The organism is Streptomyces sp. NPDC043738 (assembly GCF_056436545.1).
Map to the genome: position 1 here is coordinate 1 of NZ_JBWKCJ010000009.1, position 54,663 is coordinate 54,663.

Consider the following 54,663-nt stretch of genomic DNA (forward strand, 5'->3'; position numbering starts at 1 on the left):
GGGTGGGGTGGAAGGGGCGGGGCCGGAGAACCGGGAGTTGTTGGCTTTGCTCCGGGGGGGGGGTTTTTTTTTTTTTTGCGGGGGGGTGGTGGGGGTGTGGGGTGCGCGGGCAACGCCCCCCCGGCCCACCGTCCGGGCCGGATCCGGGTCAGGTCCGGATCCGGCCCGGGGTCAGGACTTGAGCGGCTTGATCGCGGTGGGCGCGTGACCCGGCTCGGTCGCGATCTCCTCCCACTCGTTGACGCTGGCGATGTCCGTGCCGCTCATCGAGATGTTGGTGATCCGCTCCAGGATTGCCTCGACGACGACCGGGACACGGTGCTCGGCGGCCAGCTTCTTGGCCTGCTCGAACGCGGCACCCAGCTCGTTGGGGTCGGTGACCCGGATGGCCTTGCAGCCCAGCCCCTCGGCGACCTTGACGTGGTCCACGCCGTAGACGCCCAGCTCCGGCGAGTTGATGTTCTCGAACTCCAGGTTGACCTGGAAGTTGATGTCGAGGTTGCGCTGCGCCTGGCGGATCAGGCCCAGGTAGGCGTTGTTCACCAGGACATGGACGTAGGGGATCTTGTGCTGGGCGCCGACGGCCAGCTCCTCGATCATGAACTGGAAGTCGTAGTCGCCGGAGAGCGCGACGACCGGCGTCTCCGGGTCGGCGGTGGCGACACCCAGCGCGGCCGGGATGGTCCAGCCCAGCGGGCCGGCCTGGCCGCAGTTGATCCAGTGGCGCGGCTTGTAGACGTGCAGCATCTGGGCGCCGGCGATCTGGGAGAGGCCGATGGTGGTGACGTAGCGGGTCTCCGGGCCGAAGGCCTTGTTCATCTCCTCGTAGACGCGCTGCGGCTTCATCGGGATGTTGTCGAAGTGCGTACGACGCTGCAGCTCGGCCTTGCGCTCCTGGGTGGAGGCGGCCCACTCGCCGCGGTCGGGCAGCTTGCCGGCGGCCTTGAGCTCCTTGGCCACCTCGACGAACAGCTCCAGCGCGGCCTTGGCGTCCGAGGCGATACCGAAGTCCGGGGCGAAGATCTTGCCGATCTGGGTCGGCTCGATGTCGACGTGGACGAACTTGCGGCCCTGGGTGTAGACGTCCAGCTTGCCGGTGTGGCGGTTGGCCCAGCGGTTACCGATGCCCAGGACGAAGTCGGACTCCAGGAAGTTCGCGTTGCCGTAGCGGTGCGAGGTCTGCAGGCCGACCATGCCGGCGTTCAGCTCGTGGTCGTCGGCGAGGATTCCCCAGCCCATCAGGGTGGGCACGACCGGGGTGCCGGTCAGCTCGGCGAACTCGACCAGCAGCTCGGAGGCGTCGGCGTTGATGATGCCGCCACCGGCGACGATCAGCGGACGCTCGGACTCGTTGAGCAGCGCGATCGCCTTCTCGATCTGCGCCCGGGTCGCGGCGGGCTTGAAGGCCGGCAGCGGCTCGTACGTCTCGGGGTCGAAGTCGATCTCGGTCAGCTGGACATCGATCGGCAGGTCGATCAGGACCGGGCCCGGACGTCCGGAGCGCATCAGGTGGAAGGCCTGCTGGAAGACACCGGGGACCTGCGCGGCCTCCATCACGGTGGTCGCGGCCTTGGTCACCGGCTTGGCGATCGAGGCGATGTCGACGGCCTGGAAGTCCTCCTTCTGGATCACCGCGGTCGGCGCCTGGCCGGTGATGCACAGGATCGGGATGGAGTCACCGATCGCGGAGTAGAGGCCGGTGATCATGTCCGTGCCGGCCGGGCCGGAGGTGCCGATGCAGACGCCGATGTTGCCCGGATGCGTGCGGGTGTAGCCCTCCGCCATGTGCGAAGCGCCCTCGACGTGGCGAGCCAGCGTGTGATCGATCCCGCCCGCACCCTTGAGCGCTGCGTAGAAGGGGTTGATCGCGGCACCGGGCACTCCGAAGGCGTTGGTCACGCCTTCGCGCTTGAGGATCTCCACCGCGGCACGGGCGGCTGTCATTCGAGGCATCGAGTACTCCTGCGTCGACCTGTCACGGGCACGCTCCGGCGAAGGACCGGAGTTCCTTAATTCCGCATCATGGAATTAATGTTTTGCTTTATGGAAGGAAGTTAGAGCGCGCCGCATCGCCCGTCAAGGGGAGGACGGGCGGCTGATGACCGAATGTCCGCGATCGCACGAGTTGGGCGGGCGACGCGAGGCACGGACACCCCGGACATCCGGCGGGCAGGCAGGCAAAAGGGGCCCCACCCCCTACGGGGTGGAGCCCCTGAGTCGCCGCGGAAGACCGCCGCCCGCCGCCCCTGGTGCTACGGCACCGTGGGCGAAGGGACCTGGTAGGAGCTGGTCCGGTAGCGGCTGCGGAACTCGGCCAGGAGCTCGTCGGTCGCCTCGGCTCCGGCGCTCACGGCGGCGTGGACGTCGCGGAAGTAGTTCTCGTAGCCGGCGGGCGTGTAGAGGCACAGGGCACGCACGGGGACCGTTCCCGCGTTGCGGAAGCCGTGCGGGGTGCCCCGGGTGGCGGCGAGCAGATGGCCGGGGCCGGCCGTCACCTCACCGTCGCCGGTGTGGAGCGTCAACTCCCCCTCGACGACGTAGAAGTACTCGTCGTGCCCGTCGTGCACATGCGGTCTGGCGCCTATGGTGCCGGGCGCGAGGCGGAACTCCTCGAAGGAGAAGCGCCCGCCGGTGTGCTCACCGGTGAGCTTGAAGAAGTGCTCGACGCCGGCGACGTCGAGGAGTTCACCGTCCTGAGGGCGGCGCAACAGCGGACGGGCGGGAGTCATGGCCTCATCAGTCATGGCGGCATTGTGGCCCAGTCGACCCGCGTTGCGGCCCGAACCGTCCTCAACGGGCGCACACCGGACGGGATCCGCTCACCACGGCACTGCGAGCAACCCCCTCACCGCACACGGATCAGCCGAGGCGGAGCCCACTGCGGAACTCACTTCAGGACCCATGTCAGTCGAGGCAGAACTCGTTGCCCTCGGGGTCGGCCATCACGATGTGCCCGGCGCCGAGCGGAGGAGCGGGCTCGAAGCGACGCAGCCGGGTGGCGCCGTGGGAGACGAGCCGCCCGGCCTCCTCTTCCAGGGCCGCCATCCGCGCGTCGCCCGCAAGCCCTGGGGCGGCCCGCACGTCGAGGTGCACACGGTTCTTGGCCTGCTTGCGCTCGGGCACCCGCTGGAAGAACAGCCGCGGCCCGGATCCCTCGGGGTCGACCACCGCCGAGGCGTCGTTACGTCTCTCGGGCGGCACCCCCATCGCCTCCAGGGCCTGGTCCCACGACTCGAAGCCCTCGGGCGGGTCCTGCAGCCGGTAGCCGAGGGCCTCGGCCCAGAACGCCGCCGTCCCGGCCGGGTCGGCGCAGTCGAAAGTGATCTGGATGTCGCGGGCCATCTCAGCTCGCCTCCCGGCGGGTGTGCAGGTGGAGGTCGCGGAGCAGGCACACCTCGGACAGATGGTGGATCAGCTCGCGGTTGATGTGCAGCACCAGCGCCGCCATAGGACGCTCGCCGTACGGCGCCTCCGCCTCCCCGCACGGGCGCGCGAGGCCGGCTTCACCGAGGGACTCGACCCCGGCCAGCCATGTGGCGTACTCCGCGTCGAGCTGAGCCAGCGCCTCGGCCGCGGTCTCGGCGTACGCGAACGACTGGTAGTCGGTGGCCGCGCGACCGAAGTGCGCGGCGTTGCGCATCGCGAGCACGCCGACGATCACATGCCCCAGTCGCCAGGCGATCGTCGTGAACGGTCGCGGATCGGGCTCCGGCATCGCGAAGTCGATGGTCATCGCGCCGGACCCGGCCCGCACCGGTGCGGTGCCGGTACCGCGCGGGCGCACGCTCCAGCAGCCGGGCGCCGGCTCCCAGAAGTACTCGTCGTCGGTGAGCCCTTCGAGGCGGTCGCGCAACTGGTTCGTCCAGTGCCAGGAGAGCTGGTCTCTGAGCAGGGGATTCCACGTCTGGTCGGTCATGGCTCCAGCCTTGCGCATATAGCGGACAGCTTCGTTCCGTGAAGCGTGAAACGATGCGCGCATGACCGTTGAGGCGACGACCGAACGGGTGCTGCGGCTGCTGGCGCTGCTGCAGCGCCGAGCGTCCTGGACCGCCGCCGAGCTCGCCGCCGAGCTGGGGGTCACCGACCGCTCGGTGCGCCGCGACGTGGAGCGGCTGCGCGCGGTCGGCTACCCCGTGCACGCGACGGCGGGGGTCGGCGGCGGCTACCAGCTCGGTGCGGGCACCCGGCTGCCGCCGCTGCTCCTCGACGACGAGGAGGCGATCGCGACGGCCGTGTCCCTGCGGCTGGCGTCGGGCGGCACGGTCGCCGGGGCGGGCGAGGCGGCGCTTCGGGCGCTCGCGAAGCTCGACCAGGTGATGCCGCCCCGGCTGCGCGCCGAGGTGCGGGCCGTCCACGGCGCCACCGAGACCCTCGTCGGCCCCGGGGTCGAGATCGACGCGGAGCTGCTGGTGACGCTCGCGCGGGCCTGTCGCGACGCCGTACGGGTGCGCTTCGGCTACGCCGGCCGCGACGGCGGGGAGCGCGAGCGCACGGTCGAGCCGGTGCGGATGGTCGCCACCAGCCGCCGCTGGTACCTGATGGCCTGGGACGTCGACCGCGACGACTGGCGCACGTTCCGGCTGGACCGGATGCGCGAGGTGGTGGCGACGACCTGGCGCTTCCGGACGAGGGAGCATCCGGACCCGGTCGCCCATGTGCAGCGGTCCGTGACCGAGGCGCCGTACCGGTACCTCGCCCGGGTGCGGGTGCACGCCCGGCCCGACCAGGTACGGGAGTTGGTGCCGCCCCAGGTGGGGCGGGTCGAGGAGGAGCGCGACGGCTGGTGCGTGCTCGTCGCCGGTGGGGACGACCTGGACTGGCTCGCCCTGCACGTGGCCCGGCTGGGGTTCGAGGCGGAGGTGCTTCAGCCGCCGGAGCTGCGGGAGGCCGCCGCCGTGCTCGCCCGCCGCCTCACGGCCATGGCCGGGACCGGCTGACCGTTTCAGGTCCCCCAAGCGGAACGCGCGACCGGCAACTGTCGGCCGAATTCCTTGCCACCGCGCCGCAACACCGAGCGGTCAATGTCGCGAAGAGGCACCCGGAGCCGGCGGAGTCGGGTACTACTTCAGCAAGGATTTCTCCGAACTCGACGATCTGGATGATCTGTCCGGGCTCGATGATCGATGGGATGACGGTGGCCGATCTCGCGGAGTCCGTCGAATCGGTGGAGCAACTCGCCGCGGTCTGGCGTGCCATGGTGCTCGACCGCGATGCGGGTGCTGATGTGCGCGACCTGCCGGGGCTCGCCGTCCGCTGGGCCGACTGCCGTTTCGCCTTCTGGAACTGCGTCGCCCTGACCGACGTGGGCGCGGACGCAGAGCTCCTGGGGCAACGTCTGGGCCGGGCGGCGGACATCATGCGCGCCAAGAAGCAACCGGGCTTCCTGTGGCTCTTCGAAGACCTTCTCGACGACTCGGCTCGCGCCGTGCTGGGGCCGGCGGCCGAGCGGGCGGGCCTGCGGCACGCCTTCCCCGGTACCGGCATGGCCGGCGACCTGCTCCCCCTCCCCGAGCCGGTCCACCCCGATCTGACGTTCGTGCGCGTGACGACCGACGAGCAGTTGTGCGCCTATGCGGACCTCAACTCGCGTGCGTACGGAATGTCCTTGGCGGACGGCCGCGACGGGCTCCTCGGATCCACGCGCTGGAAGAACGAGGTGTACGCCTACCTGGGCATGCGGGGCGACGTGCCGGTGGCGTGCGCCGGTGCCGTCGAAGCAGACGGGCGCCTCTTCGTCGTTCTCGTCGCCACGGCCCCGGAGTGGCAGCGCAGAGGCTACGGCGAGGCGGTCACACGCAAGGCGCTGTACGAGGGCGCCCGCGCCACCGGACTGACCCGTGCCACCTTGCACGCGACCGTCGCCGGCGCCCCCGTATACCCGCGTATCGGGTTCACACCGAACTCACCGATCCACTTCTACGGTCTGAAGGGTTGAACCGGCGGCGCCTTGCCCCGCCCCGCTAGCGGGACAGCCGCAACCCCGTGACCAGATCCGGGCGGATCCGCAGCGCGTGGGCCATCCGGTGGTCCGTCCAGGGGTGCAGCAACGCCTGGTAGTGCGCCAGGTCGTCGGGGTCGGTCACCAGGTGGCAGTAGCCGGTCACCACCACGCTCCAGCCGCAGTGGGTGGCCGGGTCGATGGCGTCGGCCTCGTAGGCGACGACCACCCCCTCGTCCTCCGCGTGCTCGGTGAGGCTGGTCAGGGCCGCGCCCTCGTGGGTGCGGATGATCACCTCGCCGTGGTGGAGGAGGTGGTTGACGGGGCGGATGGCCGGCAGCGCGTTCTGGGTGAAGACGATCCGGCCCAGCGACACGCTGCCCAACAGGCGGAGGGCCTCGGCACGGTCCAGTTCGGTGCTGCGGCGGGAGGCTTCGCGGTCGGCCCGGGCCACCGGCGCGGAGTCGATGGCGGTCCCGGTGGTGTGCCGGGCCGGGATGTCGTTCACTGCGTGCTCCCTGTCCTGGTGACACTGCTGATGCACTGAGCTGTCGGCCAGTAGACGCCACTCGGCGGCCACCCACCAGGGCCGTTCGGCCCGCCTCGGGCGGCGCGGCCGGAATGACCGTGCGACGTTCAGGGCCGGGTCGGCGTCACCGCGCCGCTCCGGCCACCGTGCCGTCCACCGTGTGCGCCGGGCGGCGGTCGGCCGGCGGGGTCAGTACGTCCGGGACCGGGTCGTGGCGGATCTGGTCGGCCGACATGCCGGCCGCGGTCAGCCGCGCGACCGTGGCACCGACCATGGCCGGCGGACCGCTGACGAAGGCGAGGTGCTGCGACCACCGCCGGTCGCGCGCCACCGCCTCGGCCAGGGGCCCGTATTCGGACAGCGGGTCGCTACTGCCCGGGGCGACGTCCTCGTCCAGCACCCGGACCACCCGCAGTCGGTCGTGACGCGTCGCCAACCGGGTCAGCGCCACGGCGTCGTACAGCTCGGCGCGGCTGCGGGCGCCGACGAAGAGGTGGACCCGTCCGGCCGGGCGCTGCGGAAGACCGGCGGTTCCTCGGCGGCGTCCCTCCCACTCCTCCAGGAGCGCCTTGATCGGAGCCCAGCCCGTGCCGCCCGCCACCATCAGCAGATCGCGGGAGCGGTCCTCGTCCCGGAGCGTCATCGTGCCGTGCGCCGGTCCCAGCCGCAGCGTGTCGCCGACCCGGGTGCCGCCGACCAGGGTCTCGCTGACCCCGCCGGGGCCGGTCCGCCGGACGTGGAGGGCCACCTCGCCGTCGGGCCCCGGCGCCGACGCGAGGGAGTAGTGCCGCCACGCCTGCGGCATCAGCGGCGAGGCGACCGCCGCGTACTGGCCGGCCCGGTAGGGATACGGCTCGTGCGGCCGCACCCGCAGCACCGCGAGGTCCGGGCGGCGCCGCTCGTGCACGGTCACCGTCCCCTGCCAACAGGGGGGTTCGGCGAGCGCGGCGTCGGCACCCTCGACCATCGACGCGACGGCGAACCGCAGCATCCGCACCCACGCCTGTTCCACCGCCTCGGCCCAGCGGGGCCCGGCGGTGCTCCGCAGCGCCGCGCACAGCGCCGTCTCGAACGCCTCGTAGTGCACCGGACGCACCCCGAGCTTGCGGTGGTCATGACCGAGCTGCCGGAAGTAGGCGGCCACCTCGCCGGGGCGGTGCAGATTCTCGATCAGGTACCAGAAGGCGCGGGCCAGATGGGCGCGCTGGAACTCCATGGACGCGGGGAACAGCGATCGCAGGTAGGGCCACCGGGCGAACATCTCGTCGTAGAGGCGGGCGATGAGGTCGCCGAACGGCGTGACCAGGTCGAGGTACTGGGTGATCAGGCGCTGGTCCGCCGCACCGTCGTAGGCGGCGGGCGTTAAGTCCGGCGCGGGTGACCGACCCTGGCCGAGGATGCGCTGCCGCAGCCGCATGGCGTCGTGGCGGGCGAGCAGGGCGTGGTACTCGCCGCCGACGGTGTCCGCGGCGGGGCATCCGGGCGGTAGGGCCGAAGCGGAACGCGGGGGCTGGTACGGCTGAGAGGGCTGGTGCACGGGATCGACCTCCTGACGGGGGGCGTCAGTATCGCAACGCGGTGCCGTGCCCTAAGGGCCCCGATCCCCCAGGGCCGTTCGGCCCTTGCGCCGGGCGCCAGGCGCGACGAACCTCGTGGTCGGGACCCTTGTGCCCCGCCGAACCGCGAGAACCACAGAGCGAGAGTGCATGAACCAGCAGCCCGTTCACCCTGCCCCCGCCGGTGCCCCCGATGCGCCGCTGCGCGTCTTCATCCTCGACGACCACGAGGTGGTCCGCCGCGGAGTACGGGATCTTCTGGAGGCGGAGGAGGACATAGAGGTCGTCGGGGAGGCGGGGGACGCCCGGCAGGCCCTCGCCCGGGTGCCGGCGATCCGGCCGCAGGTGGCCGTCCTCGACGTCCGGCTCGGCGGCACCGGCGGGCCCGAGAGCGACCACGAAGGGATCGAGGTCTGCCGGGAGTTGCGGGCCCGCATGCCGGAGCTGGCCTGTCTGATGCTGACGTCCTTCGACGACGACGAGGCGCTGTTCGACGCCATCATGGCCGGGGCGGCCGGCTACGTGCTCAAGCAGATCGACGGCAGTGCGCTGGTGCACGCGATCCGCACGGTCGCTGCGGGGCAGTCGATGCTGGATCCACGCACCGCGACGCGGGTGATGGAGCGGTTGCGCGACCCGGGCCGGGGCCGGCCGGCCGAGACGGAGACGTCCGAACTCGGCCGGCTCTCACCGCGCGAGCGGGAGGTACTGGACCTGATCGGCGAGGGTTTGACGAATCGTCAGATCGCGGACCGGCTGTTCCTCTCGGAGAAGACGGTCAAGAACCGGGTGTCCGCGATCCTGTCCAAACTGGGCGTGGGCCGCCGGGTCCAGGCGGCGATGGTCGTCGAACGGCTGAAGGGGCCACGGGCGTGACCGCGGCACCGGGAATCCCCAGGGCCTGAACCGCCGCTCCCCGGTGCCCCGTGCCGAGCGGTGCCCCGGCACGACCGCGTGCGGCACCGGAAGGGACCGGGTCAGTCGGGCAGCGGCGCCCGCCAGACGATGCGGGTGCCGCCGTCCTCCGGCCCCTCGACGGCCAGCCGGCCACCGCGCATGTCCGCTCGGGCCCGCATGTTGGCCAGGCCTCCGGTGTGCGGCGCGGCGCCGACCCCCACCCCGTCGTCCGTCACCGTCAGCGTCACCGCGTCCCCGGTCACCGACAGCGTCACGTCCAGTTGGCGGGCACGGGCATGGCGGGCGGCGTTGCTGAGGGCCTCCGCGGTCACCGCCAGGAGGTGCTGGGAGAGGTCGTCGGGGACCGCGGCGTCGACCGGGCCGTCGATCCGCAGTGCCGGGCTGAAGCCGAGGGGGCCGGCCGCCCGCTGCAGGGTCTCGGTCAGGTCGCGGCGCAGACCACGGCCGCCCTTGGCGTCCCCGGTGGTGCGCAGTCCGAAGATGGTGGAACGGATGATCTTGATGGTGGTGTCCAGGTCGTTGACCGCGCGGCCGACCCGCTCGACGGCCTCCGGACGGTCGATCAGCCGGGTCGCGCTCTGCAGGGTGATGCCGGTCGCGAACAGCCGCTGGATGGCCAGGTCGTGCAGGTCCCGGGCGATCCGGTCACGGTCGTGAAGGATCGTCAGCTCCTCCGACTCGGCCCGTCGGCGGGCGAGTTCCAGGGCGATCACGGCCTGGTCCGCGAAGCCCGATATCAGGGTGACCTCGGCGTCGTCGAACGCGGGCCGCCCCGCCAGACGGCTCAGCCGCAGTGCACCGCGGCCGGTGTCCACCTGGAGCGGGACGGCCACCGTCGGCCCGTACGTCTGCGCGGGCTCGCCGTTCGGCTCGGCGCCGTGCGGCCGGGCTCCCTCAGGCGGGTGCCCGATCTCGGTGCCGGGGGCGTCCGGGCCCAGCGGGTACGCCCGCGGGTCGGCCCGTAGATCGGCGCTGACCACCGGCCGGCCGCTGCGGACGGCCATCCCGGGCAGTGAACCGTCGGCCGGCACCCGCAGCCCCAGGATCCGGCTCGCGCCCGTACCGCACGCCACCGCCACCGTCAGCTGGTCCGCGGACGAGGGCGCCGGCAGCAGGACCGCCGCGCTGTCCGCGCCGGCGACCTCCTGCGCGTGCTCGGCGATCAGCCGCAGCACCTCGTCGGCGTCAGTACCGGACAGCAGGCTGCGGGTGATCTCGCCCAGTGCCTCCAGCCACCGTTCGCGCCGGCGGCTCTCGTGGTACATGCGGGCGTTGTCGATCGCCACTCCCGCCGCGATGGACAACGTGGTCAACACGGCCTCGTCGTCCGCGTCGAACGAGCCGCCGCCCCGCTTCTCGGTGAGGTAGAGGTTGCCGAACACCTCGTCGCGGACCCGGACCGGCACCCCCAGGAAGGTCCGCATCGGAGGGTGGTTGGCCGGAAAGCCATAGCTGTGCGGATGCCGGGTCAGGTCGGTGAGCCGCAGCGGCGACGGGTTGCGGATCAGCTCCCCGAGGATGCCGCGGCCGCACGGCGTCCGGCCGATCAGCCCGATGAGCTCGTCGGACATCCCGACGGGCAGGAACTGCGACAGCTGCCCGTCCCCGACCACGCCGAGCGCCCCGTACTCCGCGTCGGTGAGGGTGACCGCCGCCTCCACGATGCCCCTGAGCACCTGCGGGAGTTCGAGCCCCCGCCCCAGGCTCATCACGGCGTCGAGCAGGCTGCGCATCCGGTCCGGTGCATGGAGCCGCGGCCCGTGCGGACCGCTCACGACCGGTGCGTACTGCTGCGATTCGGACATGACCGTGCTGCTCCAAAGATCCCGTACGTCTGCTCGGAAGCGTACGTGATCAGCGCGGCGGCGCCGGCGGGCACCGGCGCCGACCGGCCATCCGGAGGCGTGTGCAACGGGGGCCGGCCGTCCCGCCGCCGAGGGGGCCGTTCGCCGTCCGCGGGAGGGCCGTTCGGCCCTGGGGACCGCGGAGGTGGCCGGCTGACGATGTGTCTGCCGGGAAGGGCCGGTCTCCCCCGTGCCAATGGCTCTTCCCGGCTCCGGCCGCTCCCGGCCCGGGTTCATCCACAACGTCTGGAGAGAGCATGCCGGGACCGCATTCGGCGCCGTCAGACGAGGCGGCGGGGTGACACCTCGCCGCCCCTCCCCCGCAGACCATGCATCAGGCCCGGGTCACCGGCGCCTGCAGTTCCGTCACCCAGTCGTCCCGGTTCTCGGGGCACTCCAGGGTGACCTCACGGGGGTACCCCGTCGTCTGGTAGCCGTTGGCGTCGATCCAGCGGGCCAGGGTCTGGGCGGTGGGAAGCACGGCATCCATCGAGCCGCGGTGCACGATCGTCGCCGCCTGGTCGAGGCACGGCAGGTCGAGGATCCGGAAGGCGTGGTCCTGGAGAGGGGCGGAGACCTGGACGGCGGCGTGGACGGTGATCCTGCCACCGCCCTCCGGGGCGTCCTCGTAGTAGGCGACTCCGGGGCCCGTGGGGGCGATGCCCGCCGAGCTCAGGAGCCGGAACAGTTCGTCGTAGAGCGGTCCGATGACCGGGCCGATGTCCTGGGGCTCGAAACTCGCGGCGGTGGCGGTCAGCTCCGCCACCCGGACGGTGGGGACACTCTTGAGGACAACGTCGTTCGTGGGCATGTGACCCTCGCTCTCGATCGCTCGGAGCCTCGCCTCGACCTGGACCAGCCGTGCCTCCGCGGCAGCCATGGCGGTCTCCAGTTCGGCCCGCCGCAGCCGCAGCATGCCGCGCAGTTCCTCGGCGCCGACCTTCTCGTCCACGATGGCGCGTACCTGCTGGAGGGTGAACCCCAGGTCCTTGAGCGCGATGATCCGGTTGAGGCGGGCGAGCTGAGCGGCGGTGTAGTGGCGATAGCCGCTGGCAGGATCGACGTGGGCCGGGTGCAACAGACCGGTCGCGTCGTAGTGACGCAGCATGCGGACCGAGACGCGGCCGTGCCGGGCGAAGTCTCCGATGGTGAACATGATGTCTCCGAGTCGACCGCCTGACACGGTGTGAGAGTCAAGAACCACGGCCGCGCTCAGGCCGTCTACGTACACTGACGGGCATGGCATGCCGCATCAGTGAACTGGTCATCGACTGCGCCGACCCCGACGGCCTGGCCGCATTCTGGAGCAAGGTCCTCGGCTACGTCGAACTCGACCGGGAGGACGACGGAACCATCGAGATCGGGCCTCCCGGCACCGGCTTCGGCGGCCTGCAGCCCACCCTCGTCCTCAGCCCCAGCAGCGCCCCGCGGAGCGGAAAGCTCCGACTGCACATCGACGTCAACGCCACCGACCGCGACCAGGACGCCGAGCTGGAGCGGCTGCTCGCTCTCGGCGCCAAGCCCGTCGACGTCGGCCAGACCGGCACCGAGAACTGGCATGTCCTGGCCGACCCGGAAGGCAACGAGTTCTGCCTCCTGCACGCCCGGCTGCAGCCCCGCTGACGGCTCCGGCCCCGCTGACCACGTGCGTCCTGGCGCCAAGCCTCTACCGTTCGGCGCTGAGGTTGCCTTCGAGGACGGTCTGGATGATCCGGGGCCGGTCCCAGAGGGCCAGGATTTCGTTGGCGATGGCCACGATGGGCAGCGGGTCCTGGTTGCCGTGCACCGTGATGGCGGCGGCCGACAGACCGCGTGGGACGGCTCCGGCGTCGAGGAGGACTCGCCATTCCTGCGGGCCGAGTTCCAGGAACTCCAGGCCGGTCAGTTCGGCGATCTGCAGAGGGTCGGCGAGCGTGCCGGGGTAGGCGGCAAGGGTGCGCAGGCGGGGCAGTTCGGTGACCGGGGCGAGGCTGAGCGGCGTACGGTCCCACACGCCGATGGACAGCACCTCCAAGCCGGGGTGGGCGGCGGCCTCGACGCTTGGCAGGCTTCGGATGTTGACATGGGCCACGGCAGGCGGCTGGTCCTGGCCCGAGCCGCCATCTCGCTTGCTGTGACGGTTCGTTATCAGGTCGGTGAGCGAGTCGGCGACCAGGGAGGCGCCAACGCTCTCCTCATGGCTGAGCATGATGATCTGCCCTGTATGCCCACGTGGGCCGGGGGTCAGATCGACCGCCAGCCGGTCGCCCCCGCCGTTGTCCCCGAAGGCGATCCAGCCGGGTGAGCCGACCAGGCCCTGCACCGCGGCGTCGGGCGGCGTGACGACGGCCTCCTTCGCCGCGAACTCCCAACGGCAGTGGCGGGACGACGCGTCGGCGATGTACAGGTCGTCCAAGGCGAAGAGCTCGCAGCCGACCGCGGTGGATTCGCGCTCCGCCGCCTCGTAGTCGTCACCCCAGTCCTCCCAGCGCGCCCGTGCCACCCGGTAGACCGCCTTGAGCTCGTCGGGCAGGGTGACGCCGAGGCGCGCTTCCGCAGCGGTGATCTCCGCCTCCGTCGCGCCGATGGCGTCGGGCAACCGCTCACGCAGCGTCCGTTCCAGCAGTTCCCGATCCGCCGTAGGAGCCGGCACCGCCCCGGGCACCGGATCGGGCAGACGGCGCCAGGGCTCGGGGACGGCGCCCTCGACCAGGATGAGCGCCCCTGGGTGCGGGGTTCCGATGCCGGGTTCCACGGCGGGGCTGGGCCCGAGCAGGCGGAGCGCGACGTTCCCGTTCGCCGAGATCTCGGCAGTGAACGAGACGTCGTCGACACCGGCGTCGGCGAGCGCGTGCTGCACCCGCTTCACGGCGTCCGACTCGTCCCGCATGTCCTCGATCTGGGCGGCGCGGCCGGGCGACGGCGGCCGTCGCCGCAGGGGCAGACTCCAGCCGTGCCGGCCGATGCATCCCGCCACGCGGACGGACCGGCCGGCCTGCCCTCCCGCGCCGCCGGCCCGCAGCAGCCGCAGCACCGGCTCCCAGGTCGCGAAGTCGTGTATCGAGCGCAAGGAGGGCTTCTGATCAACCATGCGCAGACCGTACGCGGAGCCACTGACATCCAAGGCCGCCGGGCGCTGCACCGCGCACACCAGCGTCCGTTCCGCACCCATCAGCTGGGGTACGGCCTCACCGCCTTCACCGGAGGCGCAGAACGCCGGGAACGCGATCGTCGAAGATTTCGGCCAGCCACTCGAAAGGCGTTCTGCCCTGGGGGAATCCGTGCGGGCGGACTGGAGATACCGCGAGCCGGGAAACCTTCCGGTCACAGCGCTGCTCACCGCACTGCTCACGGCACTGTTCGCGGCGCTATTCCTCCGAGCCGGTGGCCGACGGCGGCACCTCGACGACGAAGAACAGGAAGCAGGCCTTGGTCGAAAGGTCATGGAAGCCGTCGGGGAACAGCTCACGGGCGGCCGGGTCGGGCTGCGGCTCGCTGATGACGGAAATACGGAAGCCGGCGGCGGTGAAGGCATCGGTCATCGCGTGCAACGGCTTGCGCCAGAACCTCATCGGGACGGACCGCCCGTTGAACGTCCAGTCGAAGGAATAGCTGGTGGTCGCGAAATAGTCGGGCCGGGGGTCCTGGATCGTGTAGGCCACGAAAGGGTGGTCCACCGAAGCGATCAGCCGGCCGCCGGGCCTGAGCACTCGCCGCATCTCGGCCAGCGTCGGCCCCCAGTCCTCCAGGTAGTGCAGGACCAGCGACGCGACCACGTCGTCGAACGCGCCGTCGTCGAACGGCAGACGGTCGCTCAGGTCGGCCACGTGCAGGGCCACGTCGTCGCCCAGCCGCCGCCTGGCCAACGCCAGCATCTTGGCGCTGGCGTCGATTCCGGTGACGACGGCACCGCGGTCGCGCAGTGCCGCGGAAAGGGGGCCCGAGCCACAGCCGGCGTCCAGGATCCGGTGGCCGGCCACGTCTCCGGCGAGGGCTAACATCGCGGGCCGCGCGTAGTACGCGGTCACGAGGCTGTTCTCGTTCTCCGCCGAGTACGCCTCGGCGAAACCGTCGTAGTCGTTCACCCGGTCCCGATCTGCAGACTGGGCGGGACTCGCGGGCACATCGTTTGCGCGTTCCATCGTCGCAGCCTAGTAGTCGCATGACCCGCCGGGCAGAACCCAGAGGCCGCTTGGGACCGTCCCCCGCAGTCCGCCGTCGGTCCCCTCTCCCTCCCCGGGGGCCCGTGCCCACACGCGGGCCGAGGTCCGATGGCCCAGCAGTGTGCGCTCCTGGCAGTAGGGCTTGCGGAGGGCATGGTTCCGGTCTGTGGGCCGACGCGGGGCCTGCTCCCTTCTCCTAACGTCGTGCCCGGCACCGCACGAGGCGCAACCACTCCGGGAGCGCGCTGACCCCAGTCCGTGCGCGCTGCCTGCTGTGCACGATTTTCCCTGGTTGGAGTTCCCCGCGATGCCCGTGATGACAGCGGCCCTGGTGCTGCTCGCCTTTGTGACGCCCCTTGCCACGGATATGTATCTGCCCGCCTTTCCGCAATTGCCGGGGGACCTGGGCACCGATGCATCCGGTGTCCAGCTCACGCTCACCTCGTTCCTGATAGGCATGGGGCTGGGCCAGCTGATCCTCGGACCGGTTCGGGCGCCGTACGCCGATCCTGGTGGGCTCGGCGGTCTGCGTCGTCGCCACTGGTCTGTGCGCGCTCGCGCCCTCGCTCGGCTACCTGGTCGCCCTGCGCTTCCTCCAGGGCCTCAGCGGAGCTGCCGGCGTGGTCATCGGCCGCGCCGTCATCTCGGACGTCGCCACGGGCGCGAGAGCGGCGAAGCTGCTCGGCGTCCTGATGTCCCTGCTCGCCGTCGCCCCCGCCGTCGCGCCCGTGGCGGGCGGCATCGTGATCGAGGCCGCCGGCTGGCGCGCGGTGTTCTGGGTCCTGGCCGCGACCTCGCTCCTCGCCTTCGCGGGCGCGGTCTTCGCGATCCCCGAGAGCCTGCCGCGCGAGCGGCGCCGGACAGGAGGCGCTCGGGCGACCCTCCGGTCGGTGCGCGAGGTCCTCGCCAACCGCAGCTACCTGGGCTACACGCTCTGTTTCGGGATGGCTCTGGCCGTGCTCTTCTGCTACTTGGGCGGCGCTTCCTTCCTCTTCCAGAACCTGCTCGGCCTGAGCGTCGCCCAGACCGCCACCGCGTTCGCCTCCGTCGGCGCCGTGAGCGTCGTCTCCGGCCTCGTGATCACGCGGCTCGTCGGCCGCTTCTCCCCCACCTCTCTGCTGCACACCGGCCTTTGGACGATGCTCGTCCCCTCCGGCGCCCTGTGCGCATGCGCCATGGCCGACCGGCTGCGCCTTCCGCTCGTTCTGGCCCTGCTGTACCTGGCCTTCATCGGCATCAGCCTGGTCGCCATCAACGCGAGCGCACTCGCCCTGGAACTCGTCGCCCATGCCGCCGGAACCGGCTCCGCCCTGCTCGGCACCGCCCAGAGTGTCCTGAGTGCCGTCGCCGCCCCACTGGTCGGCCTCGGCGGTGAGCACACCGCACTGCCCATGTTCACGGGCATGACCGTCTCGGCCGTCCTCGCCTTCCTCGCGCTGCGCCTGACCAGGACCACCCACCGCGCAGCCTCGATCGGCAGCGACCATTGAGCGGTCCGGGCGGCTCGGCTACTCCCCTGCATGAAGCGCCGCGGGCCACGTGGCCCAACCCCACCGGCTCCGGGAAGTTTCGGCCCATGGCCGGTGTGGTGGTGGCGCCGCTTCAGGAGTCCGTCGGGGCAAGGGGAATGAGGCAGCGACGAGGGCAGCGACGGACGCCGCTACTGAGGTGCGATCGCCTTGACCCAGTCGTCGACGGTGACGACATCCGCCCACTGCGGGAACAGCCGCTCGATGAGGACCCGGTGCAGCTCCGGGTCGGTATCCAGACAGGCGTCGGACAGGACGGTGAGGCCGAAGTCCAGGTCGTTCGCCTGGCACAGGGTGGACAGCACCACAGCGCTGGTGGCGATGCCGGTGAGTACGAGGCTGTCGATACCGCGTGCCCTCAGCACCACGTCGAGATCGCTGCCCGAGAACGCACTCGCCCGCCTCTTGGTGACCACCACATCGCCCGGCCGGGGCGCGACCTCGGGGTGGATCTCGGTGCCTGGGGCGCCCTCGACGAAGAGGCCGGCCCGCGCGATGGCGGTGAGAGCCCGGTTGCGCGTGCCGACTTCTGGGAAGCCGGGACGCAGCGCGATGACCACGTAGATCACGGGGATGTTCGCCGCCCGGGCCTCGTCGATCGCCCTGCGCAGACGTGGCAGGTATCCGGAACCGTCGTCGGCGATGTCCACGATGGCCTGCTGGACGTCCATGACGAGAAGGGCGCTGCTCATGTCGCCTCCAGGAACGAAGTCAGTTCGGCGTTGATCGGGCCGGTTTCTCGCGTCGACCGGCCACGGAGTCACCGCGGCCGGTCATCGGCGGTCTTCGGGTGTCACTGACCCTGATGGGGCGGCTGATAGGGCGGCTGATACGGCGGTTGGGCGCCGTACGGTCCCGGGTTCTGCGGCGGCTGCCCCGGAGAGGCGACCGGCGGATACGCCTGCCCGCCCGGCTGCTGCGGCGGCCAGAACCCCTGCCCGGACTGCGGGGCGGGCGGATACGGCGCCTGGTGCGGCATACCCGGACCCGCACCCCACCCCCCAGGAGCGCCCTGCGGCTGCGCGCTCCTGCCGCGCGTGCTCAGCACCACGGCGACGACGACCACGATCGCGGCCAGCACGCCCAAGCCCACCAACAGCAACAAAACCGACGAGATCATCTGTGCCCCTCCCATGCTTCGGGCCCGTGCGGACACGCCACGACGTCGACCCACCACGACCCTACAAGGGAACGACAACGGCCTCGTGTTCACCACCCACAAGCCGGGGGGGCAGCACCACGCCCATGTCGTACTCGCCCGTCGTCGGAGAAGTGGTCGTCGCCCGGTGACGGAGACGCTCGTCGCGGCCCCAAGCCCGCGTAGATCCCGCATGGTTCCTGCGTGGAACCCGCGTGGAACCCGCTACTCCGATCGATGCCTCGCCTGTTCGCGGAGGGCCTCGATGAACGTCGTGACGTGGGGGCGGTCGTGACGGCGGCCGATCGTGGCGACGCCGATGTGCCGGGTCGGAGTCGGCGGTTCGATCGGGACGGCGCGCAGACCCGGCACCGTCGGGACGAGCGCGATGGAGGGGATCAGGGAGATTCCCATTCCCGCGGCGACGAGTGAGCGGGCGAAGAAGTAGTCGGTGGTGGTGCCGCGCACTTCCGGTTCGAAGCCTGCGCGCTCGGCGTAACGGCGCAGATATGCCTCGGTCTTGAGGCAGCCGAGCACCCAGGGCTCGGCTGCCAGCTCGGCGATGTCGAGTGACTCGCGGTCGGCGAGTCGGTGCTCGTGGGGCATGACGACGTGCAGGGGGTCTTCCAGGAGTGCGGTCCACTGCAGGCTGGAGCCCGAGCCCGGCCCGACAGGCAGCGGGCCGTCGAAGTGGTAGGCGATTGCGAGGTCGACGGCGCCTTGGCGGACAAGGGGCAGGGTGTCCTCGGGCTCGCCCTCCCTGACATGGAGCAGGGTGCGGGGGTGGGTCGCCATGAGCCGTGGGAGAGCGTCGGGCAGGAGGTGCCTGCCGCCGCTGGTGAAGGTGGCGACGGTGAGCTGTACGCGGCCCGTGCTGAGCCGCTCGACTTGCTGCTTTGCCTGTGCGAGCTCGGCTGCGACGGACTCGGCGGCCCCGACCATGATCTGGCCGGCCTGGGTGAGGGTGACCCCGCGCGTGCTGCGTGCCACGACCTGGGCACCGAGGCTGCGTTCCAGCACCGCTACGTGCTGGGAGACGGCGGAGGGGGTGAGGTGGAGGGCCGCGGCCGCCTTGCTGAAGCTGCCGTGGTCCGCCACCGCCCGCAGGACGCGGAGCCGCTGCACATCGATCAACAGTATTCCTTAACACGCTTCCAGCAAGCCGTCACTTCTGCTGCTGACGGTAGGCGTCCAGGGTGGGGGTATGCAAAGAATCTGCGTCATCGGCGGAAGCCGCTACTTCGGAAGGCTCCTGGTCGAGCGTCTGCAGGCGGCCGGCCATCAGGTCACTGTGCTCAACCGCGGCTCCGCTCGACCGCCCACCGGTGTCGAGCAGCTCGTTGTCGACCGCGACGACGAGGCCGCTCTCGTCGCCGCGCTCGGCTCGCGCACCTTCGACACGGTCGTCGATCAGGTCTGCTACACCCCCGTGCAGGCCGCGATCGCCGCCCGTGCCTTCGCCGGCCGCACCCGGCGCTACGTCATGACGTCCACGATCGAGGTCTACGACCCGGCGACCGCCGCGCTGCCGGCTGTGCCGGCGGGCATCGGGGTGCCGGAGGAGAACGTGGACCCGCGCGCCTGGCAGGTGGCCGTCGATCTCCCCTGGCACGACGAGGCATACCTGGAAGCGCACTACGCCGAGGGCAAGCGCCAGGCGGAGGCCGTCCTCACCCGGGACGGCGGCTTCGCGTTCGCCTCGGTGCGCAGCGCGCATGTGCTCGGCGGCGGCAGAAGGGAATTCACCGGCCGACTCGCGCACTACACCGAACGCATCGCCCAGGGCGACGAGATCGTTGTGCACGCCGAGGCGCTGCCGACGGTGTTCATCCACCACGAGGAGCTGGCGGACCTGCTGCGGTGGGCGGCCACCTCCACCGACTTCACCGGTCCGGTCAACGCCTGCTCCGACGGCCTGCTCGATGTGCGCGACCTGGCCGCGATCGTCGCCGCGCAGACCGGCCGCGAGCCCGCCTTCCGGACCGTCGCCGCGGGCGGGACCGCCTCACCGTTCTCCTTCGACCGCCACTACGCCATGAGCAACACCCGGGCGAAACAGCTGGGCTTCGCCTTCTCCCGTACCACCGACTGGCTGCCCGGCGCCGTCGCCGAAACGCTCGCCGCATCCGCCGCCCCCACCGTCTGAGGAACACGAACCGCCATGCAGTACCGCACCATCGCCGACATCACCGTCAGCGCCATCGGCCTGGGCGCCATGCCGCTGTCCATCGAGGACCGCCCGGACGAGAAGCGGGCCATCGCCACCGTCCACGCCGCCCTCGACGCCGGCGTCACGCTCATCGACACCGCCGACAGCTACCACTGGCACGCCGGCGAGGCGGGCCACAACGAACTCCTGATCGCCCGCGCTCTGGCCCGCTACGGCGGCGACACCTCCGGCGTCCTGATCGCGACCAAGGGCGGCCGCGGCCGTCCCGGAGACGGCAGTTGGACCGTCACCGCCACCCCGGAACATCTCAGGCGCGCCGCCGAGGCCTCCGCCAGGCGACTGGGGGGCGAGGCCATCGGCCTGTACCAGCTGCACAAGCCGGACCCGGCCGTGCCCTGGGCGGAGTCCGTCGGTGCTCTGCGCGACCTGCTCGACGCCGGCACGATCCGCGCCGCCGGCATCTCGAACGTGACCACCGGCCAGATCCGCCAGGCGCATCAGATCCTCGGCGACCAACTCGTCTCGGTGCAGAACCAGTACTCGCCCGCCATCCGGGACAGCGAGCCCGAGCTGCAACTGAGCGCACAGCTGGGCCTGGCGTTCCTGCCCTGGAGCCCCCTCGGTGGCATCTCCCGCAGTTCCCTCGACGGCCCCTCCGGCCCGACCTCCACCGGCACCGCCTTCCACCGCATCGCGGCCGAGCACGGCGTCAGCCCGCAGCAGATCGCCCTGGCCTGGCTGCTGCACCGCTCCCCCGCGGTGATCCCGGTGCCGGGAGCCAGTCGCCCGACCTCCATCACCGACTCGGCTCGGGCCACGGAACTCGAACTGAGCCCTGAGGAGCTGACACAGCTTGAGGACGCGCTGCCGGGCTGAAGCAGCTCCGGGCGTCGACGCCGAATCGACGGCTACCAGGCCACCGGCAGCCGCTCGGGTACCCGCTTCATGAACCGGGTACGCCAGACCAGTTGGTCGATCGGTACCGCCAGTTGCAGACCGGGCATCTTCTCCAGTAGCACCCGCAGGGCGATCTCGGTGTGCTTCCTGCCCAGGCCGGTGGCCGGGCAGTAGTGCCCACCGCCGCCGAACGAGAGGTGCTCGGCCGCGTTGGGCCGGTCGATGTCCACGGTGTGCGGACGGGGGAAGACGTCCGGGTCGGTGTTGGCGGCCTCGACCAGGACGAGGAGCAGTTCGCCCTTCCTCACCTGGACCTCGCCCAGGCGGACGTCCTCGGTGGCGATGCGGGGCAGCCCGTCGCCGATGGAGAGGTTGACGCGCAGCAGCTCGTCGACCGCGGCCTGGATCTTGTCGGGCTCGGCGCGCAACTGGCGCCACACATGCGGGTTTTGAAGCAGGGAGACGATCGCCATCGTCAGGAAGCCCATCGTGCTGATGACCCCGGCGCCGAACATCGTCACCCCGACGGTGGCCAGCATCTCGTCGGTCAGATGCGCATACTCCTGCTTCGTGCGCAGCGCGGCGAGCTCGCTCATCAGGCCCGTGGTGAGCGGGTCGTCCAGGCGCTCCACCATGTAGGCGATATCCCGGTCCCAGTTGAGCTTGGCTCCGGTGATCGGGGACGCCGAGTTCATGAACGCGATGTCGAGACTGGCGGCCAGGCGGGGCGCGTCCGCCTGGGGGATGCCCAGGATGCGGCAGTGCAGATGCTCGGCGTACGGGCTGACGAACCGGCCGCGCAGGTCGACCGGCGGGCCGTACGCCAGCAGGCCGTCGATCATTTCAGCGGCGTGGGTGTGCATCCAGTCCTCGAGGCCGGGCGACTTGGGATTGATGGCCTTCAGCACCGCCTTGCGCAGTCCGGCCCCGGTGATGTTGCCCATGTTGTTGACCACTTCCGGCGGGATGGTCAATGCGTATTGCCTCGGCACCCCGGGGGCGGAGGTGTCCTTGAGGCTGAAGCGCGGATCCTCCAGCACCTGCCTGCACAGACGGTACGACGACACCAGCCATGCCGGATCCCCGGCAATCGTCCGCACGCGTTTGACCGGCTCGGCCCGCAGCTGGGCGATCTCGGGCGGGAGACGGTCGCCACGCGGGGAGAACGGGAAGTCGAGCAGCGCGTCAGTGTCCATCATGGTCTCCTTCGACGGGGGTGATGACGGCGTGGCCCTGGTTGCGGGAGGCACGCAGGCCGGCGCCTCGCGCGTACAACAGCTCGGCCATCGGCAGCAGCTGGTGGTAGCAGTTCAGCGATGACGGGACACCGAGGATCGCGGGGGTGTCGAGGAACAGCGGGGCTTCGGCGCACACGTACTTGAGGCATACCTCGCGCTGCCGGTGGGTGGCCGCCTGGCCGTGCAGCAACTTGGCCGACAAGAACGCGCCGACCAGCGAGTCGCAGGCGGCACGGAACTCCGGGTCGACTTCGAGGAGGTTGACCAGATTGCCGTGAATCGCCTGATAGGCCGGGATGGTCGTGAGCGCCGACAGCGCGCGGGCCCGTACCCGGCTGCCGGTCGGATCGACATCCCGAGCCGCTGCGGTCACCTTGGCCCGCACTCCGCGCAGGTTCTTCACAGCCTTGCGACGGGCATCGTCCGGAGGATAGCCGAGCGCTTCGAACATCTCGCCCACGAACAGGTCGGTGTAGATCAGATCGACCTGGGCGAAGTGGGCCGCACCCCACCGGGCAAGATCCTTGATGCGCTGCGCGGAGAAGTAGCTGTTGCCCGACGAGACGCCGATCACGGCGTGCGCGCCTTCCTTCGCCATCACTTCGCACTGCTGCGTGTAGGGCTGGGTTCGGAAGAGTTCAGGCGCCGCTTTCAACCCGCTCGTGCCTTTCGTCCTCGCTCTTGGCCGCCTTGCCGCCCACGATCGCGCGTGAGGCGGACGGGGCCGGCAGGCTCAACCCGAGAAGAGCGGCCGTCGGCGGGGCGCCTGCCAGAGGCTTCTTGATCACTGCCCCTCACTGTGATCGGTTGGTCAAGTCGCCCAGAACAACTCCGCGTCGACGAAATAGTTGCGGCAGCCCGAACCGCACGGTCCCTCCTGCAGAACCGAACCTCGGAGCGATCCCGCGCTCATGCCTTCGGGCGGCGGAGTCACGGGCCTTGGAACCGGTTCGGCGGCCCGCGACAGCCGGGCAGGTCGGGCGGCCCCGCGTTGCTCCGAGCGGACAGATAGCCTGGGCCCGTCAGCGAAGATCACAGAAGGGCGGAGCACATGGCAGACATCGTGGAGACGGCGGCGCGGAAGGTCTTCGAGCGCTACGACGTCGACGGGGACGGCCAGGTCACCGCGGACGAATACCGCAAGGTCGTGGCGGAGTTGGAGGGCTCGGAGATCACCGAGGCGCAGGCCCAGGAGCTGATCGACTCGCTCGACACCAACGGCGACCGCCAGATGTCCTTCGAGGAGTTCTGGGCGGCCATGAATGGCTGACACCACCGGGTCCGGCACATGAACCTGCCGGACCCGGTTCGTCATCCCGCCGGCTCCCGTGTGCGGTCGTCGCCGCACACCGCATCCGCCGGATCGCCGAGTCCCCCCAGGTAGCACCCATGGTGTGCTGCGAGGTCATTGCCCATCCGGCTCACGCATCGAAATCGTGATCCCCGTACTCGACGTATCCCCGGTCGATCAGCTCGTCCTCCAACTCGTCCCCGTCGAGGCCATCAAGCTCCTCAAGGTCTTCGAGCGGAACGTCGCCGAGCATGACGTAGTCGCCGTCCTGCGCTGTCTCACCCACGAGCGGCGGGACGAGCATGCCGTCCCAGTCCACGGTGACCTCGATCCTGTCGTCGAGGTCGCCGAAGAACATCCCGTCGGCAAGCGCCGTCCTCACCTTCTCCGGATCATCCGCGCCAACGTCGTAGCCAGTGGGCTGCCCCGAGCCACGGAAGGTGATGTCCGGGTAACCGTCGACTCGGATCGTGACGAATGGGTGGAGATCGATCGAACGCGTTCGTTCGCCCCGCTGATACACGTCCAGATACAGATCAGCACCGTGGCTGTAGTTGAACAGCAGCCACACATTGATGGACTCCGCGAGTTCGGAGTCCAGAGCGGCCATGGCTTCGTCGAGGCTGCCGCAGATGTGGTGAGCGTCCTTCCTGGCCGCGCCAGGAGATACGCCAAACCTCACGTCGTAGAAGCTCTTGGGCACCATGTTCGAAAGCCTACGCAAGGGGACTGACAACCGGCTTCCCCCATCGGGCAGATCACGGCGGCGCCGCCCCGGCCACCGCCCGGCTGGAACGGGATGCGGGGGTTGTGGGGGATGTGGGGGATGCGAGGGCCGCCGCGCCCGGGGCATCCGTCCGCTCGTCGGCCCGCGTCACCTCCCGCGCGATCCGCGCGAAGGCCCGCACCATGCCGGGGCTGTCGCCGGCGCGCCAGACCAGCCCGTAGCCGACCGGGGCGGCGTCGTCGAAGGGGAGGTAGCAGACGCCGGGACGGGCGTAGTAGGTGGCGGTGTGGGCGGCGGTGAGGAAGGCGCCCTTTCCGGCGGCGACGAGCATCAGCGCCTCCTGCATGTTGGTGACGCCCGGGCCGTGCGCGATGGGGCGGCCGCCCGGGGTGTGCGCGGGGACGTGGTGCTCCAGCCGGTATTCGGGGAGTTCACCGGCTATCGTCAGCAGCACCACCTCGGCCAGGTCCTCGAGCGAGACCCGTTGGCGGGCGGCGAGCGGATGCTCGGAGGCGATGGCCAGCACCCGCTCCTCCGAGAGCAGGGCGGGGCCCTCGCCCAGGTCCTCCTCGCGCACCGGAAGCTCGGTGAGCTGGACGTCGAACTCGCCCTTGCGCAGCGGTCCGTACGGATCGGACAGCGGCACCTCGCAGATCTCCACGTCGAGCTCCGGGTGGCTCGCGCGCAGCACCTCCGCCGCCCGCAGCACGATCTCCCCGGCCGGCGGGCCGGAGAAGCCGATGTGCAGCACCCCGCTGACACCGCGCGCGGCAGCGGCGGCCCTGGCGAGGGCCGCGTCGATCGCGCGGTGGTGGGGTTCGAGGTCCTCGTGGAGTTGCCGGCCGAGGGCGGTGAGGGCGACCCGGCGGCTCGTACGGACGAACAGCGGCGCGCCGACGCGGCGTTCGAGCCGCTGCACGAGCTGACTCACCCGGGCCCGGGACAGCCGCATGCGCTCGGCCGTACGGCCGAAGTGCAACTCCTCGGCGAGGATGAGGAAGCACTCCAGTTCGTCGCGCTCCATGGACAACCTCCGCTCCCCGGCAGCCCCCGGATCGGTAAGCCTGCCTGAACGAACATTGCGATCTTCGCTGTTGTTCCCCCTCCCCGGCCGACCGAGGGTGGTGGAGCGGGAGACGACCCCGTCCCCGCCCCCATCCACCCACGTCACCGAGGAACCGAGGGATCGAGAGATGCAGATGAGCGCGAGAGACTGGGGCGTGTTGTTCGTCCTGTGCGGGGCGATCTTCCTGGAGGGCATCGACGTGGCCATGCTCAACGTGGCCCTGCCGTCCATCCGCGCGGACCTCGGCATGTCCACCGGCGAGCTGCAGTGGGTCATGAGCGCTTACGTCCTGGGCTACGGCGGCTTCATGCTGCTGGGCGGCCGCGCGGCCGACCTCTTCGGGCGCCGCCGGATGTTCGTCTTCTGGCTGTCCGTCTTCGTGGTCTTCTCCGGCCTGGGCGGCTTCGCCACCGAAGGCTGGATGCTGATCGCCGCGCGGTTCGTCACCGGCGTCGCGGCCGCCTTCATGACCCCGGCCGGCCTGTCCGTCATCACCACGAGCTTCGCGGAGGGGCCGCAGCGCGACCGGGCCCTGCTCATCTACTCCGGCACCGCGGCCGGCGGCTTCTCCATCGGCCTGGTCGTCGGTGGGCTGCTCACCGCGGCCGACTGGCGCTGGGTGTTCTTCGCACCGGTCGCGCTGTCCGCCGTCCTCCTGGTCGCCGCGCTCGCCCTCGTGCCGAAGTCGCCGCGGGAGGACCGGGCCGGACAGGGAGTCGACCTGGCGGGCGCGATCACCGTCACCGCCGCCATCGTGCTGCTCGTCCTGGGAGTCGAACGCGCCTCGCACGCGGGCCTCGGCCAGACCGCCGGCACGCTGGCCGCCGGCCTCGCCCTGCTCGCCGTCTTCGCTGCCGTCGAGCGCCGCGCCGCCACCCCGCTCGTCCGCCTCGGCATCCTCCGCCGCGGTTCGCTGGTCCGCGCCAACCTCGTCGGGCTCCTCTTCGCAGCCGGCTTCTTCGGCTTCCAGTTCCTGGTGGTGCTCTACCTTCAGGAACTGCGCGGCTGGTCCACGCTCCAGACGAGCTTCGCGATGATCGTCATCGGCATCGACGCGATCCTGTCGCCCACGCTCACCCCCAAGCTCGTGGACCGGTTCGGCAACGCCCGGGTGATCTTCGGCGGGCTGCTGCTGGCGGCGCTCTCGTACGGCCTGTTCCTGCCGGTCGGCGCCGACTGGGCGTACCCGATGATGCTGCCGAGCCTGATCCTCCTGGGCCTCGGCTTCTCGTTGGCGTACGGACCGCTCACCATCGTCGCCACGGAGGGCGTAGCGGAATCCGAGCAGGGCCTGGCGGGCGGCCTGCTCTACACCTCCTTCCAGTTCGGCGCCGCGCTCGGCCTCTCCGCCGCCACCGCCGTCAACGTCGCGGCCACGGATTCGGGCAGCCCGGCCGCCCTCCTCGACGGCCACCACGCCGCCCTCGTCGTCCCGCTCGCCACCGCCCTGCTCGCCGTCGCCATCGGCGCGTTCGGGCTGCGGGGCCGGGGCCTGGGCCGCGTGGGCACGATCCCGGGCACCGTGAGCACAGACCGTACGGACGGCGCGGACCGTACGGACAGCAGGGACCGTACGGCGGACCATGCGGACCGCGCGGACCGTACGGCGGCCCGCACCGCGAACTGAGGCGCTGTGCCGGCGGACGGATCCCCCGCACTCGGCCTGCTCGTACCCAGCTCCGAGTCCCCGACCGCACTGGGCTGACCGTAGAGCGGCCCACACCCCCGCGGCACCTGGGCGAACACCGCAGCCGGCGGCCGGAGGCACAGGCCGTGCGCGGCGTGTGCCCCGCGGTCTGGAAGGTTTCCCTGCCGTTCATTTAGTGGCATGAGTGATCGTTTCTGCGCAAAACCTACTCACCGGTCGGCCGGGAAGAGTTCGCCTGCGGGCCCCTGATCGGTCCGGCGCGGCGGCCCTAAGTTCTCCTCGGTGACCAGTCGGCAACGCGCTCAACTCCTCATTTTTCGCAGTCCCTTGACGAAGGAGTAGAAGTGGAACGTCGTACCTTCCTGCGCGGAGCCGTCATCGGCACCTCGGCCGCCGCCTTCGGCGGCACCCTCCTGCACGGCGCCGCCTACGCGGCCCCGGCCCAGAACGGCCCCGGCCCCTACGGCGCACTGGGCGGCGCCGACGCCAACGGCATCCAGCTGCCCAGCGGCTTCACCAGCCGGGTCATCGCCCGCTCCAGCCAGGCCGTCTCCGGCACCTCGTACACCTGGCACAACGCCCCCGACGGCGGCGCCTGCTTCGCCGACGGCTCCGGCTGGATCTACGTATCCAACTCGGAGATCAACCCCAGCGGCGGTGCGAGCGCCGTCAAGTTCAACTCCTCGGGCACCGTCACCGGTGCCTACCGCATCCTTTCCAACACCCGGCAGAACTGCGCCGGCGGCGCCACCCCGTGGAACACCTGGCTCTCCTGCGAAGAGGTCTCCCTCGGCTCCGTCTACGAGACCGACCCGTGGGGGGTGAACGCCGCCACCCGGCGCGACGCCATGGGCAAGTTCAAGCACGAGGCGGCCGCCGCCGACCCGGGGCGCCAGGTCATCTACCTGACCGAGGACGAAACCGACGGCTGCTTCTACCGGTTCACCCCGACCACCTGGGGCAACCTGGCCTCCGGAACCCTCCAGGTCCTCAAGGCCGGGACCGGCACCTCGGGCTCGTTCACGTGGGGCACCGTGCCGGACCCCGACGGCTCCCCCACCGCGACCCGCAACCAGGTCTCCGGCGCCAAGCGGTTCAACGGCGGTGAGGGCTGCCACTACGCCAGCGACACCGTCTGGTTCACCACCAAGGGCGACAACCGCGTCTGGCAGCTCGACCTGACGAACAGCACCTACGAGCTGGCGTACGACGACAACCTGGTCAACCCCGGTCCCGCCCCGCTGACCGGCGTCGACAACGTCACCGGCTCCTCCTCCGGCGACCTGTTCGTCGCCGAGGACGGCGGCAACATGGAGATCTGCATCATCACCCCGGACGACATCGTCGCCCCGTTCCTGCGGATCACCGGCCAGTCCGGCTCGGAGATCACCGGACCGGCCTTCTCCCCCAACGGCACACGGCTGTACTTCTCCAGCCAGCGCGGCACGAGCGGCAGCTCCTCGGGCGGCATCACCTACGAGGTCACCGGCCCCTTTCGCACCTGACCGACCCGATAGCAGTCCTAGTCGCTTCTGGTGGCCCCGGCCCATGCGCCGGGGCCACCGAACGAGTTCCCCGCACGAGTTCCCCGCACGAGTTCCCATCCGCCCCTCAAGGAGCATCCGTGTCCCTCGCCCTTTCCCGACGCCACTGGTTCGGCCTGACCGGCGCGACACTGGCCGCTGTCGCGCTGTCGACGATGACGCTGACGACCCCGGCCCAGGCCACCCCGCCCAACATCCCCAGCAAGTCCACCGCCCAGTCCGAGCTCAATGCGCTGACCGTGGCCGCCGAAGGCAGCATGACCGGCTACTCACGCGACCTGTTCCCGCACTGGATCACCATCTCGGGCACCTGCAACACACGGGAAGAGGTGCTCAAGCGCGACGGCTCGAACGTCGTGGTCGGCAGCGACTGCTACCCGGACTCCGGCAGCTGGTACAGCCCCTACGACGGCATCACCGAGCACGCGGCATCCGACATCGACATCGACCACGTCGTCCCCCTGGCCGAAGCCTGGCGCTCCGGTGCCAGTTCGTGGACGACCAGCAAGCGCGAGGACTTCGCCAACGACCTCGCATACCCCCAGCTGATCGCGGTGACCGACAACGTCAACCAGTCCAAGGGCGACAAGGACCCGGTTGCCTGGACTCCGCCCCTGTCCTCTTACCACTGCACCTACTCCAAGATGTGGATACGGTCCAAGTACCACTGGAGCCTGACCCTCCAGTCCAGTGAGAAGACGGCGCTGCAGAGCATGCTCAACACCTGCTCCTCATGACCGGACGCCCGTTCGCCTGAGACGCATCAGCGGGGCCGCACACCCTTCATCAGTGGCATACCGGCCCCGCTCACTCACCCGCTCACCCGCCACCCTCCACGCGCAGGGCCGGCCCACAGCAGCGATGGTGGACGAGGGGCTGCGCGCGCGACATCGATATCGATATCGACACCGACACCGACACCGTCCGCGTCTCCGAACGCGCCTCCTCGCCCGTTACCTGCCCCATCGGGCCGTGCCCGACGTCGATCTGCCGGGGCGTACCGGGTCGGAACTAGTCCGGGAACGGGCCGCGCACTGTAACGCCTCCATCGACGACGAGACTTTGGCCCGTCACATAGGACGAGAGCGGCGAGGCCAGGTAGACGGCCGCAGCAGCTGCGTCGCCGGGGGCGCCGAACCGGCCCATCGGAATCTCAGCGGCTCCCTCGGCGTCCCGCGTGCCCGCCACCGGGGTCGCGATCGCTCCGCACGCCACGACGTTCATGCGAATGCCATCGCCGGCATACTCCGCGGCGACGGTCTTTGCGAGGCTCGCGAGTCCGGCTTTGGCAGCCCCGTAACCTGCCTGCATGGGCGCGGCCATCGCTCCGGTGACCGAGCCGACGCTGACGATGGATCCACCGCTACCTTGGGCCAGAAACGTACGGATGGCAGCACGGGCCGCACGCGCCACATACCGAAGGTTCATCTCGTAGACCAGGTCCCAGTCGTCGTCACTCATCTCGTGCAGCCGCACGGCGGGCACGAACGCAACCTGCCCTCCGACGACGGTCACGAGGGTGTCGAGCCTGCCGAACTCGGCCGCCGCGTGAGCGACGAACCCATCGACATCATCCCGGGAACGGACATCACCGACCAGCGGAATGGCGCGTGCACCGGCACTTGTCAGCTCATGAACCGCATCACGCGCTCGCTCCGGATCGATGTCCGCGACGGCTACCGCCGCACCAGCCTCAGCGAATGCACGCGAGATCGCGTGCCCGATACCTTGACCTCCTCCCCCGATCACCAAGGTGTTCATGCCGTCGAGTGGTTCAGCAAAGTCATCCACTAGCGGATCATCACACATCCCCCTCTCCGCCCGTCAATCGTGGTTGACAACGACTTCCGCGTCAACGTAAGTTGACAGGTATGACCGAGGCAACCGATCTCGCCGAGCGAGCAGGTGACCGTGACCCGCGAGTCGGGCTGCGAGCCGTGGCCGCGCTGCGGCGACTGCTGGAGCAGCTTGAGTCCGTACAAGTCACAAGCGCCCGCAACCAAGGCTGGTCGTGGCAGGAGATCGCCAAGGAACTGGGCGTCAGCAGGCAGGCTGTACACAAGAAGTACGGGAGGCATTGACGTGTTCGAGAAGTTCACCAGGAGCGCCCGTGACGTGGTCAAAGGCGCGATCGGCCACTCCGGGCGGGCCGGGGCCGGCGCAGTCACCGAGGAGCATCTGCTGCTGTCCCTGCTTGACGCAGAGGGCACCACAGCCTCCTCCGCCTTGGCCGCACTCGGCGTGGATCGGCGTCGCGGGGCCCTGGAGGGGGCACTGCGGGAGGCCCGGCAGCGTGGCGGGATCTCTCGGGCGGACGCCGAAGCGCTGGCCGGCTTCGGTATCGACGTGGACGAGGTCGTCGCCCGTGTCGAGGCCACCCACGGACGCGGCGCCCTGGCCGCCGTCCGCACAACCAAGCGCTGGCGGCCCGCAGGGCATCGCCCCTTCACCCCTGAGGCGAAAGCCGTGCTGGAGCGCTCCCTGAGGGCCGCACTGGCTCGCGGCGACCGGCACATCGGCGACGAGCACATCCTGTTGGCGCTTGCCGCCCACCCTGGCGTGGTGGCGGACGTGCTCGCCGAGTACGGAGCCGACCAGGCCGGGATCGAGCGCGCGCTCAGGGATAGCGGGCCGGGGCGGGCCAAGGCGAGCTAGCGCATCTGACGGTGGCGCTCGATGCAGGCGGTGATGGCGGGAATCACCGCTGTCATCTCCGGGCGCCAGCCTGGGACCGCGTTGACCTCGCAGATGGTGTGGGCACCGGTCGCGGTGAAGAGGAGATCAACGCCTGCGATGGTCAGGCCCAGAGTCCGTGCGGCCAGGACCGCGAGGGTCTCGGCCTCTGGATAGCGGCCTCGGCAGAGGCTGGCGGCGCCGCCTCGGGCGAGGTTCGAGGCAAGGGCGTCGTCGCGCGCGGTGCGTACCGCGGCGGCGACGGGTTCGCCCTCCACGATGACGACGCGCAGGTCCCGTCCGTGCGAGGGGGCCACGTACTCCTGGAAGAGGAGGGGCATGTCGTGGGCAGCGCCGTCGGCCGCCTGACGCAACGCGGGGAGGTCGGGGACAAGGGACACCTGGCTGCCCTGGTAGCCGTTGACGGGCTTGACCACGCAGGGCACGTCAAAGCCCGGGGTGCGGACGACGCCGTTCAGCGGTGCCGTGGCGTAGGAGAGCGAGGCGGGCACCGGAAGGCCGGCCGCGGCCAGTTCTTGCAGCTGCCAGAACTTGTTCCGGCAGGTGATCTGCGATTCGAGTGAGTTGAGGAGCGTGCTCCCCATGCGCTCCAGGTGCCGCAGGAGCGTCACTTCACGGTCGTGGTGCATCGAGCCGGGTACCTGTCGTACGCATACGACCTTCGGGGCGGGCATCTCCTCTCCGACCAGCGTGCGCAGGCTCAACCGCCCGTCGCGGACACCGAGGAGGAGCTCGTCCGTGTGCCAGACGGCGAAGCGCGAGCCGTACGCCGCGGTCAGCGCATCGGCCAGAGCACGTGTCGCCCCCACCGGCTCAGCCGGATGGGCACGCACCAGCAGCCAGATATCGGGAAACGACCGCTTTAACGACAACGACTCCGCCATGTGTCCGCTCATCCCCATGAGACAACCAGTAACAGCAGGAGATTCTCGTCGAGGCGGCACCAGGTCGTGTTGACTCGCCGGACGCGCCCCTCGGCCGAAGCCGAACCTCCGGTCCGCCGCAGTGCCGTTCGATCGACGTCTCGACATCGGCTGGGAGCGTCGCGTTGGCCTGTTGCGATGTTGGTTGCCCCCGGCGCTGGAGCAGGCCCGCCTCCTGCGAGCATGTGGCCCTTGCGGGCGGATCACAGGAGAGGTGGAGGGCAGTGGAGACGTTGGTGGCCGAGGCCGTCACGGAGGTACTGCGCGGCGGGGACGGAGCGATGGTCCGTCTGTACGTAGCCGCCTGCGCCGAACGCATGGCGCCGCTGTTTGTGGGACTGCGGGCCGGCGCGGCGGGCCGGGCGACCGACGTGGATTTCTACGCGGAGTCCGTACGCGACCTTTGGTCTGCCGACCGCCCGCTCTCCGACGCCGCGGAGCGCGTACGTGCGCTGGAGCGGTTCCCCGAACTGCAGCCGCGCGACGAGGAGGTCACCGACGTCGCCGGTACCTACGCCTTCTTCGCCGCCCTTGTCCTGCGTCACGCCCTGCTGACCAACGGCTCCGGGAGCCCGACTGACGCGGTGTCCTGCGGCCACGCGGCGCTCACCGCGATGGGGATGCTGGACCAGAACGTGGTCGGCGCCGGCTTCCGTGCGCAGGAGCATGAACTCCAGGCCCGCTCGGTGTCCGGTGACGCCGCGGGGCTGTGGGAAGCGAGTGTCGAGGCGGGGCGCGAACGGTTCCGCACCGTGCTCGGCCGTACCGCCGGCAGCTCGGGCTGAAGCCACACGACCCCGAATCCGAGCCCCGACCGCTCTCTCCAGCAGCACATGAGGGGAGCGCCGCACCACTCGGCCAAGCGTGCCAGGTGTGGCGCTGAGTCTCCACGGCGACGGCGCCGGTCGTGGGCCGCACGGAACCGTACGGATGGCTGCGGCGCGAGAACGGCGGGTCGAGGGTCTCTGCGGGCACCGGCTGGAGCAGTACGCCGACGGAGGGTTCCTGGTGATGGCCGTCCGTCCATCCCCGACTCCCCGATGGCCGAAGCGGACCCGCATGCACGAGGTCGTCAGGACCCGTCTCTCTGGTCAGGGTCAGGGTCAGGGCCGGGCCCAGGAGAGGGTCGCGGCGCGCCCCGACCCGCCTTCCGCGGCGTCAGTTCCGGCAGTTCGGACAGTGTCTGCAGCGCCTTCAGGAAGCCGGCGCGGTCGGCGGCCGGCAGCTGGGTGAGCAGTCGCTCCTCGCCTTGCTGGATCGCGGCCTGTACCGCATCCCGCAGCCGCCTGCCCGCAGCGGTGAGCGACAGCAGACGAACCCGCCGGTCCTTGGGATCTGGCTGACGGTGAATCAGCTCCCGGGCCTCCAGGTCGTCGAGGACGGGGATGATCCGGGTCTTGTCCGCCCTGATGGCCTCGGCCAGCGCCGCTTGCGTACGGATCGGTGACTCGTCGAGGTGCAGCAGTACCGAGTAGGCCCACATCGTCAGACCGTGCGCGTCGAGGATCGGCTGCTCCGCCGCCATGAGCGCACGGCCCAGGGGCACGATCATCGCCGCCAGATCGGGACGGGCCGGCCGCCCCTTGGAAGTGGTGCCGCTGTCGGCTGCGCTCTCGGCCATGGTCAAGAAAATACCCGTTGACAATTCATGCGCTCACGCAGATCGTAAGCACATGCATATGAATAACGACGGCAGCTCCACACCGCACGCGGACTTCGCGCGCCTGAGGCGTCTCCATGCCCAGGCGGTACAGGACAGCGTGGACCTGGTACGCCGGACGACCCCCGGCGATCTCCGCAAGCCAACGCCCTGCTCGGCGTGGACACTGTCGGATCTGCTCGCCCACATGACGGCCCAGCACCACGGGTTCGCGGCGGCGGCGCTCGGGCACGGGCAGGACCTGTCGCACTGGTCGGTCCGGCCGCTCGGCGAGGATCCCGTCACGGAATACGTCGAGGCGGCCGAGCACGTCATCGCCGCGTTCACGACCCTGGAGAGCCCCGATCGCGAGTTCGCGCTCCCCGAATTCACCCTCGCCCGGACCTTCCCCGCCGCCCGCGCGATCGGCTTCCACCTCGTCGACTACGTGGTGCACAGCTGGGACGTCGCCCGCACCCTGGGCCTCACGTACGCACCCGGCTCCGAACTTCTCCAGGCCGCACTGCCGATAGCCCGCGCCGTCCCGGACGACGACTCCCGGCTCGCCCCGGGCAGTGCCTTTCGACCGGGTCTGACCGCAGACGAAGACACCGGCACCCTGGAGAAGATCCTGGCGGCGCTGGGTCGCTCGCCGGACTGGCGCACTCCCCTCTCCCGCGACAACCACACCGGCCTGGAGCGCGGCGCGGCTGCCGGCGACAGCACTTGCTGAAGGCCCCTACACACGCACCGCGCCGACCGAGAGCACACCGCACCGTTGTCCGGCATGGCCCCTCACGCAGCTCCCCGTCGTGCGCCCCTCCACCGAGGGGCGGGCCATTGACGGCGACGACCTTCAGGGCAGCGCCGAACCGTCGACGTTGACACGGGACTTGGCGAGACAGCAAACATTCTGTTCACAACTATTCGTTGACAACAAATAGTGAGTCACCTCATCCTGGGTGCATGGCATCGACTCCCGATCAGCCCGCCGACCCCTTCACGCCCCCGCATCCGGACCAGGCGCGTGCCCACCGCGTATACGCGTCCCTGTTCCGCATCTCCGAGCGACACGCGGCCACCGACGAGCAACGCCGCCGACAGATCCACCCGTCCGCCCTAGGGCCGCACGAAGCCATCAGGCTCGTATCGTTCCTGCTGAGCGGCGCCGCACGGCTCGAGGACGGCGAGCCAGAGGTGGACCACACCGACATCACCGCCGCCTTGAGCCTCGTGCCACTGGCTCGCGGCGAGATGGACGAACTGGAAGCCGGACTCCTGCAGATGGCGCGGGGCCGCGGCATGACCTGGCCGGAGATCGCATTCAGCCTCGGGCTCGGCACCCCTCAAGCCGCCAGACAGCGCTATGAACGACTGATCGCACGTACCACCACGGACACAGAGCAAGGACCGGAGCAGAGCGGCTCCTCGTCGCCTCGATGAAGGAGGCTGCCTGGGGGAAACGGCCCTTCAACCTCGCAGGGGTAAATTCCTGGCTCCGACCCCGGCCCCGGTTCCGCACACCCTTCCCTGGACACAGAGGGATTGCCGCCGGTGAGCGTCAGCGGTGACCGGGGCGTTGAACAGATCAGGCAGACGGATTTTCGTTCGCCGTCGACTGGTTGTCATTACCGATTCTGAGCCGATAAGGCCGGAGGGAGACATACGGTGTCTGTCCCATGGGGACTTTTGATATCTACCGTGGGAGGTATCGCCGCCACCCTCGTGGGTGTCGTCGCGGGCGGTGTCGTGGGACGGCGCGGCCAGAACCGCCAGTGGCTCCAGGAGTCACGGACGGCCGCGTACGAGAAGTTCCTCCAGGCCTTCGGCGCTGTGGAGATGGAGCTTCGCGAGGCGTTCGTCGACAGACGCGCGCCCGCCGTGGACTGGGAGCCGTTCAACGCCTCTCTGCAGTCGATATCCCTGGTGGCAAGCCAGGACGCCATGACGGCGGTCAACCAGATCTGCGACGTCATCGAGGAGTTCACCATCCTGTTCCATGGCCGTCAGCCGACGGATCTGGAAGAGCTCCGGCCGATTCACACGGGGCTGTGCGAGGCGCACGTGAGGTTCGTCAACGCGGCCCGTCGATCCCTCGATCCCTTGCAGGAAAACCTCATCCGGACCCAGGGCGGACCGTCCCCGTGGCACGGGGTCGAGTCCATCTGGGCTCGGGGGGACGGGCGCCCAGGATCCGAATAGCGGACGCTGCCCCGACCACCTGCACCTGGGAGATCCGCGCCTGACACCACCACGACGTACCCGGTCGAGCTCCTGACGCTCCAACGACAGTACTTTTGGTGGGAGTTGCACCGGCACTCGATCAGACGTAGAGGGCTCCGCCCTCTCGGCCCTCAATGATCCCCAAACCGGGAAGGCAAGCGCCGGCCTACAGTGCGAGCAAGCCCCTCCCAGCAACGGAGAGCAGTCACTGAATGTCGATCTACTTCAACGTGTACGGCCTTCGGGAGAAAAGCCTCGGCGAAGCGGAACGGCTCATCGCCAACACCCTGGAGGTAGAATTCACTTCGCGTGAAAGCTCCTTCAAAGGAGGAGAGTACTTCTCGCATCGGGGTGCGAATCTATTTGAGATCACAATTGAGTCGAACTTTGCGGACGACGAAGGAATCCTCGCCGTCCCAGAATTCCCCCAGTATCCGACACTCATCTTCGTCAGCTACGCCACCTCGGAAGTACAGCGTCGACTGAACGCACACGGTGGGATCGACCTGCTGCGCACCGAGACGGCCGAGTAGCCGTCGACGATTCTTCAGATCCCCACCCACCCACGGCTCGGCAGGCAGCTCTCCCCACCTGGCATCGGCATGCCTGCCGGGCTCGACGGCTCATCCCGTACTCGTGGGTTCCCGTGCCTGGTCCAGCCCTCATCGGATCGAAAACCAGGTGCGAATGAGCCCGTTTGCATCCGTATACTCGTGCGAACTCATGAAGGACGGGAGGTGGAGACAGTGAAGCTTGCTGAGGCGCTGGCGGAACGCGCGGAGGCGACGCGCCGTGTGGAGCAGTTGCGCGCGCGCATCGTCAGTAGTGCGCGGTACCAGGAAGGCGAGACGCCCGCCGAAGATGCATCCCAGTTGCTGGCCGAAGCCGGCGAGGTGATGGACACCCTTGAAAAACTGATCCGACGGATCAACCGGACAAATGCCGTTGTGGAGATGGGCTCGGACGGCACACTCACCGACGCGCTCGCACGCCGGGACGTGCTGCGGACGCGTCACTCGGTCATCACCGCGGCGGCGGATGCGGCAGCGGGTACGGGTGAGCGGGGATACGGGCGCCAGCTTCGGTCCGAGCTGATGATGCTCTCCGCCCTCTCGGTCGCGGAACTGCGCGGTCAGGCGGACGACCTCGCACGGGAGATCCGTGAGATCGACGTGCGGATCCAGCGGACCAACTGGGAGGCCGATCTGCTGGACTGAGCCGTCCCAGCAGACGAGGACGATGTGGAGCAGGTAGCCGTTTCGGAGGCGTGCACACACCGAGGGCTGGCGGTTTTCCAGCCCACTCCTGGCGCGTGAAGAGCAACGCGGGGGTTCGACTCCCCTTTAACAGTGCAGCTCAGCACCGCGTACAGGTAATGGTGCACATCGCACAGCACATCACCACGTGCAGATCCGGACCGGTGAGGGCGGGTTCGGGGTTTCCCACATCGCAGCAGGACGGACCCCCGGGGGAATGGCGGAGACGGGCTTCGCTCTTCGGTGGGAACGAACATCATCGACGAGTGATCTCACTACCGCCCGGCGTCACCACTTCGGGAGCGCGGCTCTACGACAGCAAACGCGACAGCAGATAGAGCACCGCCAAGACTCCCAGGACTGCCCCGGCGATCTGCCACGTCCTCTGTGGCGAGGGCAGGATGACTACCTGCGGTGCGGACTTGCCGGGATAGACGTAGTAGATCCGGTGCCGATGCTCGGGCACGACCACCCGGGCCAGTGGCAGGTACCGCAGGTCGGCCGCTCGTGCGATCTCACCGTCCCGCCGCTTGAGGCGAGGCTTGAGGAGAGCTTTGAACTCGCCCTCGAGGTCGTCGGGGACGGAGTCGTTGTGGGTGAGGAACGTCTTGTGCCAGTTGCCGTACTCGCGTGCGTGCTGACGCGCCATGTACGGCAGGCCCGACTCGGGCCACTTGATCTCCTCGGTCCGTGGCTGCCGGCTGATAACGCCTTCAGTCCACGTCACGGTGTGGCCGGTGCCCGCGCATCGCTTGTGGGACTCGGTTCCTGCGCCGTCGCAGTCGGGACACTCTCGGGTGCCCCTCCCTCGGCAGGTCGAGCAGGTGACGTGTCCGCGGCCTCGGCATGTCGAGCATGCGGCGTCGAACGCCCCACACTTTTTGCAGGTGACGCGCTCGTCTGCCGCCTGCCGCCCGTCTTCGGGAGCCTTCTGGGTTCGACGGCCTGTGCCGTCGCAGCGTAAGCAGGCCTCGATACCGCGGCAGTCGCCGCAGGTGGTGGTCGCCGCGCAGGGCAGGTCCCCTCGCCCCTGACAGCGCGAACAGGTCACCTTCCCGTTGCCGCACGGACAGGGGTCGTCTTCGACCGAGCCACGTTGCACCAGCTGCAGCGTCGTCGCGACGGCAGGGTCCTGCGGTGGGGCGAGGGGGTGGCGATCCAGCCTGTCGTATCGCGGGCGGCCCGAGAGGTCGATACGCCCGCGGTGAATCCGCTTGTCCTCGGTGCGGGTCTCTATGGACCGCACGATCCTTCCCTCCAGGAGCGAGTGCCAGGTGATCTCGCCGGAAGCCGGCAGGCCCACCTTGGGCGCTTCCCCGCGCTCGGCGATGTGCTGTCGCACCGCTTGCAGGATGTCCGTCTCGCTCAGCATGAGTCTCCCCTGTTTCGGCCGCGGCCCCTCCCCGCGGCCGTCGAAGGCACCGTAGCCAAAACGCACGGCGGGCGGTGCCGAACCTCCGCGGCTGCCCGCCGGCACTACGCGATCCTGGCGCCCTGGCTCTGATTCGACAAGATCCCCTACCCGACCCCGTACGAGATGCCTAACTTGGCAGCACGTTGCGGTGCTACCGCTCCGGTCACTTTCTGTCGGTCGAATGAGGCATGGCCATGGCTATCGTGAGATCACGCTGCGGGTGGATACGGCCGAGCACGTCGCAGCCGCGGGCGTTGAGGTCGACGACGCGGCGCACGGGCGGCTCCCGCCCCGTCTTCAGCCCGCCGTGGTCACCATCACCGCACTCACTCTGCCGGGTGTCCTGATCGCTTTGCCCCGCCTGGCGGAGGAGACTGCCCGCACCTGATCGGGCCGGGAGCCCCGCCCTCTCCGCCCCTTCCCCACACCGAAAGGTGAAGTCATGCACGACCTCCAAACGCTGCTGCGCGAGTACGACCGCGCCCGCGCCTACACCGACGACCTGTGGAGGGACCTCACCCCGGACGAGGTCGTCTGGCGCCCGCACGAGAACTCCAGCGCAATCGGCTGGCACCTCGGCCACCAGGCCCATGTCGCCCATTTCATGATCCGCAACCTCACCGCGGCCGAGCCCAGCCCCGACCCGGAGTTGGACGCCGTGATGGACTCCGCGAATCCGGAGAAGTTCCGCGGCGCGCTTCCCACGATTGAGCGGCTCACCGCGTTCCGCGACACTGTCGCCGAGCGGGTCCACGTCCGCATCGGCGACATCGCCGCCGGACGTGTCGGCGCCCCCACCCAGATGTCCATCGTCGCCACCCATCTGCTGACCGCACTCATCAACCACGAGTACCAGCACGACCAGTGGATCAGCGAGGTCCGGGCGGACGACCTCGGCCACGCGCTCCCGCCCGACCCCGAGTCGGACCGGCTCAGCCGCGTCGACGGCTACCTCGTCTGCAACCCCTACGCCTGACTGCCGCACAGGCGGACTGGGTGTTGCCGGAGGCCTCCCATCTGGTGGTCTGCGACGCGAACGTGGGAGCGGCCCGGCGCAGGCGGCTGATCGCCAAGAACGGCTGCTGCCTGGAGCCGGGCCGCTACCTGGAGGCTCGCAAGGCGCCCGGAGCGAGGACGGGCCCGCTCAAGCCGACCGTCGTGCCTTCGCGCCTTCGCGCCTTCGCGTCAGAAGCCCTTGGCTGTGGCCGGCCGAACGGACATCGCGCGGCCGTGTCCGCATCCGACCTGCGCTTCAAGATCGATTGTCAGTGGTGGGTGGGAGGATCGATGCATCGAGTCCGAACAACGGGGAGCAGTCATGTCCGGGACCCAGAACTACATCAATCACGTTGCTCTTGTGCTGGACGCCAGTTCGTCCATGTCGCAGCTGAGCCACAAGGTCGTCGAAGTCGCCGACCAGCAGATTGCCTATCTGGCCCGCCGATCGGAGGAGCTGGACCAGGAAACCCGCGTGACGGTGTATGTCTTCGCGAACAAGGTGGAGTGCGTCATCTACGACAAGGACGTGCTGCGAATGCCGTCCCTGAAGCAGCTGTACCAAGTCGGTGGAATGACGGCTCTGCTGGCGGCCACGCTGAAGTCGCAGCGGGAGCTGGCACAGACGGCCCAACTCTACGGCGACCACAGCTTCCTGACGTTCGTACTGACTGACGGACAGGAGAACGCAAGCCATCGCTGCCCGGACGCTCCTGCCAGGGATCCGCGTGAACTGGTGCAGGCCGTGGCCGAGATGATCGAGACGCAGCAGGACAACTGGACGCTGGCCGTGCTCGTGCCGGACCAGATGGGCAAGCGAGAGGCCATGCAGTGCGGCTTCCCGAAGGACAACATCGCCATCTGGGATGCCACGAGCACTCAGGGTCTGGAGGAGGCCGGGCAGGTCATCCAGCAGGCGACCGAGAAATTCATGGTGGGCCGGTCCCAGGGCATTCGGGGATCGCGGGCGGTGTTCTCTACGGGTGCCGAGGCTGTCAACAAGGACACCATAAAGGCGGCCGGTCTCACCCCGGTGAATCCGGCCGAGTACCAGCTGATCCCGGTGACCCGCGAAGCGAAGATCCGGGAATGGGTCACCGAATGCGGGCACACCTTCCGTACCGGTTGCGCGTTCTATCAACTGAGCAAGTCGGAGAAGGTCCAGGCGCAGAAGCAGATCGCGGTCCTGGAGAAGAGGACGGACCGGGTGTACACGGGGCCGGAGGCCCGAGCCCTGCTCGGCCTGCCTGACATGGAAGTTCGCGTCAAGCCGGACCACAACGACGACTTCACGATCTTTGTGCAGAGCACCAGTGTGAACCGGAAGCTGGTGCCGAACACGCGGATCATGCTGATGAACTGACGGCTTAAAAGCCCCGCCGGTCCGGTACTGGCGGGGCTACAGCTCCCGCCGCGGGCGGTCCGTCCAAGCGCCGCCGGTTGCCAGTGCGGGCAAGCAAGCACCGGGGGCCACTGCTGGAGAAGATCGGCGAGCCGGGGGGGCGGACCTACGGCCGTGGATCGGCCCCGCCCGCCTGGCCGAAGCCGAGGCCCGCGCGGCCAAAGTGGTGGGCAACCTGCGGCAACAGTCTGTCCCGACACGACTGTCACAGGCGGGTGTTTAACTGCCCGTATGGATCCAGAGACCACCCGCTCCGCCCTCCGCGACTTCTGTGCCGATCGACTTGGCACGGACCTCGCCGCCGGCTTGGTCCGCCTCGCCCGCCCCGGTTTCGCACTCGCGGCGGCAGGTCCCGGCGAAGCCGCCGGCCATAGCCGGTTCGGCGGCCGGGCGATGCTCGAACCGGGTACGCCCTGGCCGACGTGCGACGGCTTTCCGCTGAGCCTGATCGCCGTCCTCGACATCGAGGCCTTGGCCCCCTGGTTCGACGACGTCCCGGCGGGGACGGGTCTGCTCAACTTCGGGACGGGTCTGCTCAACTTCTTCTACTTGGACACCGACTCCGAGCAGTGCGATCCCGTCTCCTACGAGCTGGCGCTCAAGTACGACCCCTTCTCCCCGCAAGTGGGGAAGGTGATCGCAGCCCGTTCCGCACACGCCGTCGAGACGAACCCACCCGCTCGGTCGAGCGTCTTCGATCCGGTCCCCTGGGCCGCCACGCCCGGGTTCGGCTTCCCCGACACCTGGGACCCGGCCTGGCACACCCTGGACCTGGGACCCGAAGTCGACCACATGGCCCGGGCCATGCCCGGTCAGCACGTGGAGGAGTTGCTCACCGACGGGGCAGAGCGGCCGGGCGCGCTCGATTCCGAGGACATAGCCTTCGGATGGCCGAAGTTCCCCACGGGGAGTTCGCCGATGGTGCCGTGGGGCGAAGACCCGACCACCTACCACCACCTCCTCCAGCTGTCGGGACAGGGAGAGTGGTACCTCGGCGGCGACGGCGGCTGGATGCACTGGTCGATACCCACCGATGCGCTGCGGGCCGGCGACTTCAGCCGGGCGATTCCGACCCCGGACATCTGGTGACCACCGGACGCCTGGATCCTGTCCGTAAGGAGCGCGCCGAGCTGGTCCACGGGCAGCGCGCCTCCCCCGGCCACCGGCCCGCCCCGGCACCCGACCGGCAGCAACTCGGTTGTGACGATGAGGGATGAGGAACGTGGCGAGCGTGAGGACGTCGATACCGGCGGCCGGGTGTCACACGCCCGTCTCGGCGAGGAACCCCCGTACGTGCCCCAGCCACACCGCCCGGTCCGCCTCGTCCAGGATGTGCCCGCCACCGGGGATCTCGACCGTCGCGGCTCCGGGAATGCCCGCGGCGAGTCGACGCTGGCTGTCGGGCAGCACCAGCCGGTCGCCGGTCGGCACCACCACCAGCGTGGGTACGCGTACCTGACCGAGGTCGTCGCGGACGTCCAAGCGCGTGATCAGCTCGAAGTGGGCCAGCATTCCGGCGGGTATCGCGGCCAGCGCGCCGTCGACCGCCGCCTCGACGTCCTCTGGGGACATCGCGGCGAGCTGGCGCTCCGAGAGGCAGGAGAGCAGCGCGAGCCGGGCCACGGCCCGCCACTCGCCCGCCTTGCCGAGGGCGGCGAGGAGGTGCGCCGCACCCCCGAGCACGGGGTCGGGGGCCGCGAATCCGGCGGTGAGCACGAGGGCGGTGACGCGTTCGGGGTGCCGGGTCGCAGCCCGGACCGCCACTGCGCTGCCCAGCGATTCGCCGATCACGGCGAACCGGTCGTGCCCGCGGTCGACGGCGGAGGCCACGACGGCGTCGGCGAGCGCGTCGAGGTCGAGCGGCGTGTCCGGGAGGGGCGTACGGCCCACGCCCGGATAGGACGGGCCGATCGTCGTGTGGTCCCGCCCCAGATCGTCGAGAACGAGACCGAAGTTGCCCTCGATGCCGCCGCCGGCACCGTGCGCGAGGAGCAGCGCGGGTCCGTCGCCCCGTCCGTCGACCTCGAGCTGGTAGCGGTGTGCCTGGAGAAATGCCTGTTCAGAAGCCATGTGTAGGACGCTAAACTCTGACATCGGTGTCAGAGTCAAGTCGTTGAGCCGAGGGGGGAGGGTTCCGGTGCGGATCAAGGAGATGGCCCAGCGTGCCGGCGTACACGAACGCTCCTTGCGCTACTACGAGAAGCAGGGTCTGCTCGCTCCCCAGCGCCTGTCCAGCGGCTACCGCGAGTACAGCGAGGCGGACCTGGAGACCGTGCGCCGCATCCGCTGTCTGCTGATGGCCGGTCTGTCGACCGCCGTCATCGCCCAGGTCCTCCCCTGCATCCGCGACGACGGCGGCCGTCTCGCACCCACCTGCCCCGACCTCGTCGGACAGCTGAGGGGCGAACGGGAGCGCATGAACCGCGAGATCGAGGCGCTGAGTACGTCCCGTGCTCTCCTCGACACCGTCCTCGACGCCGCACCCGAGGACTTCACGCGCCACCTCGAGTCGGCCGACGGTCTGACCGCCTGACCGCCTGACTGAACGCGAGGGAACGCCTTGATCTCGGAGTACCAGCAGCGACTGCGTGAACGGTTCCTCTCCGTCCCCGAGACTCCTCCGCCCGCTCCCTGGCGCCCGGTCCTGAGCCGGCGGAACCCCATAGGCGGCTTGCTCGGCATCGGCTTCGCCATCGCTCCCGGCACCGGCCACGACCTGGTCATGGTGGTCTCGGTCGACGGACACGGGCTATTCGACACCCTCACGGGAGAGAAGACGGCCAGGGACCGCGACCCTGACCCCGACGACAGCACCCCGGACGCAGTACCCGACCTCTCGTGCCCCGGGCTCGGACCGATCGCCGGGACCCGTGTGCGCATCGCCGGACTCTTCGGAGGCGGCCTCCACACCACCACTTACGACGGCTGGAGCCTGGAAGTCGTCAGCCCCGAATGGCCGCACCACCGGGTCCTGCTCTCCACAGACGGAGGAATGCCCCACAGCGGACCACACGGCGAGCGCTGGTGGCACATCTTCGACTCCAACTACTCACAACTGCGCACTGCCGGCTTCTCACCGTCCGGACGCACCCTGGCGGTCGCCACCAGCAGCGACCTCACCCTCTGGACCCGTCGCACTGCCGAAACGGACCCCACGGGCAATGCCGACGCATGACGCGCGAGGACCTCGCCGTGATGTGCACAACGAGCAGAGGCCGGCATGCGGACCCGCTCGCGACGCTCTGCTCACGGCGGCGCATTCGGCACACGGCCCGGCTGTCCCCACCGCCAGCGCGGCCTGCGCGCCCAGCAGCCGCTCGTCGTCTTCACGGCGCGGGCATGCCGGTCCTCGGGCATGCCGGTCTACCGGGCGGGCGTTACTGGCGTCTCGTTCTTGATCTTCATCATGCGTTCGGGGGAGTCGGCCAGAACGGCGTAGGCGTCCAGGTTCCTGGCGGTGGTGTAGTCGTTCTTGGTCTCGATGCCGATCAGCACGGTCCTGACCGCGGCGTGGGTGTGGAAGCAGGCCGCGGCGGCCTGGTCCCACATCAGTGCCCGCTTGACCGGGCTGCGGCCCTCGCCGAGGGTGAACTTCTCGCTCACCGTCACATCCCGGCGCAGCTCGAACGCGGCCCAGGTCCCCCTCTGCGGCGCGTTGCGGCAGCTGCCGGTCAGGCGTGCGGTGACCAGGCGAGTGCGGGTGGTGTCGCGGTCCTCGAAGAGGTGCGCTCGGGGGTAGGCGGCGACAGCGTCCAGGTTGGGCTTCTCGGTGGAGTAGAACCGCACTCGCTCCCACTCCCCGCGTCCCTGTCCCCGCAGCGCGTCCAGCGTCTTGGCGATGGCCGGCACCAGGCTGTGGGAGTCGGATGACTTCATGTCCAGCAACACACCCATCCGCTGCGGAATGCGCCGCAGCGCCTCCTCCAGCGTGGGCAGCGGAGTGGGGTGCTGGCGGTACGGATAGCGGCCAAAGGCGTCCTCGAACCGGTAGCCGGCGTTCAGGCGCGTGAGCTGCTCGGCGTCGTGGTCCGCGACCTTGCCCGTGCCGTCGGTGAGCGCGGACAAGTCGGCGGGCCGGTACAGGACGGGGACGCCGTCACGGCTCACCTGCACGCTGAGCCACATCATGTCGACCTTGTGCGCCAGCGCACCGTCGATGGCCCGCACGGTGTTCTCCGGGAAGTCCGCGGTCCCCGCCCGGTGAGCGATCACCAAAGGACGGCCGTCACCGCCCGCCGCTTGCCGATTCGCATCCGTGACGTGATCGGAGCCCGGCTCACGCGTCGCGGATGCCCGCACGGACTCGGCCGGGCCCACGGCGACCGCGGTCACCACGGACGCGACGCCGACCACCGCGGCCAGGGCGGCCGACCACTTCCGCACCCGTACCATCAGCTCCCTCTCCCCTACCAACCTGCCCTGATACCACAGACTTTGCTCCCCGCAGATCTTGTCCCACTCTCCCCGCCCTGCGGCAGAGCCATTCCGGCGTCCAGAGGAGGTGTTCCCAGACGGCGGTGCAGCCGAGCGCCTCGAGCTCGTCATCGACTCGGCGACGGTCCGTGGCCAGGAAGAATGCGCGTTCCCGCGGCTGCGGTGCGCGTTCCCGGGGCTGCGGCGAGAACTGCTCCTCAACGAGGTGGTGAGGGCCAAGTTCACCAGAGGTGCAGGAAGCTCCGGATGTCGTCGAAGCCGTCGACGGCCCGACCGTCCACGTCCGAGGGGTCCGCTTCAGCACGCGCCGCCAGCGCCACCGGATGGCGCCGCCCGTCGGGGCCCGCGAACGTCAGTGGGAACGTGCCGTAGTGCGACACCTCGGCCGGGGAAGGTGCGGCTGCGGCGGTCCACTCCTCCTCATAGGACGGCGGAGCTACGCCGTCGACGACCGCCAGGCGCCACTGCGGCAGCCACCGTGCGAACAGGGGCTCCACGGCTTCGAGCGGGCCGATGTGGCGAACCTTCGCCTCCGTCACGTCCAGTCCATCCTCCGAGAGCCACCATGCGGTCACAGCAGAGCGTATGGAGGGCGGGCCACAGCCAACAACTGACCGCTTCAGACTGCGACTGAGGTGGTCACTCGTCATCCAGTCGCTGGAGTACGTGCTTGAACTCGCCGGAGTTGAGCAGGCCGGCGATCACCTGGGCCATGTTCTCGACGCCGGGGTCGCGGACGATCAGACCGTCGGAGCACCAGAAGTAGCGGCCGTCCAGGTCCTCACCGGTCCGAGCCCCCTTCTCCATCAGGCGCGCGACCTCCGCGACGGTGAACATGGTCGCGCTCCAGCGTGAGCCGTCCTCCGTCAACCGGACCTCGACGTCGACGTTGCAGACGGCATCCAGATCCTCGCCTTCGTCGGGCAGGAAGGATGCCTCGAAATGGTCCGTACGGACGCGGTACCAGGGCCCGTCCCAACCCTGTTGAGTGGCTGCGGACGGTTCGCTGTTGGTCATCTGAGGAGTATCGACAGCAGGCCCATAAGGCTCAACCGAGTTCTCCGGCAAGCTCCTGCCTCGTGACCGCCGACCTTGTGCCCGATGAACGGTGGCAGCGGACAGCGCGCAAGGGAGTGGCCTGGCGCGACCTGCCGCGCCTTGCGGTCGAGCCGTGGACAATCAAGGCCCGTCCCTGTCCCCTCTCGCGAAGGAAGAGACAACCGCTGTGCACGCCGTCATCGTCTGGTGGGACCTGTCCGGTTCCGATCAGACCATCGAGTCCCTGCGTACCTACCTGCGTGAGGAGTCCGTATCCGCGTTCTCCGAAGTGCCCGGGCTCCGCTTCAAGATGTGGGTCTCCGATTCCGAAGCAAACAGGTGGGGCGCCGTCCTGCTGTGGGAATCCAAGGAGGCAGCGCAGCAACCGCTGCCCAGTCGGGCGCTTGAGCTGATCGGCTACCCAGCGACAGTCGCTCATTCCTTTGACGTGGAGGCCACGGCCGAGGGCCGTTACGAGACGCAGCAGCTCGCACTGCTCGGCCTGGCCTTCGACGGGACGGCCGAAGCGGTGCGGCCGTGACGGCTGCGACACGAGCGCGGAAGTGCCTTTGTCCGGCGGCCGGAACGGGTCCAGGCGAAGGTCCGCTCTGCCACCCGGCGGGTGCCGGCCGGAGCCAGGTCGTGGGCGACGCCGCGGCGGGCGATGAGCTCACCAGCGAGTGAGCCGACAAGAGCCCGCCAGAGTATGGCGAGCTCTTCGCCGGCTGCTACCTCCGCCCGAGCCGGTTCAGGTATCCGTCCTGAACTGCGCGGCCGCGGGCAGTGGTTGTGCTGACCATCCGCGAGCTGACCCTCCGCGGCCTGTGGCCGGCGGCCGCGGCCTTGCGCCGACCGTCCGCGGCCGCGCGGTGGGGCTCAGCGGACGTCCACCGTCGCCAGGTCAGAGGTCCTCTCGCGTACGGGGTGGCCATCGTTCGGGCTGGTCAGGCCGTACAGGACCGCGCGGTACTGCAGGACGCCGCGGTGCGCGGCCTTGACATGTGCGGTGGCCTGCGCGTCGGTGCCCGTGGGGACCACGTCGCCGCAGGTCACCGGGCGCCACGCCTGCCCACCGTTGCGGCCCTCCAGGCATATCCGCAGGTGGCCGGCAGCGTCGTCGTTCCCCTGCGCCGTGACCGTGAAGGTCTTGCCGGCGTGCGCGGTGTGCGGCGCCGTGATGTCCACACCCCCCTTGGCGTACGCCGGCACGGCGGCCAGCGTCACCGAGGCCAGAGCCAGCGCGCCGGTCAGGGCCACACGGCCGCCCCGCGCCTTCGGCCCCGTCTTCTTCGTCCTGGTCATGGACTTCCCTCCGTAGATCTCCCCCACATGGCGAGCCCCACCCCGTCGTGAAGGCGCCCGCTGCGCCTCGCTGACTGCCCAGATGAGCCGGCCGCCCCGCTCGTTGCACCTCGCCCGACGGCGTTGCGGATGGACGACCAAATCCCGCCAACTCGCCTGATCCCACCATCAGTCCGGCGCATGCGTGCAGTCCGGCCACCCACCGCTCGGGAGATCGGGTTTGGCGGTCGCCCGGCATGGCGCCGTCACGTTCAGGAGCCGCCGAACTCTTTGCGCCACGAGTCGAAGTCGATCTCCTCGAACCCGCCGAACTCCTCCAGTCTCCGCTGTGGACGGAGATGAGCGCCATTCCCTACAAAGCCGCAGCTCGGGAGCGCCGAGGCGTCGTACCGTGGCTCGGTGGGGAACGTATTCGGTGGTGGGGAACGCATTCGGTGGTGGGGAACAGCGAGCATCGGAGGTGGCCCGCAAGGTGGCGGGCCTCTCTCGCTGCCGGGACGTGAGGGCGCCGCTCCGGGACTCCCATCTGGGTGGCGGCGCGGTGGCCCTGCGGGACTCCAAGAACCCAGACCGCGCCCCGCTGATGTTCACCGCGTCTGAGTGGAGCGCCTTCCGCCTCGGCATCCACGCCGGCGAACCCCAGGGCTGAGCACGCGCTGGCCACGAAGTTCTTCGACGCTGACCCCTGCCGTGCTCAGTCACAGTCGATTCCTGCTTGGTCATGCGGGCCGCGGACGATCGTCGCTCGTGAGTACTTCTACGGATAGCCAGCCCCCGTCGCGATCAGCAGGATGACTCCGTGACTGATCACGAGGGTTGCCAAGTCCCTGTTCGCCCCGCACGCGACCATCGGGCCACGGAGAAAGCGATGAAGGCCGTCCTCATCGTGGCGGCCGTAGCCGGTGCGCTCCTGCTGTTCTACCTGGCCCCCTTCTTCATCAGCCTCTTCGCCGTGGCCAGGTGATCGGGGTAGCACCTCCTCTTCCATGGGCCGTCACAAAGCAGCACGCCGTTGCACCAGGGCCTGAGCTGTCACCACGGACGCAACTGTGCGGCCATCGCCCGCCGGTACGGGTTGCCCTTGGCCGGATACGAGTCGATCCCCGCGCAGGACCGGGCTGAGGCCCGCTTGTCCGGCCACCTATTGGCTTTGTAGGTGAGTCACGAGAACGTCTGCTGCTCAGCGGTGCGAACGTCGGGTTCCACGGGAGAGTGATGTCGCTAAGTTTCGGTTCTGGCTCGATTTCCGTGAAGGCGGCACGCCGAGTGACGGCTGACGCTCAGGTCAACCGCCTGGGATTTGCCTGAAAGTGAGCCGTGCGAGCCTTGGCGTGGAGGCCGATGCCGCACCCCTCCGGATGAGGTTCGGGCCGAGGAGAGGCGTCGCCAGGTGGTCAGGCGATGAAGTCGTGGAGGGCAGGCAGTGGCTCGGTCGTCTCGACAGATCCGATGTAGACCACGGCCTCCTCGAACTGGAAGTAGGAGAGCCCTTCGTGGCGTGGGCCGATGACGAGAAGGTTGCTCCCGCGGCGCCAGGCGGCGTGCCGCCACTCGCCGGGCCCCATGGCCAGGGTGCCGCCTTTGGACCTGAGGTCGCACTCTGGGGAACCGAGTCGCTGAGTGAATCCGGTGATAGCGGCGTCGATCTGTGCGTCGAACACCTCGCGTCCGGCGTTCTCGTGGCTGGACCAGCCGGGCAACGTGCCCCAGAAGTCCTCAGCCCAGTCCTCGCCGCCAACCCAGTAGAAGTGGGCAAACGACAGGGCGAGGTGGTCCCCGAGGTAGGCGAGGTGACCTTCGGTGCTGACGAGAGTGTCTTCCAACGGCAAGTCGTCGCCTTCGCACCAGCCCAAACGCTGCAATGTCGCCTCGGGGACCGTTCGGTCGCCCCACGGCAGTTCCGCCAGGCCGACGATCTGTTCCACCAGGAGGGGTGTGACGGGGCAGGCGGCGACGTGATCGGCGATCGGGTCCTCGTCTGTCATGGCAGAACGGTATCCAGGCCCTGTGACGACATCGACGCCCCACCCCACGCGACCTCCAGCCGGTCCGAAGTGTCCTCCCATCCGATAACTCAGCGTGCCCGCATCGCAGAAGTTGAGCAAGAACCCCACTTGGCTCTGGCTCAACAACCGTGGAGCCGCCGCTGTGAGTGACGGGTGACGGTCGTCGTGGTCTCCTGGAAGTGCCCGGAACTGTCAGCCCGGAGCCTGGTCGGGCTGACAGTTCCGGTTCGTGGAAGGTGAGGTGCTCCGGCTGGAGGAGCTGCTGTTCCCGTCGATCGCGGATGTCGGTGCTGTCGGTAGACGTGAACAACGAAACGATGCGTATTGAAGCCTGCTGCACGACTGTCGGGGCCGTATGACCGGGCTGCGGCGACCGGTCGAGCCGGGTTCATGGCTCCTACCTGCGGTTTCCCGCCGACTCACCCAGCGCGGGAAGACGCGTGGTGCTGTGTTTGAAGGTCCGCCGATTCCCGTGCGGGAACCCGTCGTGCGATCGGCGGGCCTTCGTCGAGCAAGTGCCGGGGCTGACTCGGCGGTTCGGCCGGTGGACCGGGGGGTTGCGGTCAACGCTGGCCGCTGTCGGCCTCGCGCTCGCAGGCCGGGCCGGCGCCCGTATGGCCAGCGTCTTCGGGATCTCTGTCAGTCGCAGCACGGTACTTCGGATGGTCTCGGCTCTTCCTAAACCAGAGGGACCGGCCCCACGGGTGGTCGGCGTCGACGAGTATGCGACGCGCAAGGGCCGGGTCTACGGAACCATGCTGGTCGATGTGAGACACGGCGACCGGTGGACCTGCAGCCCTAGGAGGCCTCCGGCTCGCCTTGGCCAACCGGTCACCGGTTCGCCGACCGTATCCGAGCCAGACACACCACGGTTCACGCGCTGCTGGAAGCCGGCCATAGCCGCCAAGCCGGAAGACCTCTTCCGCGGGCAGTGGCAGAACAACCGAACCTCCGTCCTCGACGAGTACAAGCCCTATCTGGACGACCGCTGGGACGAGGGCTGCACCAATGCCTGGAAGCTATGGGAAGAGATCGTGCCGCTCGGCTACAAGGGCACCTGCGGGATTGTCAGCGCCTACATCAGGAAGAAGCGCATGTCACCGCAACCGGTGACGGCAAAGCCACCGTCGCCCCGAACGGTCTCCAAGCGGATCCTCAGCCGCCCCGAAACCCTCACCGAAATCGAGCAGTTGCCGCTCGAGATGGTCCTTGCTCAATGCCCCGAACTGGAGGCCCTCACCGGACACGTCCGATCCTTCGCGACCATGCTCACCAAGCGCCAAGACGAGCAGCTCCCCAGTGGCTCGACGCCGACCGGCGAGACGACCTCCCCAGCCTCCACACCCTCGCCGCAGGCATCGACCGCGACCGTCAAGCCGTCATCGCCGGCCTCACGCTTCCCTGGAACTCGGGCGTCGTCGAAGGACACGTCAACCGGATCAAGATGCTCAAGCGCCAGATGTTTGGCCGGGCTGGCTTCCCACTACTCCGGAAGAGAGTTCTGCTGTCCTGACGAAGCGTCCTCAGGCCTCAGGTGAATGCGGCCTTCGCATATACCTGGGACAAAGCAGTTGCAAGCGCTGGGGCCCGTATCGGACTATCCGCTCCAATGAATACCAACGATGAGAAGCAGGCAGGTGCCCTCGTCGGGCACCGTCCGCTCGCGCTGGTAACCGGCGTGGGCCGAACCATCGGCATCGGCGCAGGTATCGCCCGTCAACTGGCACTTTCGGGATGGAACATCGCCTTCACATATTGGACCGCCTACGACAAGCGCATGGCCTGGGGCGTTGAACAAGGGGCAACCGGCGCGATGGACCATACTCTTACCGAGCGCGGCGCGAGCACCGTGGCGATCGAAGCGGACCTTGCCGACCCCGGTGCCCCTGCCCGGATTTTCAACGAGGCGGAACGCCGACTGGGCAGCATCACCGCCCTGGTGATGTGCCACTGCGAGTCCGTCGACTCCGGCCTGCTCGACACAACCGTCGAGAGCTTCGACCGGCACTTCGCCGTCAACGCACGTGCCACCTGGCTGTTGATCCGCGAGTACGGCCTGCGCTTTCGCGGCACCCACGGAACGGGGCGGATCGTCAGCCTCTCCAGCGACCACACCGTCGGCAACCTCCCCTATGGCGCGAGCAAGGGTGCCTTGGACCGCATCACCTTGGCCGCGGCCCAGGAACTAGCCCACCTCGGCGTCACCGCCAATGTGATCAACCCCGGGCCAATCGATACCGGCTGGATGACCGAGGAAACGCAGGAGAGCTGCATCAGCCAGACGCCGCTCGGCCGCCTCGGCACCCCGCAGGACACCGCACACCTCGTGGACTTCATGTGCTCACCACAAGGCCAATGGATCAACGGTCAACTACTGACAAGCAACGGTGGGTTCGCTTAGTTCATGACTCAGCGTTCATGAGCCACAGTTGTTGAGCCAGAACCCGTTCTCATGGACATAGCCAGTGGGGCCGTGGGGAGGCCGCCGGCAGATGAGCACGGTGGACGGTGAGCCCGGCGAGGTCGAGGTTGAAGGCGCTGAGGTCCTGCGTGGCGGCGGCAGTGATCTCGGCCGTGGCGTCGATCCGCTGCGCCTTCGGGTGATTGGAGAAGGTGAAGGCGGAGTGCCGCGCCGTTCCCCAGCTTCCGGAAGTACGGGTCCCGCACCCGGCTCCGCTGCAGCCGGCCAGCGCCAGACCCAGGGCCAGGACGAGCGGCGCGACGGTACGGAAGGACATGTCCTGGTCTTAGCCGTGGATCCGAGGATCCAAGGTTTCCTCAAGGCGGTGTTCCTACGTTCGTCGGTGAGTCCGCATGGGACTCGGTGAGTCCACAAGGAACAGGGGGAACCGTGAGTAGGCCGAGCAGCACAGCACGCACAGCATGGCGCGCCGCGAAGGTGTGGCTGATCGGGTCGATGGCGGTGGTGGCGGGGTTCGTGACGCCCGCGTACGCCGGGCCCGCGAACGCCGAACCCGCCGCCGAGGAGCCCCTGAAGCCGATCTCCAACCGGTTCATGACGTGGAACACGAACGGGCAGGACCTCGGCACGCCGAAGGCGATCGCGGAGCAGATCAAGCGCTTCCTGCCGCAGGTGGCCGCGTTGCAGGAGTCCTGCTTGAACGAGGTGCGTGAGGCCGTTCGGCAGCTCAACGAAGCGGGGCTGAAGTACGAGTACCGGAGCGGACTGGCCGCCCTGAACGGCGGCTGCCCGGGCCGGCTGGGCACGGCGATCGTCTATGCCAAGGGCACCACGGTCAGGGCGCACAACAAGAAGGGCTACAGCGACGACGAGGGATGGCTGGAGGCGCGTGGCATCCAGTCCTTCACCACGAAGCTCGACGGCCAGTGGGTCCGGGTGTTCAACACGCACCTCAGTGCACCGCGCTACGAAGGTCTGAGGAAGCTGCAGGCCAGAGAACTGGCAGACGCCACGCGACCGCACCCCCGCGCCCTGATTCTCGGCGACCTCAACACCCGGCCGCACGCCACAAACGTCATGGCCCCGATCTGGAAATCCGAGTTCAAGGACGTCGACCAGTTCTGCGGACCGGCCAAGGATTCCCGGTGCACCAAGACCCTCCCACTGACCGGGCCGCCCCGTACTGCCGAGGAGTCCAAGTACGACTACATCCTCGGCCGGGGCGTGAACTTCCGTAGCTGCAGGCTGCACACGCCCACCGACGACCACCGGATCGTCATCAGCGATCTCACCGTGGCCAACGTTCCCCGACCGGTGTGCACCGTGACCTGACGGACGCGGACCAGGCAGGGCGGCCGGGTCTCCCGTCCGCCCTGAAGCCCGTCACCCGTACACGGGCCGCTACGCCCCACCCCGTCGCCGCACGGTCAGGTCAGCGCTCCCGGTGAAGCCGCGGCGCTCCGCGTGGGCGAGGTCAGGCGCAGCGTCACCGCCCCGCACCGCCCCTCTGAACCTCACCGGCCACCACTCCCCAAGGCTGCGCTCGCCCCACCGGCGCGCTGTACGAGCGCCTGGACCGCCTCGCTGACGCCGGAGGCTGCTGGACGGCTGCAGTGCCGGCGGGATTCGAACCCGCGGACGGGGAGAGGCAGGCCCGCCCGATCCCTGTCAGTCGCCGCGAGAAGGGCCTCTCTCACGCCGATCGCAATGGGCCGCTCTGCCACGGCTCCGCAACCTGCGGGTACTGCGCAGTCCCGCTCCGAACAAGGTAGAGACAACGGCCTGTGGAGGGCGAGCTCTTTACGGTGCGAACCGGCAGGTGAAGGTTCGGCCAGGGCGAGAACACACCGCGTCAGGGGAAGCACGGTGCCTTCCACACACCTCATGTGCAGGCCGTCGGATCACCCCCGCGTCCATGGAAGGCTTCACGAGGCAGGTTTTCGTCGACCGGCTGGCGCAGAGACGCTCCGTGACCAGGAGCGCAAGCTCCCCGGTCACCGGGGGTTGGTTGCCGGGACGGTGAGAAGGATGCGGTAGGTGGCGGTGTACCGGGCGCTGGATGCTCGCACACCCGTCCATGCTGGCGCGGCTCGGATCCGGTGTTACCCCGGTTCGGGGCCCGGCCACGGTGTGCGTCAGCGTGGTCTTGCTGGCACTGGGTCTGCCGGTCGCGGCCGGGGCTGCACCCCGGCGCCGAAGTTGGCGCCGGGGTGCGGCTCGGTCACCAGATCCAGTGCTGGAGCCACGCCGTCAGCAGGGTGATGGCGCTGCCGCCGGCGACGTAGAGAGCCCCGCGGAGGGGCTCCTCCCACATCGGGCGGTGGGTCGGCCCGTGAGGGAGGTGCGGGTGCAGCTGGCGCACGGCCTGGCGCTGGCGCCAGAGGGCCCGGCGCCGCTGGTGACGGCCCCAGCGCTTACCGTTGTCGTCTTCGGGCATGGTGGTAACGTCGTCCACGGATATACCTCCAGTGAAATCGCATGAGATCTGGTCTTTGCGGGTCGTACTGGTGGTGCATCGCACGGGGAGTCGTCGACCCGGTTTCTCAGGCCACTGGTCGCGGCTCCTTTTGCGTTGTTGAGATGGTAGCGAGCGCTAGGAGGAACACATTCGGCTGCGGCCGACCTCGTGTTTCGCTTCTGTGTCGTTGTGTTGGCACGTGTTCCTGATGGTCGTTCAGAGCCGCCGAGAGCGCGCCCATCGAGGGCGTTTTTGTTGCATTGCGCCCCGGCTGGCCGCAC

At 69.5% G+C, this 54,663-nt stretch carries 60 protein-coding genes; 30 read left to right on the forward strand and 30 right to left on the reverse strand.

The window, feature by feature from the left end; translation table 11 throughout:
* Positions 1-171: 171 nt before the first annotated feature.
* The 4 genes from gcl to AC0680_RS14365 all read right to left on the reverse strand — a co-directional run bounded on the left by gcl (position 172) and on the right by AC0680_RS14365 (position 3,916).
* Positions 172-1,953: a glyoxylate carboligase gene (gene gcl, locus AC0680_RS14350; protein ID WP_478628080.1), complete on the reverse strand. Its 1,782-nt coding sequence runs from the start codon at positions 1,951-1,953 to the stop codon at positions 172-174.
* 299 nt (positions 1,954-2,252) lie between these two features.
* Complete coding sequence (locus tag AC0680_RS14355) at positions 2,253-2,744, reverse strand: cupin domain-containing protein (RefSeq protein WP_478628081.1); 492 nt, start codon at positions 2,742-2,744, stop codon at positions 2,253-2,255.
* A 160-nt stretch (positions 2,745-2,904) separates the two neighbouring features.
* The gene (locus tag AC0680_RS14360; protein ID WP_478628082.1) at positions 2,905-3,342 is read right to left on the reverse strand and encodes a VOC family protein; all 438 of its coding nucleotides are present in this window, start codon (positions 3,340-3,342) and stop codon (positions 2,905-2,907) included.
* Position 3,343: 1 nt separating this feature from the next.
* Complete coding sequence (locus AC0680_RS14365; protein WP_478628083.1) at positions 3,344-3,916, reverse strand: DinB family protein; 573 nt, start codon at positions 3,914-3,916, stop codon at positions 3,344-3,346.
* A gap of 61 nt (positions 3,917-3,977) precedes the next feature.
* On the opposite strand from AC0680_RS14365, the gene AC0680_RS14370 reads away from it, so the two are divergent.
* Both AC0680_RS14370 and AC0680_RS14375 read left to right on the forward strand, forming a co-directional pair.
* The gene (locus AC0680_RS14370) at positions 3,978-4,937 is read left to right on the forward strand and encodes a helix-turn-helix transcriptional regulator (RefSeq protein ID WP_478628084.1); all 960 of its coding nucleotides are present in this window, start codon (positions 3,978-3,980) and stop codon (positions 4,935-4,937) included.
* Positions 4,938-5,134: 197 nt separating this feature from the next.
* Positions 5,135-5,935: a GNAT family N-acetyltransferase gene (locus tag AC0680_RS14375; protein ID WP_478628542.1), complete on the forward strand. Its 801-nt coding sequence runs from the start codon at positions 5,135-5,137 to the stop codon at positions 5,933-5,935.
* Positions 5,936-5,960: 25 nt separating this feature from the next.
* Here the strand turns inward: AC0680_RS14375 and AC0680_RS14380 are convergent, their stop codons facing one another.
* Together AC0680_RS14380 and AC0680_RS14385 are read right to left on the reverse strand one after the other, a co-directional pair.
* Positions 5,961-6,446, reverse strand: a complete 486-nt coding sequence (locus AC0680_RS14380) for a pyridoxamine 5'-phosphate oxidase family protein (RefSeq protein ID WP_478628087.1) — start codon at positions 6,444-6,446, stop codon at positions 5,961-5,963.
* 145 nt (positions 6,447-6,591) lie between these two features.
* Positions 6,592-8,004 (reverse strand): globin domain-containing protein, encoded by a 1,413-nt coding sequence (locus AC0680_RS14385; protein WP_478628089.1) that lies wholly within the window; start codon positions 8,002-8,004, stop codon positions 6,592-6,594.
* A 169-nt stretch (positions 8,005-8,173) separates the two neighbouring features.
* Here AC0680_RS14385 and AC0680_RS14390 point away from each other — a divergent pair, with 169 nt between their 5' ends.
* On the forward strand, positions 8,174-8,899 hold the full coding sequence (locus AC0680_RS14390) for a response regulator transcription factor (RefSeq protein ID WP_478628091.1): 726 nt from the start codon (positions 8,174-8,176) through the stop codon (positions 8,897-8,899).
* Between the two features lie 101 nt (positions 8,900-9,000).
* On the opposite strand, the gene AC0680_RS14395 is transcribed toward AC0680_RS14390, so the two are convergent.
* Together AC0680_RS14395 and AC0680_RS14400 are read right to left on the reverse strand one after the other, a co-directional pair.
* On the reverse strand, positions 9,001-10,674 hold the full coding sequence (locus tag AC0680_RS14395) for a sensor histidine kinase (RefSeq protein WP_478628545.1): 1,674 nt from the start codon (positions 10,672-10,674) through the stop codon (positions 9,001-9,003).
* Positions 10,675-11,119: 445 nt separating this feature from the next.
* Positions 11,120-11,941 carry a MerR family transcriptional regulator gene (locus tag AC0680_RS14400; RefSeq protein WP_478628093.1) on the reverse strand — a complete coding sequence of 274 codons (822 nt, stop codon included), beginning with the start codon at positions 11,939-11,941 and terminating at the stop codon, positions 11,120-11,122.
* 83 nt (positions 11,942-12,024) lie between these two features.
* Here AC0680_RS14400 and AC0680_RS14405 point away from each other — a divergent pair, with 83 nt between their 5' ends.
* On the forward strand, positions 12,025-12,408 hold the full coding sequence (locus AC0680_RS14405; protein ID WP_478628094.1) for a VOC family protein: 384 nt from the start codon (positions 12,025-12,027) through the stop codon (positions 12,406-12,408).
* A gap of 43 nt (positions 12,409-12,451) precedes the next feature.
* Here AC0680_RS14405 and AC0680_RS14410 read toward each other — a convergent pair whose 3' ends face one another.
* Together AC0680_RS14410 and AC0680_RS14415 are read right to left on the reverse strand one after the other, a co-directional pair.
* On the reverse strand, positions 12,452-13,855 hold the full coding sequence (locus AC0680_RS14410; protein WP_478628096.1) for an SMI1/KNR4 family protein: 1,404 nt from the start codon (positions 13,853-13,855) through the stop codon (positions 12,452-12,454).
* A gap of 277 nt (positions 13,856-14,132) precedes the next feature.
* A complete protein-coding gene (locus AC0680_RS14415; protein WP_478628098.1) occupies positions 14,133-14,906 on the reverse strand; it encodes a class I SAM-dependent methyltransferase in 774 nt (257 codons plus the stop codon).
* A gap of 533 nt (positions 14,907-15,439) precedes the next feature.
* Here AC0680_RS14415 and AC0680_RS14420 point away from each other — a divergent pair.
* Complete coding sequence (locus AC0680_RS14420) at positions 15,440-16,417, forward strand: MFS transporter (RefSeq protein WP_478628101.1); 978 nt, start codon at positions 15,440-15,442, stop codon at positions 16,415-16,417.
* 170 nt (positions 16,418-16,587) lie between these two features.
* Here AC0680_RS14420 and AC0680_RS14425 read toward each other — a convergent pair whose 3' ends face one another.
* From AC0680_RS14425 to AC0680_RS14435, 3 genes are all read right to left on the reverse strand, one after another.
* Entirely contained in the window at positions 16,588-17,148 is a 561-nt protein-coding gene (locus AC0680_RS14425) for a cysteine hydrolase family protein (protein WP_478628103.1), read from the reverse strand.
* Positions 17,149-17,249: 101 nt separating this feature from the next.
* Positions 17,250-17,576 carry a hypothetical protein gene (locus AC0680_RS14430; RefSeq protein ID WP_478628105.1) on the reverse strand — a complete coding sequence of 109 codons (327 nt, stop codon included), beginning with the start codon at positions 17,574-17,576 and terminating at the stop codon, positions 17,250-17,252.
* Positions 17,577-17,819: 243 nt separating this feature from the next.
* Positions 17,820-18,728: a LysR family transcriptional regulator gene (locus AC0680_RS14435; RefSeq protein WP_478628107.1), complete on the reverse strand. Its 909-nt coding sequence runs from the start codon at positions 18,726-18,728 to the stop codon at positions 17,820-17,822.
* A gap of 70 nt (positions 18,729-18,798) precedes the next feature.
* Here AC0680_RS14435 and AC0680_RS14440 point away from each other — a divergent pair, with 70 nt between their 5' ends.
* Both AC0680_RS14440 and AC0680_RS14445 read left to right on the forward strand, forming a co-directional pair.
* On the forward strand, positions 18,799-19,740 hold the full coding sequence (locus AC0680_RS14440; RefSeq protein WP_478628110.1) for an NAD-dependent epimerase/dehydratase family protein: 942 nt from the start codon (positions 18,799-18,801) through the stop codon (positions 19,738-19,740).
* A 15-nt stretch (positions 19,741-19,755) separates the two neighbouring features.
* Positions 19,756-20,640: an aldo/keto reductase gene (locus AC0680_RS14445; RefSeq protein ID WP_478628112.1), complete on the forward strand. Its 885-nt coding sequence runs from the start codon at positions 19,756-19,758 to the stop codon at positions 20,638-20,640.
* Positions 20,641-20,672: 32 nt separating this feature from the next.
* Here AC0680_RS14445 and AC0680_RS14450 read toward each other — a convergent pair whose 3' ends face one another.
* Genes AC0680_RS14450 through AC0680_RS14460 form a run of 3 tightly spaced genes read right to left on the reverse strand, consistent with a single transcriptional unit; the run spans position 20,673 to position 22,687 of the window.
* Positions 20,673-21,860, reverse strand: a complete 1,188-nt coding sequence (locus AC0680_RS14450; protein WP_478628113.1) for a cytochrome P450 — start codon at positions 21,858-21,860, stop codon at positions 20,673-20,675.
* Entirely contained in the window at positions 21,847-22,554 is a 708-nt protein-coding gene (locus tag AC0680_RS14455) for a cyclodityrosine synthase (protein ID WP_478628115.1), read from the reverse strand. Before AC0680_RS14455 ends, AC0680_RS14450 begins: the two co-directional genes overlap by 14 nt.
* On the reverse strand, positions 22,538-22,687 hold the full coding sequence (locus tag AC0680_RS14460) for a hypothetical protein (RefSeq protein ID WP_478628568.1): 150 nt from the start codon (positions 22,685-22,687) through the stop codon (positions 22,538-22,540). Before AC0680_RS14460 ends, AC0680_RS14455 begins: the two co-directional genes overlap by 17 nt.
* Before the next feature lie 263 nt (positions 22,688-22,950).
* Here AC0680_RS14460 and AC0680_RS14465 point away from each other — a divergent pair, with 263 nt between their 5' ends.
* Positions 22,951-23,169 (forward strand): EF-hand domain-containing protein, encoded by a 219-nt coding sequence (locus AC0680_RS14465; protein WP_201808806.1) that lies wholly within the window; start codon positions 22,951-22,953, stop codon positions 23,167-23,169.
* 151 nt (positions 23,170-23,320) lie between these two features.
* Here the strand turns inward: AC0680_RS14465 and AC0680_RS14470 are convergent, their stop codons facing one another.
* Positions 23,321-23,896: a hypothetical protein gene (locus AC0680_RS14470; RefSeq protein ID WP_478628118.1), complete on the reverse strand. Its 576-nt coding sequence runs from the start codon at positions 23,894-23,896 to the stop codon at positions 23,321-23,323.
* 52 nt (positions 23,897-23,948) lie between these two features.
* Entirely contained in the window at positions 23,949-24,941 is a 993-nt protein-coding gene (locus tag AC0680_RS14475) for a LysR family transcriptional regulator (RefSeq protein ID WP_478628121.1), read from the reverse strand.
* A gap of 175 nt (positions 24,942-25,116) precedes the next feature.
* Here AC0680_RS14475 and AC0680_RS14480 point away from each other — a divergent pair, with 175 nt between their 5' ends.
* The 3 genes from AC0680_RS14480 to AC0680_RS14490 all read left to right on the forward strand — a co-directional run bounded on the left by AC0680_RS14480 (position 25,117) and on the right by AC0680_RS14490 (position 28,912).
* Positions 25,117-26,610: an MFS transporter gene (locus AC0680_RS14480; protein ID WP_478628124.1), complete on the forward strand. Its 1,494-nt coding sequence runs from the start codon at positions 25,117-25,119 to the stop codon at positions 26,608-26,610.
* Positions 26,611-26,975: 365 nt separating this feature from the next.
* Entirely contained in the window at positions 26,976-28,136 is a 1,161-nt protein-coding gene (locus tag AC0680_RS14485) for an alkaline phosphatase PhoX (RefSeq protein ID WP_478628126.1), read from the forward strand.
* Between the two features lie 119 nt (positions 28,137-28,255).
* On the forward strand, positions 28,256-28,912 hold the full coding sequence (locus tag AC0680_RS14490) for an HNH endonuclease family protein (RefSeq protein WP_478628129.1): 657 nt from the start codon (positions 28,256-28,258) through the stop codon (positions 28,910-28,912).
* 274 nt (positions 28,913-29,186) lie between these two features.
* Here AC0680_RS14490 and AC0680_RS14495 read toward each other — a convergent pair whose 3' ends face one another.
* The gene (locus AC0680_RS14495) at positions 29,187-29,984 is read right to left on the reverse strand and encodes an SDR family NAD(P)-dependent oxidoreductase (protein WP_478628130.1); all 798 of its coding nucleotides are present in this window, start codon (positions 29,982-29,984) and stop codon (positions 29,187-29,189) included.
* Positions 29,985-30,046: 62 nt separating this feature from the next.
* On the opposite strand from AC0680_RS14495, the gene AC0680_RS14500 reads away from it, so the two are divergent.
* Together AC0680_RS14500 and AC0680_RS14505 are read left to right on the forward strand one after the other, a co-directional pair.
* Positions 30,047-30,256 carry a helix-turn-helix domain-containing protein gene (locus tag AC0680_RS14500; protein ID WP_478628132.1) on the forward strand — a complete coding sequence of 70 codons (210 nt, stop codon included), beginning with the start codon at positions 30,047-30,049 and terminating at the stop codon, positions 30,254-30,256.
* A gap of 1 nt (position 30,257) precedes the next feature.
* Complete coding sequence (locus tag AC0680_RS14505; protein WP_478628135.1) at positions 30,258-30,830, forward strand: Clp protease N-terminal domain-containing protein; 573 nt, start codon at positions 30,258-30,260, stop codon at positions 30,828-30,830.
* Here AC0680_RS14505 and AC0680_RS14510 read toward each other — a convergent pair.
* Positions 30,827-31,765, reverse strand: a complete 939-nt coding sequence (locus tag AC0680_RS14510; protein WP_478628137.1) for an ATP-grasp domain-containing protein — start codon at positions 31,763-31,765, stop codon at positions 30,827-30,829. The two genes, AC0680_RS14505 and AC0680_RS14510, sit on opposite strands and share 4 nt — an antisense overlap.
* A 251-nt stretch (positions 31,766-32,016) precedes the next feature.
* On the opposite strand from AC0680_RS14510, the gene AC0680_RS14515 reads away from it, so the two are divergent.
* Complete coding sequence (locus tag AC0680_RS14515) at positions 32,017-32,577, forward strand: hypothetical protein (protein WP_478628139.1); 561 nt, start codon at positions 32,017-32,019, stop codon at positions 32,575-32,577.
* Between the two features lie 287 nt (positions 32,578-32,864).
* Here the strand turns inward: AC0680_RS14515 and AC0680_RS14520 are convergent, their stop codons facing one another.
* Positions 32,865-33,413 carry a MarR family winged helix-turn-helix transcriptional regulator gene (locus AC0680_RS14520; protein WP_478628141.1) on the reverse strand — a complete coding sequence of 183 codons (549 nt, stop codon included), beginning with the start codon at positions 33,411-33,413 and terminating at the stop codon, positions 32,865-32,867.
* 52 nt (positions 33,414-33,465) lie between these two features.
* On the opposite strand from AC0680_RS14520, the gene AC0680_RS14525 reads away from it, so the two are divergent.
* The 5 genes from AC0680_RS14525 to AC0680_RS14545 all read left to right on the forward strand — a co-directional run bounded on the left by AC0680_RS14525 (position 33,466) and on the right by AC0680_RS14545 (position 36,871).
* Positions 33,466-34,164 (forward strand): TIGR03086 family metal-binding protein, encoded by a 699-nt coding sequence (locus AC0680_RS14525; protein WP_478628143.1) that lies wholly within the window; start codon positions 33,466-33,468, stop codon positions 34,162-34,164.
* 233 nt (positions 34,165-34,397) lie between these two features.
* Positions 34,398-34,874 (forward strand): DNA-binding protein, encoded by a 477-nt coding sequence (locus tag AC0680_RS14530; protein WP_478628145.1) that lies wholly within the window; start codon positions 34,398-34,400, stop codon positions 34,872-34,874.
* A 258-nt stretch (positions 34,875-35,132) separates the two neighbouring features.
* Positions 35,133-35,633, forward strand: a complete 501-nt coding sequence (locus AC0680_RS14535; RefSeq protein WP_478628147.1) for a hypothetical protein — start codon at positions 35,133-35,135, stop codon at positions 35,631-35,633.
* Between the two features lie 233 nt (positions 35,634-35,866).
* Positions 35,867-36,187 (forward strand): hypothetical protein, encoded by a 321-nt coding sequence (locus tag AC0680_RS14540; protein ID WP_478628149.1) that lies wholly within the window; start codon positions 35,867-35,869, stop codon positions 36,185-36,187.
* A 213-nt stretch (positions 36,188-36,400) separates the two neighbouring features.
* Positions 36,401-36,871 carry a DIP1984 family protein gene (locus AC0680_RS14545; RefSeq protein WP_478628548.1) on the forward strand — a complete coding sequence of 157 codons (471 nt, stop codon included), beginning with the start codon at positions 36,401-36,403 and terminating at the stop codon, positions 36,869-36,871.
* Positions 36,872-37,220: 349 nt separating this feature from the next.
* Here AC0680_RS14545 and AC0680_RS14550 read toward each other — a convergent pair whose 3' ends face one another.
* Positions 37,221-38,282, reverse strand: coding sequence for a DnaJ-like cysteine-rich domain-containing protein (locus AC0680_RS14550; protein ID WP_478628152.1), 1,062 nt, complete (start codon positions 38,280-38,282; stop codon positions 37,221-37,223).
* Positions 38,283-38,505: 223 nt separating this feature from the next.
* Here AC0680_RS14550 and AC0680_RS14555 point away from each other — a divergent pair, with 223 nt between their 5' ends.
* The 4 genes from AC0680_RS14555 to AC0680_RS14570 all read left to right on the forward strand — a co-directional run bounded on the left by AC0680_RS14555 (position 38,506) and on the right by AC0680_RS14570 (position 41,811).
* Positions 38,506-38,712: a hypothetical protein gene (locus tag AC0680_RS14555; protein WP_478628155.1), complete on the forward strand. Its 207-nt coding sequence runs from the start codon at positions 38,506-38,508 to the stop codon at positions 38,710-38,712.
* 54 nt (positions 38,713-38,766) lie between these two features.
* Positions 38,767-39,300 (forward strand): DinB family protein, encoded by a 534-nt coding sequence (locus tag AC0680_RS14560; RefSeq protein ID WP_478628158.1) that lies wholly within the window; start codon positions 38,767-38,769, stop codon positions 39,298-39,300.
* Between the two features lie 342 nt (positions 39,301-39,642).
* Positions 39,643-40,683, forward strand: a complete 1,041-nt coding sequence (locus AC0680_RS14565) for a vWA domain-containing protein (protein ID WP_478628160.1) — start codon at positions 39,643-39,645, stop codon at positions 40,681-40,683.
* A gap of 270 nt (positions 40,684-40,953) precedes the next feature.
* A complete protein-coding gene (locus AC0680_RS14570; RefSeq protein WP_478628163.1) occupies positions 40,954-41,811 on the forward strand; it encodes a DUF1963 domain-containing protein in 858 nt (285 codons plus the stop codon).
* Positions 41,812-41,982: 171 nt separating this feature from the next.
* Here AC0680_RS14570 and AC0680_RS14575 read toward each other — a convergent pair whose 3' ends face one another.
* Complete coding sequence (locus AC0680_RS14575; RefSeq protein WP_478628165.1) at positions 41,983-42,792, reverse strand: alpha/beta fold hydrolase; 810 nt, start codon at positions 42,790-42,792, stop codon at positions 41,983-41,985.
* Positions 42,793-42,859: 67 nt separating this feature from the next.
* Between AC0680_RS14575 and AC0680_RS14580 the strand changes: the two genes are divergently transcribed.
* Positions 42,860-43,255, forward strand: coding sequence for a MerR family transcriptional regulator (locus AC0680_RS14580; RefSeq protein WP_478628168.1), 396 nt, complete (start codon positions 42,860-42,862; stop codon positions 43,253-43,255).
* Positions 43,256-43,282: 27 nt separating this feature from the next.
* Positions 43,283-43,897, forward strand: coding sequence for a hypothetical protein (locus AC0680_RS14585; protein ID WP_478628170.1), 615 nt, complete (start codon positions 43,283-43,285; stop codon positions 43,895-43,897).
* 188 nt (positions 43,898-44,085) lie between these two features.
* Here AC0680_RS14585 and AC0680_RS14590 read toward each other — a convergent pair whose 3' ends face one another.
* The 3 genes from AC0680_RS14590 to AC0680_RS14600 all read right to left on the reverse strand — a co-directional run bounded on the left by AC0680_RS14590 (position 44,086) and on the right by AC0680_RS14600 (position 46,173).
* Positions 44,086-45,114, reverse strand: a complete 1,029-nt coding sequence (locus AC0680_RS14590) for a glycerophosphodiester phosphodiesterase family protein (RefSeq protein WP_478628173.1) — start codon at positions 45,112-45,114, stop codon at positions 44,086-44,088.
* 263 nt (positions 45,115-45,377) lie between these two features.
* Positions 45,378-45,695, reverse strand: a complete 318-nt coding sequence (locus tag AC0680_RS14595; RefSeq protein ID WP_478628176.1) for a hypothetical protein — start codon at positions 45,693-45,695, stop codon at positions 45,378-45,380.
* A gap of 100 nt (positions 45,696-45,795) precedes the next feature.
* Entirely contained in the window at positions 45,796-46,173 is a 378-nt protein-coding gene (locus tag AC0680_RS14600; RefSeq protein ID WP_478628178.1) for a hypothetical protein, read from the reverse strand.
* Between the two features lie 208 nt (positions 46,174-46,381).
* On the opposite strand from AC0680_RS14600, the gene AC0680_RS14605 reads away from it, so the two are divergent.
* Positions 46,382-46,735 (forward strand): hypothetical protein, encoded by a 354-nt coding sequence (locus AC0680_RS14605; protein WP_478628181.1) that lies wholly within the window; start codon positions 46,382-46,384, stop codon positions 46,733-46,735.
* Positions 46,736-47,070: 335 nt separating this feature from the next.
* On the opposite strand, the gene AC0680_RS14610 is transcribed toward AC0680_RS14605, so the two are convergent.
* Positions 47,071-47,496, reverse strand: coding sequence for a hypothetical protein (locus AC0680_RS14610; RefSeq protein ID WP_478628183.1), 426 nt, complete (start codon positions 47,494-47,496; stop codon positions 47,071-47,073).
* A 499-nt stretch (positions 47,497-47,995) separates the two neighbouring features.
* On the opposite strand from AC0680_RS14610, the gene AC0680_RS14615 reads away from it, so the two are divergent.
* Positions 47,996-48,145, forward strand: a complete 150-nt coding sequence (locus AC0680_RS14615; RefSeq protein WP_478628186.1) for a DUF397 domain-containing protein — start codon at positions 47,996-47,998, stop codon at positions 48,143-48,145.
* 745 nt (positions 48,146-48,890) lie between these two features.
* On the opposite strand, the gene AC0680_RS14620 is transcribed toward AC0680_RS14615, so the two are convergent.
* Positions 48,891-49,481 carry a hypothetical protein gene (locus tag AC0680_RS14620; protein ID WP_478628188.1) on the reverse strand — a complete coding sequence of 197 codons (591 nt, stop codon included), beginning with the start codon at positions 49,479-49,481 and terminating at the stop codon, positions 48,891-48,893.
* Between the two features lie 725 nt (positions 49,482-50,206).
* Between AC0680_RS14620 and AC0680_RS14625 the strand changes: the two genes are divergently transcribed.
* Both AC0680_RS14625 and AC0680_RS14630 read left to right on the forward strand, forming a co-directional pair.
* Positions 50,207-51,040, forward strand: coding sequence for a hypothetical protein (locus AC0680_RS14625; RefSeq protein WP_478628570.1), 834 nt, complete (start codon positions 50,207-50,209; stop codon positions 51,038-51,040).
* 71 nt (positions 51,041-51,111) lie between these two features.
* Entirely contained in the window at positions 51,112-51,903 is a 792-nt protein-coding gene (locus AC0680_RS14630) for an SDR family oxidoreductase (RefSeq protein ID WP_478628191.1), read from the forward strand.
* Between the two features lie 49 nt (positions 51,904-51,952).
* Here the strand turns inward: AC0680_RS14630 and AC0680_RS14635 are convergent, their stop codons facing one another.
* Positions 51,953-52,240 (reverse strand): hypothetical protein, encoded by a 288-nt coding sequence (locus tag AC0680_RS14635; protein WP_478628194.1) that lies wholly within the window; start codon positions 52,238-52,240, stop codon positions 51,953-51,955.
* Between the two features lie 113 nt (positions 52,241-52,353).
* On the opposite strand from AC0680_RS14635, the gene AC0680_RS14640 reads away from it, so the two are divergent.
* Positions 52,354-53,256 carry an endonuclease/exonuclease/phosphatase family protein gene (locus tag AC0680_RS14640; protein ID WP_478628197.1) on the forward strand — a complete coding sequence of 301 codons (903 nt, stop codon included), beginning with the start codon at positions 52,354-52,356 and terminating at the stop codon, positions 53,254-53,256.
* A gap of 889 nt (positions 53,257-54,145) precedes the next feature.
* Here the strand turns inward: AC0680_RS14640 and AC0680_RS14645 are convergent.
* A complete protein-coding gene (locus tag AC0680_RS14645) occupies positions 54,146-54,379 on the reverse strand; it encodes a hypothetical protein (protein ID WP_478628199.1) in 234 nt (77 codons plus the stop codon).
* Between the last annotated feature and the right edge of the window lie 284 nt (positions 54,380-54,663).

Bases quoted from the DNA above. Each gene is read 5' to 3' on its own strand.
- AC0680_RS14550 (WP_478628152.1), bottom strand. From the start codon at position 38,282: ATGCTGAGCGAGACGGACATCCTGCAAGCGGTGCGACAGCACATCGCC.
- AC0680_RS14480 (WP_478628124.1), top strand. From the start codon at position 25,117: ATGAGCGCGAGAGACTGGGGCGTGTTGTTCGTCCTGTGCGGGGCGATC.
- AC0680_RS14565 (WP_478628160.1), top strand. From the start codon at position 39,643: ATGTCCGGGACCCAGAACTACATCAATCACGTTGCTCTTGTGCTGGAC.
- AC0680_RS14540 (WP_478628149.1), top strand. From the start codon at position 35,867: ATGTCGATCTACTTCAACGTGTACGGCCTTCGGGAGAAAAGCCTCGGC.
- AC0680_RS14500 (WP_478628132.1), top strand. From the start codon at position 30,047: ATGACCGAGGCAACCGATCTCGCCGAGCGAGCAGGTGACCGTGACCCG.
- AC0680_RS14570 (WP_478628163.1), top strand. From the start codon at position 40,954: ATGGATCCAGAGACCACCCGCTCCGCCCTCCGCGACTTCTGTGCCGAT.
- AC0680_RS14635 (WP_478628194.1), bottom strand. From the start codon at position 52,240: ATGTCCTTCCGTACCGTCGCGCCGCTCGTCCTGGCCCTGGGTCTGGCG.
- AC0680_RS14405 (WP_478628094.1), top strand. From the start codon at position 12,025: ATGGCATGCCGCATCAGTGAACTGGTCATCGACTGCGCCGACCCCGAC.
- AC0680_RS14620 (WP_478628188.1), bottom strand. From the start codon at position 49,481: ATGACAGACGAGGACCCGATCGCCGATCACGTCGCCGCCTGCCCCGTC.
- AC0680_RS14360 (WP_478628082.1), bottom strand. From the start codon at position 3,342: ATGGCCCGCGACATCCAGATCACTTTCGACTGCGCCGACCCGGCCGGG.
- AC0680_RS14560 (WP_478628158.1), top strand. From the start codon at position 38,767: ATGCACGACCTCCAAACGCTGCTGCGCGAGTACGACCGCGCCCGCGCC.
- AC0680_RS14395 (WP_478628545.1), bottom strand. From the start codon at position 10,674: ATGCGCAGCCTGCTCGACGCCGTGATGAGCCTGGGGCGGGGGCTCGAA.
- AC0680_RS14630 (WP_478628191.1), top strand. From the start codon at position 51,112: ATGAATACCAACGATGAGAAGCAGGCAGGTGCCCTCGTCGGGCACCGT.
- AC0680_RS14445 (WP_478628112.1), top strand. From the start codon at position 19,756: ATGCAGTACCGCACCATCGCCGACATCACCGTCAGCGCCATCGGCCTG.
- AC0680_RS14400 (WP_478628093.1), bottom strand. From the start codon at position 11,941: ATGTTCACCATCGGAGACTTCGCCCGGCACGGCCGCGTCTCGGTCCGC.
- AC0680_RS14390 (WP_478628091.1), top strand. From the start codon at position 8,174: ATGAACCAGCAGCCCGTTCACCCTGCCCCCGCCGGTGCCCCCGATGCG.
- AC0680_RS14495 (WP_478628130.1), bottom strand. From the start codon at position 29,984: ATGTGTGATGATCCGCTAGTGGATGACTTTGCTGAACCACTCGACGGC.
- AC0680_RS14600 (WP_478628178.1), bottom strand. From the start codon at position 46,173: ATGACCAACAGCGAACCGTCCGCAGCCACTCAACAGGGTTGGGACGGG.
- AC0680_RS14355 (WP_478628081.1), bottom strand. From the start codon at position 2,744: ATGACTGATGAGGCCATGACTCCCGCCCGTCCGCTGTTGCGCCGCCCT.
- AC0680_RS14470 (WP_478628118.1), bottom strand. From the start codon at position 23,896: ATGGTGCCCAAGAGCTTCTACGACGTGAGGTTTGGCGTATCTCCTGGC.
- AC0680_RS14575 (WP_478628165.1), bottom strand. From the start codon at position 42,792: ATGGCTTCTGAACAGGCATTTCTCCAGGCACACCGCTACCAGCTCGAG.
- AC0680_RS14530 (WP_478628145.1), top strand. From the start codon at position 34,398: ATGGCATCGACTCCCGATCAGCCCGCCGACCCCTTCACGCCCCCGCAT.
- AC0680_RS14425 (WP_478628103.1), bottom strand. From the start codon at position 17,148: ATGAGCAGCGCCCTTCTCGTCATGGACGTCCAGCAGGCCATCGTGGAC.
- AC0680_RS14430 (WP_478628105.1), bottom strand. From the start codon at position 17,576: ATGATCTCGTCGGTTTTGTTGCTGTTGGTGGGCTTGGGCGTGCTGGCC.
- AC0680_RS14365 (WP_478628083.1), bottom strand. From the start codon at position 3,916: ATGACCGACCAGACGTGGAATCCCCTGCTCAGAGACCAGCTCTCCTGG.
- AC0680_RS14450 (WP_478628113.1), bottom strand. From the start codon at position 21,860: ATGATGGACACTGACGCGCTGCTCGACTTCCCGTTCTCCCCGCGTGGC.
- AC0680_RS14465 (WP_201808806.1), top strand. From the start codon at position 22,951: ATGGCAGACATCGTGGAGACGGCGGCGCGGAAGGTCTTCGAGCGCTAC.
- AC0680_RS14440 (WP_478628110.1), top strand. From the start codon at position 18,799: ATGCAAAGAATCTGCGTCATCGGCGGAAGCCGCTACTTCGGAAGGCTC.
- AC0680_RS14370 (WP_478628084.1), top strand. From the start codon at position 3,978: ATGACCGTTGAGGCGACGACCGAACGGGTGCTGCGGCTGCTGGCGCTG.
- AC0680_RS14610 (WP_478628183.1), bottom strand. From the start codon at position 47,496: ATGACCAGGACGAAGAAGACGGGGCCGAAGGCGCGGGGCGGCCGTGTG.
- AC0680_RS14410 (WP_478628096.1), bottom strand. From the start codon at position 13,855: ATGGTTGATCAGAAGCCCTCCTTGCGCTCGATACACGACTTCGCGACC.
- AC0680_RS14590 (WP_478628173.1), bottom strand. From the start codon at position 45,114: ATGGTACGGGTGCGGAAGTGGTCGGCCGCCCTGGCCGCGGTGGTCGGC.
- AC0680_RS14525 (WP_478628143.1), top strand. From the start codon at position 33,466: ATGCATATGAATAACGACGGCAGCTCCACACCGCACGCGGACTTCGCG.
- AC0680_RS14510 (WP_478628137.1), bottom strand. From the start codon at position 31,765: ATGAGCGGACACATGGCGGAGTCGTTGTCGTTAAAGCGGTCGTTTCCC.
- AC0680_RS14555 (WP_478628155.1), top strand. From the start codon at position 38,506: ATGAGGCATGGCCATGGCTATCGTGAGATCACGCTGCGGGTGGATACG.
- AC0680_RS14520 (WP_478628141.1), bottom strand. From the start codon at position 33,413: ATGGCCGAGAGCGCAGCCGACAGCGGCACCACTTCCAAGGGGCGGCCG.
- AC0680_RS14475 (WP_478628121.1), bottom strand. From the start codon at position 24,941: ATGGAGCGCGACGAACTGGAGTGCTTCCTCATCCTCGCCGAGGAGTTG.
- AC0680_RS14415 (WP_478628098.1), bottom strand. From the start codon at position 14,906: ATGGAACGCGCAAACGATGTGCCCGCGAGTCCCGCCCAGTCTGCAGAT.
- gcl (WP_478628080.1), bottom strand. From the start codon at position 1,953: ATGCCTCGAATGACAGCCGCCCGTGCCGCGGTGGAGATCCTCAAGCGC.